35 protein-coding genes and 1 tRNA gene (2 of these 36 running past the window's edge) are annotated in these 57,671 nt (G+C 31.6%); 33 read left to right on the top strand and 3 right to left on the bottom strand.

Annotated elements, in window-relative coordinates; translation table 11 throughout:
• The 14 genes from VJY38_RS04920 to VJY38_RS04855 form a co-directional block, all read left to right on the top strand.
• A protein-coding gene (locus VJY38_RS04920; RefSeq protein WP_353679555.1) for a CPBP family intramembrane glutamic endopeptidase crosses the window boundary here: on the top strand, window positions 1-782 show its 3' portion. The gene continues 82 nt to the left of window position 1, outside the view; 782 of the gene's 864 nt are visible here — the last part of the coding sequence; its start codon lies beyond the left edge, outside the window; its stop codon occupies window positions 780-782.
• Between the two features lie 1,652 nt (window positions 783-2,434).
• On the top strand, window positions 2,435-4,774 hold the full coding sequence (locus VJY38_RS04915) for a T9SS type A sorting domain-containing protein (protein WP_434968559.1): 2,340 nt from the start codon (window positions 2,435-2,437) through the stop codon (window positions 4,772-4,774).
• Window positions 4,775-5,351: 577 nt separating this feature from the next.
• Entirely contained in the window at window positions 5,352-5,924 is a 573-nt protein-coding gene (locus VJY38_RS04910; protein ID WP_353679553.1) for a DUF1572 domain-containing protein, read from the top strand.
• Between the two features lie 1,602 nt (window positions 5,925-7,526).
• Window positions 7,527-7,934 (top strand): tyrosine-type recombinase/integrase, encoded by a 408-nt coding sequence (locus VJY38_RS04905; RefSeq protein WP_353679552.1) that lies wholly within the window; start codon window positions 7,527-7,529, stop codon window positions 7,932-7,934.
• Between the two features lie 230 nt (window positions 7,935-8,164).
• On the top strand, window positions 8,165-8,590 hold the full coding sequence (locus tag VJY38_RS04900; protein ID WP_353679551.1) for a hypothetical protein: 426 nt from the start codon (window positions 8,165-8,167) through the stop codon (window positions 8,588-8,590).
• Window positions 8,591-8,770: 180 nt separating this feature from the next.
• Window positions 8,771-9,736 (top strand): hypothetical protein, encoded by a 966-nt coding sequence (locus VJY38_RS04895; protein ID WP_353679550.1) that lies wholly within the window; start codon window positions 8,771-8,773, stop codon window positions 9,734-9,736.
• 109 nt (window positions 9,737-9,845) lie between these two features.
• Window positions 9,846-10,409 (top strand): HNH endonuclease, encoded by a 564-nt coding sequence (locus VJY38_RS04890; RefSeq protein ID WP_353679549.1) that lies wholly within the window; start codon window positions 9,846-9,848, stop codon window positions 10,407-10,409.
• A 134-nt stretch (window positions 10,410-10,543) separates the two neighbouring features.
• A complete protein-coding gene (locus VJY38_RS04885) occupies window positions 10,544-10,810 on the top strand; it encodes a DUF5362 family protein (RefSeq protein WP_353679548.1) in 267 nt (88 codons plus the stop codon).
• A gap of 1,278 nt (window positions 10,811-12,088) precedes the next feature.
• The gene (locus VJY38_RS04880) at window positions 12,089-13,216 is read left to right on the top strand and encodes a Druantia anti-phage system protein DruA (protein ID WP_353679547.1); all 1,128 of its coding nucleotides are present in this window, start codon (window positions 12,089-12,091) and stop codon (window positions 13,214-13,216) included.
• 1 nt (window position 13,217) lies between these two features.
• Complete coding sequence (locus VJY38_RS04875) at window positions 13,218-14,369, top strand: DNA double-strand break repair nuclease NurA (protein ID WP_353679546.1); 1,152 nt, start codon at window positions 13,218-13,220, stop codon at window positions 14,367-14,369.
• A 1-nt stretch (window position 14,370) separates the two neighbouring features.
• A complete protein-coding gene (locus VJY38_RS04870) occupies window positions 14,371-14,787 on the top strand; it encodes a YunG family protein (protein WP_353679545.1) in 417 nt (138 codons plus the stop codon).
• Window positions 14,780-15,886 carry a hypothetical protein gene (locus VJY38_RS04865; RefSeq protein ID WP_353679544.1) on the top strand — a complete coding sequence of 369 codons (1,107 nt, stop codon included), beginning with the start codon at window positions 14,780-14,782 and terminating at the stop codon, window positions 15,884-15,886. The genes VJY38_RS04870 and VJY38_RS04865 overlap by 8 nt, the downstream gene beginning before the upstream one ends.
• Window positions 15,887-15,899: 13 nt before the next feature.
• On the top strand, window positions 15,900-17,657 hold the full coding sequence (locus VJY38_RS04860; RefSeq protein ID WP_353679543.1) for an ATP-binding protein: 1,758 nt from the start codon (window positions 15,900-15,902) through the stop codon (window positions 17,655-17,657).
• A gap of 126 nt (window positions 17,658-17,783) precedes the next feature.
• Window positions 17,784-18,548: a DUF7663 domain-containing protein gene (locus tag VJY38_RS04855; RefSeq protein ID WP_353679542.1), complete on the top strand. Its 765-nt coding sequence runs from the start codon at window positions 17,784-17,786 to the stop codon at window positions 18,546-18,548.
• A 175-nt stretch (window positions 18,549-18,723) separates the two neighbouring features.
• Here the strand turns inward: VJY38_RS04855 and VJY38_RS04850 are convergent.
• A tRNA-Thr gene (locus VJY38_RS04850) sits at window positions 18,724-18,796 on the bottom strand.
• A 136-nt stretch (window positions 18,797-18,932) separates the two neighbouring features.
• Between VJY38_RS04850 and VJY38_RS04845 the strand changes: the two genes are divergently transcribed.
• Window positions 18,933-19,706, top strand: a complete 774-nt coding sequence (locus VJY38_RS04845; protein ID WP_353679541.1) for a TrmH family RNA methyltransferase — start codon at window positions 18,933-18,935, stop codon at window positions 19,704-19,706.
• A 10-nt stretch (window positions 19,707-19,716) separates the two neighbouring features.
• Here VJY38_RS04845 and VJY38_RS04840 read toward each other — a convergent pair whose 3' ends face one another.
• Window positions 19,717-21,744 (bottom strand): putative porin, encoded by a 2,028-nt coding sequence (locus VJY38_RS04840; RefSeq protein WP_353679540.1) that lies wholly within the window; start codon window positions 21,742-21,744, stop codon window positions 19,717-19,719.
• Window positions 21,745-21,984: 240 nt separating this feature from the next.
• On the opposite strand from VJY38_RS04840, the gene VJY38_RS04835 reads away from it, so the two are divergent.
• A complete protein-coding gene (locus VJY38_RS04835; protein ID WP_353679539.1) occupies window positions 21,985-22,269 on the top strand; it encodes an HU family DNA-binding protein in 285 nt (94 codons plus the stop codon).
• A gap of 11 nt (window positions 22,270-22,280) precedes the next feature.
• Here VJY38_RS04835 and VJY38_RS04830 read toward each other — a convergent pair whose 3' ends face one another.
• The gene (locus tag VJY38_RS04830) at window positions 22,281-22,778 is read right to left on the bottom strand and encodes a hypothetical protein (protein WP_353679538.1); all 498 of its coding nucleotides are present in this window, start codon (window positions 22,776-22,778) and stop codon (window positions 22,281-22,283) included.
• 168 nt (window positions 22,779-22,946) lie between these two features.
• On the opposite strand from VJY38_RS04830, the gene VJY38_RS04825 reads away from it, so the two are divergent.
• From VJY38_RS04825 to VJY38_RS04745, 17 genes are all read left to right on the top strand, one after another.
• The gene (locus VJY38_RS04825; RefSeq protein WP_353679537.1) at window positions 22,947-23,756 is read left to right on the top strand and encodes an MlaE family ABC transporter permease; all 810 of its coding nucleotides are present in this window, start codon (window positions 22,947-22,949) and stop codon (window positions 23,754-23,756) included.
• Window positions 23,738-24,490: an ABC transporter ATP-binding protein gene (locus VJY38_RS04820; RefSeq protein WP_353679536.1), complete on the top strand. Its 753-nt coding sequence runs from the start codon at window positions 23,738-23,740 to the stop codon at window positions 24,488-24,490. Before VJY38_RS04825 ends, VJY38_RS04820 begins: the two co-directional genes overlap by 19 nt.
• A gap of 11 nt (window positions 24,491-24,501) precedes the next feature.
• Entirely contained in the window at window positions 24,502-25,551 is a 1,050-nt protein-coding gene (locus VJY38_RS04815; protein WP_353679535.1) for an MlaD family protein, read from the top strand.
• A 148-nt stretch (window positions 25,552-25,699) separates the two neighbouring features.
• Window positions 25,700-28,015: a glycoside hydrolase family 2 TIM barrel-domain containing protein gene (locus tag VJY38_RS04810; protein ID WP_353679534.1), complete on the top strand. Its 2,316-nt coding sequence runs from the start codon at window positions 25,700-25,702 to the stop codon at window positions 28,013-28,015.
• A 13-nt stretch (window positions 28,016-28,028) separates the two neighbouring features.
• Window positions 28,029-29,306: a glycosyl hydrolase gene (locus VJY38_RS04805; protein ID WP_353679533.1), complete on the top strand. Its 1,278-nt coding sequence runs from the start codon at window positions 28,029-28,031 to the stop codon at window positions 29,304-29,306.
• A gap of 281 nt (window positions 29,307-29,587) precedes the next feature.
• The gene (locus tag VJY38_RS04800; protein ID WP_353679532.1) at window positions 29,588-31,981 is read left to right on the top strand and encodes a glycoside hydrolase family 31 protein; all 2,394 of its coding nucleotides are present in this window, start codon (window positions 29,588-29,590) and stop codon (window positions 31,979-31,981) included.
• 11 nt (window positions 31,982-31,992) lie between these two features.
• Complete coding sequence (locus VJY38_RS04795; protein WP_353679531.1) at window positions 31,993-33,798, top strand: glycoside hydrolase family 13 protein; 1,806 nt, start codon at window positions 31,993-31,995, stop codon at window positions 33,796-33,798.
• Window positions 33,799-33,801: 3 nt separating this feature from the next.
• Window positions 33,802-35,433, top strand: a complete 1,632-nt coding sequence (locus tag VJY38_RS04790; protein ID WP_353679530.1) for a peptidylprolyl isomerase — start codon at window positions 33,802-33,804, stop codon at window positions 35,431-35,433.
• A 12-nt stretch (window positions 35,434-35,445) separates the two neighbouring features.
• The gene (locus tag VJY38_RS04785) at window positions 35,446-38,124 is read left to right on the top strand and encodes a TonB-dependent receptor (RefSeq protein ID WP_353679529.1); all 2,679 of its coding nucleotides are present in this window, start codon (window positions 35,446-35,448) and stop codon (window positions 38,122-38,124) included.
• 16 nt (window positions 38,125-38,140) lie between these two features.
• Window positions 38,141-41,803 (top strand): hypothetical protein, encoded by a 3,663-nt coding sequence (locus tag VJY38_RS04780; protein ID WP_353679528.1) that lies wholly within the window; start codon window positions 38,141-38,143, stop codon window positions 41,801-41,803.
• Between the two features lie 11 nt (window positions 41,804-41,814).
• The gene (locus tag VJY38_RS04775) at window positions 41,815-42,858 is read left to right on the top strand and encodes a PorV/PorQ family protein (protein WP_353679527.1); all 1,044 of its coding nucleotides are present in this window, start codon (window positions 41,815-41,817) and stop codon (window positions 42,856-42,858) included.
• Between the two features lie 39 nt (window positions 42,859-42,897).
• The gene (locus VJY38_RS04770; protein WP_353679526.1) at window positions 42,898-44,733 is read left to right on the top strand and encodes a T9SS type A sorting domain-containing protein; all 1,836 of its coding nucleotides are present in this window, start codon (window positions 42,898-42,900) and stop codon (window positions 44,731-44,733) included.
• A 76-nt stretch (window positions 44,734-44,809) separates the two neighbouring features.
• Window positions 44,810-47,677 carry an alpha-amylase family glycosyl hydrolase gene (locus VJY38_RS04765; RefSeq protein WP_353679525.1) on the top strand — a complete coding sequence of 956 codons (2,868 nt, stop codon included), beginning with the start codon at window positions 44,810-44,812 and terminating at the stop codon, window positions 47,675-47,677.
• 132 nt (window positions 47,678-47,809) lie between these two features.
• Window positions 47,810-49,417, top strand: coding sequence for a sodium:solute symporter family transporter (locus VJY38_RS04760; RefSeq protein ID WP_353679524.1), 1,608 nt, complete (start codon window positions 47,810-47,812; stop codon window positions 49,415-49,417).
• Window positions 49,418-49,460: 43 nt separating this feature from the next.
• Entirely contained in the window at window positions 49,461-52,106 is a 2,646-nt protein-coding gene (locus VJY38_RS04755; RefSeq protein ID WP_353679523.1) for a T9SS type A sorting domain-containing protein, read from the top strand.
• 72 nt (window positions 52,107-52,178) lie between these two features.
• Window positions 52,179-54,911, top strand: a complete 2,733-nt coding sequence (locus VJY38_RS04750; RefSeq protein WP_353679522.1) for a TonB-dependent receptor — start codon at window positions 52,179-52,181, stop codon at window positions 54,909-54,911.
• 46 nt (window positions 54,912-54,957) lie between these two features.
• A protein-coding gene (locus tag VJY38_RS04745) for a fibronectin type III domain-containing protein (RefSeq protein ID WP_353679521.1) crosses the window boundary here: on the top strand, window positions 54,958-57,671 show its 5' portion. The gene runs 376 nt beyond the window's last position; only the first 2,714 of its 3,090 coding nucleotides appear in the window; its start codon is at window positions 54,958-54,960; the stop codon falls past the right edge of the window.

Raw genomic sequence — 57,671 nt, 5'->3', positions numbered from 1 at the left:
TTATCCATACTGGAAAACTAAGAAGCGGATTTGATATGTATGTTACTGGTTTGATGTGGACTCCGGGAATTTCTGCCTTAATAACTTCTCTTATTTTAGGTAGAAAAATTTCTGAACTTGGGTGGCAATGGGGTAAAACAAAATATCAATTGAGAAGTTACCTGGTTCCGTTATTATATACTTTTATTGCTTATATTATTATTTGGTCATTTGGTTGGGGAGGCTTTTATAATGAAGAATTCGTTTCCCAGGTTGCTACATCTTTTGGATGGACTCAATTACCTTCTGGACTTATTATTGTTCTATATTTTATTATAATGGGAATATTTGGTATGCCATTTTATTCGGCTACAGCTATGGGAGAAGAAATAGGTTGGCGTGGTTTTTTAGTACCTGAACTTTTTAAAAATTTCAATTACACTATAACATCATTAATAGTAGGTATTATCTGGGCAGTATGGCATTTTCCTATTCTTATTTTTGCAGATTATAATAGTGGGGCACCCTACTGGTATAGTTTATCCTGCTTTACATTGATGGTAATAAGTATAAGTTTTGTGTTCACTTGGTTTCGATTGAAATCTAATAGTCTATGGACAGGGGTTATACTTCATGCTAGTCATAATTTATTTATTCAATCAATTTTTACTCCACTTACTAAGGATACTGGAAATACAAAATACTTTTTTAATGAATTTGGAATAGTACTACCAGTAGTATGCGGTTGCTTTGCTATTTATTTTTGGAGAAATCGTTCTAAACTAATAAGTACAACAGAATAATGAGCTAATGATTGGTAGCTAACGTATAACAATGCATTGCTAAATTGTGGGCTGAAAGAATAGTAACATAGCAAAAGAATATAATTGGGCATTTGTTTTAACTTGATCTATGCTATTGAACAATAGTAATAATCATCAACTTTTGTTATTAATTTAGCTTTAGTTTCGTTCTTAATAATGAGCTTGCCCACTCTTTGGCAAAGCAGGTTTGTTACTAACAAAATTAGAAGAGCACACATCACGATTTGGCATATGAACAAAAGCAACTTGAAATTTAAATACATTAACGTGTATTACCCTCTTATCCAGACATTCAGAAAATCCTTGAACAGCTTAGGCAGACAATCAAACAATCCGTACCAGGGGCAATTGAAACATCTTCCTGCAGTATACAGAAATTGAAAGTTCATTAAAGAATAACTTTTATGACAGGTAATTTGAAGACTTTAATTTCTTTTAAAAAACAACTTTAAGATTGATTAAATTCAATAATGACAAAAAGTTTTGCATATAAAAGATTTTATTTAGTAGTAAATTTCATGGAGAGAATGGATTGTAAAAACTTATTGATATAATACATTTGAATGTAGAAAGACAGATTAAGATTTGAGAAAGTTAGTTAACCATCTATGAAACTATAAATGCATTAACAAAGAAGGAGGTAAGGGGAGGTTAAGTATTGAACAATACTGTATAACATTGACATAGAAAACTTATACCTTATAGTACTTGCTCGAATGTTTGGATATAACTCTTTAATACTATCTTTTATATCAAAAAACCAAACTAATAACATTGATAATACAAAAAACAAAGAATTAAGGAGTGATAAGCAAATGAAAGCATTGCTTATAATACTCTTTCTAATATATGCGTTGTTTAAAATTGAAGCTTATGGACAGACATGGACGCCTTCTGAACGCTCCCATTTTGGGATGAACGGTTTTGAAACTGCAAATCCTTTTCGCTTAACTACACTTCAATTAGATTCGGCTTACCGATGGGAAGCTATGGGAATTCGCAACATGAATATTGCCTGGAATAGAACTCTTTCCCCAATGGGTGGACAATTCAGATGGGAGTTCATTGAACCCATTCCGGGAACGTATGATTGGGCAAGACCAGATTCGTTTGTGAAAAGGATCCAGGCAGAAAATTTACAACTTCTTGTGTTAGTTCATCCATTCACCCCTTGGGATCAGCCGGGAAAGAATAACGGGAACTACAACAAACCAAATAATATGACTGCCTTCAAACGCTTTATCGCAAAGTTGGTAGAAAGATATGATGGAGATGGTATTAACGATATGCCCGGGTTGCTGTATCCCATCAAGTATTATGAAATCGGTAATGAACCCGAGGGACTAACGTTTGGTGACTCACCTGGAACATACGATGATTTTATGACAACAGTCAAAGCTGCTTACGACACTGCTAAAGTTGCTTATCCTGATGTAAAAATTGTGATAGGAGGTGCTTCGCCAATTTACGACTCGCGAGGGTTTGCAAATCAAATTGACCTATTCTGGAAAGGGGCTTTTAATCGTGCTAATGTTGCAAATTACTTTGATATCTTTAACTTCCATTTTTTCGTAGGACAATACACAAAGGATATCAAAGATTATCTTGATTACTGGAAGAACTTGCTTTCGATGTATGGACTTTCGGGAAAAGAAATCTGGTTGACAGAAACAGGAACATATTCTGGAACATCCACAGGTCCGGATGGACAACCATGGCCAGATCAATCTTCAGAATATCAAGCAAGCTGGTGGGTAAAACAATCTACTTACTGTCTTGCAAACGGCATTAGTAAGTTTTTCTGGGTTTTTTACTACAGCGACCAATCTGACTGGAGGTCAACTGTAGCCTTTGTTGATATTGATCGAACGACTAAAAAAGCAGTGTATTATACACATAAACTACTTGCCGAAAAGCTTGATGCATTTTCCATTTCCATTCAGAATAGCTACTCGGCTTCTGCGCAAAATCAAACAGCTGGGAATTTTCGATTCACTGTGAATGGCAAGCCGGTATATGTTATTTGGAACGATGCAGGTGGTAGCGAGACATTGACTGGTTTTACATCTACCAGAGTAAAGGTTACAAAAGCTGTTCCGGTTCTTGATTCAAATGGGTCAGTTGTTCTTGATGCATATGGCAATCCCACATTTGAAACATCAATTGTCAATGTATTAAATGGACAGATATCTCTAACACTCTCCTCAGTTCCTATCTATATCGAAGAGATAGAAAATGCACCGGCGACACCTACACTTATCTCTCCTGCGGATGGGGCTATGGGAGTTTCTACTTCTCTTTCACTGGTGTGGAACAGATCATCCGGAGCAATGAACTATCGAGTTCAACTTTCGACAACTCCTAACTTTCTGTCGATCATTGATGATTCAACACTTACTGATACATTTAAACAGGTGGGACCATTACAAAATGGTACTACATATTACTGGCGTGTGAGTGCAACGAATACCGGTGGAACAAGTAACTGGTCAAGCACCTGGAGTTTTACAACAATTGTTGCAGCACCAATGGCACCATCATTAGTTTCACCATTGAATGGTTCAACAGGTGTTGATACCAATCCTATATTGACCTGGAATAGTTCTACAGGAGCTACTTCGTATCGATTGCAGATTTCGACAAACTCCAGTTTCACATCACTTGTTTATGATCAGAGTGATATTACCGACACAACACATCAGGTAACAGGACTTGCCAACAACACACTTTACTATTGGCGAGTTAATGCAACAAATGCTGGTGGTACAAGTTCTTATTCTGCTATCTGGAGTTTTACAACAATTGTTGCAGCACCAATGGCACCATCATTAGTTTCACCATTGAATGGTTCAACAGGTGTTGATATTAATCCTACACTGACCTGGAATAGTTCTACAGGAGCTACTTCGTATCGATTGCAGGTTTCGACAAACTCCAGTTTCACATCACTTGTTTATGATCAGAATGGCATTACCGACACAACACATCAGGTAACAGGACTTGCCAACAACACACTTTACTATTGGCGAGTTAATGCAACAAATGCTGGTGGTACAAGTTCTTATTCTGCTATCTGGAGTTTTACAACAATTATTGCAGCACCAATGGCACCATCATTAGTTTCACCATTGAATGGTTCAACAGGTGTTGATATTAATCCTACACTGACCTGGAATAGTTCTACAGGAGCTACTTCGTATCGATTGCAGGTTTCGACAAACTCCAGTTTCACATCACTTGTTTATGATCAGAATGGCATTACCGACACAACACATCAGGTAACAGGACTTGCCAACAACACACTTTACTATTGGCGAGTTAATGCAACAAATGCTGGTGGTACAAGTTCTTATTCTGCTATCTGGAGTTTTACAACAATTATTGCAGCACCAATGGCACCATCATTAGTTTCACCATTGAATGGTTCAACAGGTGTTGATATTAATCCTACACTGACCTGGAATAGTTCTACAGGAGCTACTTCGTATCGATTGCAGGTTTCAACAAATTCCAGTTTTACATTACTTGTTTATGATCAGAGTGGTATTACCGACACAACACATCAGGTAACAGGACTTGCCAACAACACACTTTACTATTGGCGAGTTAATGCAACGAATGCCGGTGGTACAAGTTCTTATTCTGCTATCTGGAGTTTTACAACAATTGGACCTATGTCTGTTGAACAAATCGGTTCAGACATACCGACAACGTATGCTCTGTATCAAAACTATCCGAACCCATTCAATCTTGGAACTACAATACAGTTTTCGATTGCAGAGCACGGAAATGTCAGTTTAGTTATTTTCAATTCTCTCGGAATGAAAATAGCAATTCTCTTTGATGATTATCTTCCTGCTGGTTATTACCGAATACATTGGGTTGCATCTGGCATTTCTAGCGGAGTCTATTTTTACCAATTGCGGACTTCTGGCTTTACACAGACAAAAAAACTCTTATTATTACGATGAGAAAACAAATGAAACTAAAAGTGGCAACAATGACAATCCTACATTTGATATAATTCGGTTGATATTGTAGAAAAATTAGTTTTGGTCATTCCATTTGTTCTAAAGAGAGTTGATATATACACTCTCTACTGTATGAGAATGAACCATAATTTAGAATTATTAGATATTTTTATTATAAAAATCAAAGTAGGGTTTTAGAACATTGAGAAACAAAAAACGAACAGAATCGAGAGTTTGTTGTATGGAAGAGAAAGAAAAATTTTTTATTTGCTTAAGTAGTTGAATTAATTGAGCAATACATTTTTAACTATATTTTTATTTAATTGTTAAAAGTTAATTAAGGAAAAGATTAAGCTGGAGTAAAAAAGAATTTTTCTGTTTTAAAAGAATTATTTTTGATGTGTAATAGTTAAGAATAATTATTTATTAGTTCTGATCTATTCATACTGGAATAAAATATTTGTTCACAATTTTTAAGTTTATGATGAAACCCAAATTGCATTTTAGATATATATGCAATATTACAGACAAGTATATTATTCAAGTGGATTAAAAAACACAAAAAAGGAATTATAATATGACAAATAATTATTTAGAAAGTGTAAGAAAACTATTTGAATATTATAAAATGCTGGGCGACAAAACATTTTCACAAGTTCAGGACGACAAATTGTTTTGGCAGTACAATGACGACAGCAATAGTATTGCTATAATTGTAAAGCATCTTTGGGGAAATATGCTTTCACGTTGGACAGACTTTCTGAGCTCTGACGGAGAAAAAGAATGGCGAAACCGTGATGCTGAATTTGAAAACGACATTAAAAGCAGAGAAGAACTTTTAGAAAAGTGGAATGAAGGTTGGACCTGTCTTTTTAATGCTATAAACTCATTGAAAACAGAAGACCTTGAAAAAATTGTTTACATACGTAACCAGGGACATACCGTAATCGAAGCTATAAACAGACAACTAGCACATTATTCTTATCATATTGGACAAATTGTATTTCTGGGAAAAATGCTAAGTGAAAATGGTTGGATTTCATTGTCAATTCCAAAAGGAAAATCACAGACATATAACAAAGACAAATTTTCAAAACCACAAGAAAGAGGACACTTTACAGACGAATTTTTAAATAACAAAGAGGAATAAAGCCCGAACTGCTACCAGTCGTTTGTCACGATGGAGATTGACTTAGAATTAATTTAATACAGTGCATCTATCAACATTTATTCTTGTGTGATAGTACAGTCCATTTTATTATCACCTGTGGGTGATTGTAAAATATTATCAGCAACGCTGCTTAGAATTGATGATTAATAATTAATAATCTTATTAAATGATTGAAATACTAATTCAACTTACAATTTCTTGGATACTTTTAGGGCTGCTCAACAAGAAAGATTTAGATGTCATTGGACTAAAGCTAACAACTGAAAGACTACTCAATTTTATTTTTGTTTCAAAATATTCGCAATAATTTTTACTATTTATTGCCGAACAATTACATTTCTAACTAACAACAACTGTATAATAAATTCAGAATTTTATGTAAAGGATTTTTTATCATCTACATGGGTGACAATTAATACGGTAGTTTTTGAAGAGCTATTATTTAGAGGAACTTTATTCTACATTTTAATTCAAATAGCAAACGAAAAAACTGGTTGCAAGGCAATTCCATTTGAAGTTTATCACTGGTTTTTCATCTGGAATTTTTGGTATTCCTATTCAAATGAGTTATGTTTTTGTTTCGTCAGGAATTTGGGGACTTATATGTTTGCTTTCGCATTTTCAAAAAAAAATCTTCATACCTGTCAATAGGACTTCACCTAGGCTTGGAATATGTTTGCCATTGTTGTTTTCTCACTAGGACTAATGGGAAATTAATTCTTAATAAATAACAATAACGACCAATTCTTGACTGGGGTACTGTCAATCAGTATATAATTATTTCAATTGATAGAACTTCCCAATAATTGTTTACATTTATTTGAAAAAGTATCGACAGATAAAGAGAAAAGAACTAAAGATTGAGTAAGCGGTAAAACAAACAACAAAGTGTATGCACTATGGCATCTGAAAATATTTTAACTTTAGAATTAATAAAGTCACAGGGCATTTACAACCAGTTAGTCTAAAACAATCAATGGAGGTAATACTATGAAGAAGTTATTTCTTCTGATTCTTGTAGGAATTTTCATGCTGGTAGGGAGTATAAGTATAGTTTAAATTTTACAATGAGAATTTAGGTACAACTGGATTTAAGTTTAATGGTAGTTATATGATTTTATGCTGGTGGAGTTACATGTCGAAAAGTGTAGAAGAACTGTATCTACAGAAAATAACATTGATGGAAGTATCGGTTTTTATTTTTTCAAAAACAATCATAAGGTGACAATTTGAAAATCAAAATCATAATGGGTGTAAGGTAATTTCAAAGTAAGAAAATTCAACTACCTATGATGTTGTCAAAGTAGCAGCTCAGTAATTTACTCGTCATTGCTAACACGGATTATGTTATACTTCACCCACACAAATTGATCTCTTTAGCTTGCACTTCACAAATATCGATATTAATATGTGTAACGCTGCAGAAGATATACTGAGCTAATCTTTGAGATGGGAAAATAATGTTTGTTTGGAATTTTAATAGATGGTATTGATTAGAGATCATTCTACTGTATTCTCTAAAAAATTGTTTGAATTATTGAAAGGTTTTTCATAAGTTGAAATTGTTAACATAGTATTTCAATGTTACAAATCATTAAGATGGGCAATTCAAACAAGGTCTGGTTTTATTCTTCATATAATCCTACACATGTAGAAAAGATAAAAACTGTCCAAAAACATCGCTTGCATTCCGAAATTAAATATGTATTGTTCTACAAAAATGGTGCTCTGAAAAAGATTTTCTGGAAAGAATATTGGCAAAATAAATTGTTATTTTCTAGCAAGGGGAAAGAAAAACATAAAACAACTCGAACGATTGAAAAAATATTTACAAAAGACTGGGGCTCTTCTGAAATATTAACAATAGCAGTTCATACTCTAAGACATAGTTTTGATACTTATTTTTTAGAAGGAAATGTTAATTTAAGGTATATTCAAAATCTACTTGGACATAAAAGTAACAAGACTGCAGAGATTTTTCTTAAGTAATAACGAAAGATTAAGCAAGATTCTTTAGTCAATTGGATAAATTAAATATAGACCAATAAAAGAGAAAATAATTTGAGATAGATTTTTTATTTCAGAAAAGATTCATCTATTTAGTGTTATCACATAAACAGGTTTGTCTATATCACAGAAATTAGGAGGATATTTGAACAAGGATCGAATATAACCGAGTTAGAAGATATTTCGTACCATTTAAAGGAGGGAAATTTTATATGAAAAAGGTCAATAACCATAATAGAACTAATCAAATTGTTGGAAACATGGGTCTTTATTATGTATGTTATGAATTATCAAAGAGAGGTTGGAATGTCTTACCAACTTCAAGAAATGCGAAAGGCATAGACATTGTTATTTATAATCAAAACGCAAAGCGAACTCATACAATTCAGGTTAAAACATTGAGTAAAAAAAATCCTGTTCCTTTTGGTAACAATATGGATAATCTTATAGCGGAGTACGTGATAATATGTAGAAAGGTGCATGATGATAAACCAGAGATGTTTATTATTAGCTCTAGTGAAGTAAAAGAATATATCCGTACAAATAGTAAGAATGATAAAAATAGTTATTGGTTACAACCTACAGATTATGAAAATTATAGGGACAAATGGAATGCTATAGGAGATGGGTATGAATAAGGGAACAATTATGGAGAAGAACGCTTTATTGCTCTGCTCCTTGCTTCACCTTTGGCTTGATCATATAACATTGGCATACGGTTCGGTCTTATGTTCATATCCAAATGCTCGGCTTTACCACACTCTTTGTATATCAAACTGTACGTTTGCAGAAATATCATTTAAAAAGGTTTTAATCTTATGAATAAAGCAGTAATCCCAAATGACTTTGATTTACCTAAGCCTACTACAGAACAAATTAAAAAAGCTATCGAACACTCAGGGTATCTGTTAGAACAAAGAATCTGCCCAATTATTGAAAGGCATGGTTTCCTTACTACTCCAAATGAGCAATATCAAGACCAAGATACAGGCAAATCAAGAGAAATAGATGTACATGCTATTAAATTAAATTCTCTATATCGAAACGAATTCACAGATATATTTGAAACTATTCTCCTAATAGAATGCAAAAACAATCAGACACCCGTAGTATTTTTTACTCAGGAAAATCCAATTCCTGAATTAGTATTTGGATATATTGATTTGGATGGTTACCCAGATGGTATTTATGAGAAAGAGTCAGAATCAGAAGGAGTTACTTCAATAGAAGATTACTTTCATTTCGAAAAATTTCATCATTACTTTAAAGTAAAATGGATTGCACGACAATTCTGTCAAATGAGACCAAGGATTATCGCTAAAGGAAATAGAAACCAAAAAATTGAGTGGGAAGTTTCACATGAAGGACTTTATGAATCAATCGAAGGCCTTATAAAGGCGACAGATTTTTATTCATCCGAGCTGAAAAGGAGTATTGTATTAGAAGAAGATACAAAAGATTTTATCCATCTTGGAATAGTATATCCAATATTATTATTTTCTGGTCAAATATTTGAATGCCGTGTAAAAGGTAGGAATTACAGAATATATGAGAGAAAGCATTTGACATTCTACAAAGAAATTCAATCCAAAACACTCCAAGGAACTTATCACATTGATGTTGTTCAAGAAAACTATCTTTCTAGATTCCTAAGTATTGTCAATGAAGAGAATGACAAAATTGTTAATCGGTTAAAGAGAAAACGTGATCTGCTAAAGGCTAACGTTGAAAGAAATTTTGAAGAAGAAAAAAAGAATACTGATACTTCGGCTAATAATAGATAAAAGGTTTCTGTGCTATGCAATTTTGTCCAAATTCTTTACCTATTAGCTCGAAACTTCAAATACACTAAGACGATAGGTGAAATTCTAACAATAGAAGGAAGTTTTAAAAATGCCAGATAAAGATGTAAAGACAATCCGAGATTTGATATTTTACCAATATGCCAAAATTATTGCCAGAAGATCCTTTGGCATACCTGACGGCAAAGAGGCAAAAAGACAGCACTACGGATTTATTAAACAAACATTCCGAGAATTAAAAAACGGTGTTAAATCTTGGTCAGAGATTACACGTGAGGATTGGCAGTTAGTTGATTCTAAAAAGAAGTGTATATACTGTGGAACTGAAAGTAATCTTCAGAAAGAGCATATTGTCCCACGATCTCTGAATATTAAACCCGACTGCAAAACGTGTGACATAATCCAAGGTATTCACAATCAGATATGGTCATGCCAAAAATGTAATTTGTTAAAAGGTAGAAAGGGGCTTTACGAGTTCTTCAAGTATTTATACCCGAATGAAAAAAAATTTTATGACTTGATTCCTCCGTTATTGGAAAAAAAATATCTAAAAACAATCTATAATTGCCATGAGTGTGCTCAAACACTTGATAATGGAGATATAGATGGTGATAAAGAAATATCTGTATTGGATATTGATTTCATCTTGCACTGAACATTACCTAACACAGCATAAAAGAATCACCTTTTTTGGTCACCCAAATTCCGTCCTCAGCGGGACTACTTTTATGTTGTTAATGTTTTTCACCATTTGGTCAAACTAATCCATCAAATAATAAGAGGGGCATAATGGACAATGTAACTTCAACATCATCAACAGAATTTGTGCTATCTCCGTCACTCCAAAATATATTGATGAAGATGAGTGGAGATATGAAATTCATTGGAATGCTTGAGATTATTTTTGGGGTTATTTATTGTCTTTCTATCATTGGAGCATTAATTGGTGTTCCTTCAATTATAGCTGGTATCAAACTTCATAATTCAGCAGAGGGTTTCGGAGCTTATATGAATTCACGTAATGTCACTCTATTAGAAAATGCACCCGAACATTAGAGTAGTTTTTTTCATTCATAAAGTGCTAATGATCATTCTTTTTCTAATTATTGTTTTATTAATCATTATTTATTTCTTCATTTTTGTTTCGTATTTATCATGAATGATGCATGGATATATTTAGGAAATAATTGATATAATCTCAAAAGTCAGCCAACGCGCTACCTTACATTTACACTCATTCGAGATATTTAAATAGTATTTGCTCAAAAGTTTTTGTCAATAGTAGATGAATTGCTAATAGCGCTAATTTGTATCAATGAAGAGTTCACGAAAATTATATGTGGGTTTGTGATATTTGAAATAGTCTTAAAGGAAATATACACTATGTTATTAACTAAAAATTAAAATCCAATGCTCATTTTGGTTACACTGTTTATGTTATTGCTAGTAAATTTATGAGTACATTCACAACAGGATATAATACACACTAACTCAGATTTCTATTAGTTGAGTTTTAGTATTTGGGCTAGCTCGTTTGGGAGATTCGCCAGTTCGGACATATCTTACAGTTTAGAACTTTTCTTGTCTCCGTTAGATATGCAATGAATTTATATTTCAATATACTTGAGCCGTAACCAGATAAAACAGTTTGGAATGTAAGTATAATTTATGGTATGGATTCTTTTTCATGTGGTGTTGCAATTGTAAGTAGAGTCCAGCGATATTTGAGTAGCAACTGGTTTTCGAGCAATTAGGGAAATTACTTTTATACTATTAATTATTCAGTTGAAGCTCAACTGTTCTTGAAGTCAGTTTTTTTCTCGGTATTGGGATTTATGGATTTGTAAATATTAATGAAAAGAAGTCATTTGCATGAGTATTATTAAATTTGCAGATATTTAAACTTCGTTAAGACTATAAATTAATTTCAATTAATATGTAAAACCATATCGATCTTTATTATACGAAAGTTATATCACTCTACTTAAAATTATAGCTCATTTAAAAAACTATAGAAAGAAATTGATATCAGAGTAAAATGTTATTAATACTCAAACATTTAGTTACATTCGATTAATTTAATACTATGCAGTAATTTAAAATCTGTTTAGTTTTAGTGTGTGTAAAAATGATTTAAATAATGTTATGCTTTTTATATCATAGAAATGAAATAATTCCTTAAACGTAATACTATGGAGTATATATTTATCGGTTCTGTAATTTTTATAAGCTTATACTTTGAATGCTGTTTTAACGTAATAAATGTTGAATTTTAAAAAGGATATATGCAATATTGTAAAGAGTTAAATTATATGAAATAGTTGTTTTAATAAAATGAACAAAATAGCATTAAAAAATAAAATTGTTAAGGCTTTGGAAGAACAGGGATTTAAAATAAATCCCCATGTGCGACCAGCAAGATATAGTAAAACAATATATCGACGGATTCAGCAAAAGGCAAGGTTTGAACAATTATCACTACATAGAAATTTTTTGTTAAATTCTATTGAAAAGGTGAAAGAATATTGTAGAGACGGTTCAGATATTAATCCAGAAAAGCTTTCTTTAGAATTGAGGGAGGTTAAGTCAGGATCTCTTGAGGAAATTATATTTAGATGGTGGAATTTAGTTTGGTGGAGCATTCCTTATCAACGATCATATGGTCGTCAGATGAGATTTTTACTGTGGGATAATACACATGATGCTCCTTTTGGTTTAATATGTTTACAAAGTCCTGTTTTGAAGATGTCAGTTAGGGATAGATATTTAGGAATTCCTAATACTGAATTAGATGTCTGGGTGAACAAATCAATGCACGCTCAGAGGGTTGGTGCTTTACCACCTTATAATGAATTATTGGGTGGGAAAATGGTTGCTCTTGCTTTAACTTGTAATGAGATAAGAGATTCGTACAGAAGGAAATACAATAATACTGTAACAATCTTACAAAAACGGGTTTTAAAACCAGAACTTTTATTTATTACTACTACGAGTGCTTTTGGTAAAAGTAGTATATATAATCGTTTAAAATACAATGATGACATTGTAGCTATGTCTTTAGGTTATACGCAAGGATCAGGTACATTTCATATTCCAGAAGGTTTATATCAAGAAATTTTAGAATTTTTATCTCAAAAAGGTATTGATATTTCCAGGGGATATGGGCATGGACCCTCAAGAAAGCTTAAACTGATAAGTCTTGGCTTAGAACATCTGGGTTTATCAAAGTATGAATATCATGGGATTAAGCGAGAATTCTATTTGTTCCCTCTAGTAAAAAATCTACAGGAAGTTATCCACAGTAATCATAAACCTATTTGGCTTGACCGTTCTTTTGATGAGCTTGTAGAGTACTGGAAATACCGATGGGCTTTGCCAAGAGCAGAAAGAATGCCTGGATGGGAAAATTTTAAAAGCAAAAAATTTTTTAAAAAAATAGAAAATATGTTGATGGAGATGTAAATTGGAAAAATCTAACAAAATTCTTTTTGCAGAACTTCCTGAAGCCCTTGTAGAAGAAATGCTTTCTAAAAGTGAGCAAGTTGGAGATAAGCTTTATGATGCTTTTAAAGAAATCCAAAATAATAAAGCTAGGTTGCGTGAACAATTGGAACAAAAAAATATTCTAAAAAAAGATACAGAATTACCCTATGTGTCTCCACCTACAACTTGCGGAATAGATGGTTCTTATGCAGTTGAGAAACTTTTAGCAACTGACTTTGTTGCTTGCGCAGCAGTTTCAATTGAAGGCTTAACCCCACCTTCCGAAAAAAGGTTCTGGGAGAAACCCTATCATAGAGTGTTTATTTACCCGGAAAAGCATGATCCTGATACAGGTACAATTATTAGAGGAGTTATGATGGAGATGGAACTTGAACTGGCTGCAAAGGCTCCTCATGATATAGTTTTCTTGGATGGTTCTCTTACAACACCTTTAATATATATGAACCAGGCAATAAACAAAATGCTGGAATGGAAAAACGAAGGCATTTACACAGAAGTTGGCGAAGAACTGGAAAAAAGGTTCGGAGGCTTTCTTGAAGATTATAAAACTATTTTGGAATCTTCAAGAACCGATAAAATGTGGGTGAGTTTACCAAAATACACAACGAGAAGAGAATTAGGCAAAATGTTTAATTGGCCATCTCATTACGATGACCGTGCAGTTTTAAATACTATTTTATTACCAAGTGAATTTACTTCACCAATTCCATTAGAAAAACCTCAACAAACTTGGCATTTGAGAATTCCTTCCAATGAGAAAAAACTTGAAACATTGAAAGATGAGATTATTTCAGCAATAACTAGACTTTATGTTATATATTACAGACCACATAATTGGACCCCAGTTTTTAGAATTGAGATAGCTTCTTCTGTTGCCGAAAATAATTCTCGTATAGCTATATTACTTCAGGGTCTTAAATATCAATCAGGAACACCAGGAATTATAGAACCTTATCCTCTTTATATTGCAGACCGAATGGTAAAACATCTTGGAGGGGCTATCCCTGCCTTCAGACAGACAGCTACCAGACGAATGACAGAATTACATAAAGGGGATATAGGAGAGATATTTTTCAGTATGCATGGGTATAGAACAGAAAGCGGGAGATAATATGGATTTAGAAACTTTAGTAAGTATTTTAAAGAAAGCATGGTCCCGGAAAACATGTTATTTACCAGACCAAGAAAAATGGTCCCCTGATAATCCTGCATTTGGTCAATGCGCAATTACAGCTTTAATTATCCAGGATTTTTTTGGAGGTGAAATATTATATTGTAAGCATTATCATCACTATTGGAATAAACTACCGGATGGTCGTATTGTTGACTTAACAAAAGAACAGTTTGGGGAAAATGCTAATCCGTGTCCAGATTTTATTGTTTCACGCAAGGATATTTTAGAATCTGAAGGAGCTAAAAAAGCAAAAACTCTTACAAGATATTTAATGTTGAAAAGAAGGGTTACAAGATATTTAATATTGAATAGAAAAATAAATAAAGAATTAAAAGAGGATGACGGGTATGGATAATGATTGTATTTATTTAATGAGTTCAAATGCAACAAAAGAGTATATAACGGACATTTTTGAAGTTTTATCACTACCATCTGAAATAGTTATGCATTTTAGATATCAAATAAGATGGTTAGATGAAAATTTAAAAGCGATACTTCCAATAAAGAACAAAAGTCAAGCCAGTGAATTAAAAAACAAAAAAGTAGTAATTTGTTATTTATATCAAGAGAAACAAGATTCGGGATGGGAATGGATTATAGTTTATCCAATACGCACAGGAGTTTTGACGCATGCTTACAAATCAGGTGATAAAAATGAAGATGTAGCTCACTTTTATTTTAAGGTTAATAATTATATCCGTTACGGTGAACAAGATTTTACAAGGGTATTAAAAGAAATAGCCTGCGAAAAATGGGGCAAGGCTTATGCTCTTATAGGGTCAATGCTAGATAATACATACATTGCCTATAAAGGGGATAGTAAGTCGGCATTTATTCAGATTTGCAATTCTTTAAATTCTTTACACCTTAGGTCTCCTGAAGGGAATGAATATTTCCCTATGTTTTGTTTTATGGAGGGTTTTAAAGATAAAAAAGGTAAAATCCTTTTGCCAGAATATGATCCACTTACATTAAAAAGTTTTTATAAGTTAACAGAAGGAGAGTATTACTCATTTGGATTTAGCACATACTTTACCTTGAAGCCACCTCAATATGTAGTAAAGCTATTAAGTGATGAGAAAATTTTTTCTACTCCTCCTGTATACGAATTGAAAGCTTCTTCACGTTATGATGAAGAGTCTTACACAATTATTTCATCGATTCTAGAAAGAGATGCTTGGACTTCTTTTTCCTTTAAGACAGAATTACCAGATAGAATAGATAATAAAGAATCTTTAAATATACATTTTGAATTTCCTATAAAAGTTGAAAGGAAAATTCTATACAGAATATTTGATGTTTTAAGCGACGTAGGTTTTGGCGTTGGAACTGCAGCAATAGCCTTAAAGGCTGCTTTTCCACCTTCAGAAATGACATGGTGGTATTGGCCTGCTATTTCTGGTTATTCATTATGGGCAATTATTAAAATTACAATAAAATTTTGGAGGGGATAAAAAGGAGAAAAAAATGAGTAATAAAGGAACAAATATTGAACAATTAATTGGTTCCTCTGAACGAATCGGAACTATTGGTTCCCCTTCTTCTACCAGTGAGCTTACTTTAGATATTCTTGGTACTGCGGTTGGTAAAAAATTAGTTGGCGAGCTTGCACTTTTTAGATTTTCTCAGGATGGTAAGCCTCATTATGCGTTAGGACAAATAACAGAGGTCCAATTAAAAAATATCTGGCTTGAAGATCCAACAATGAGGTCACTTGCAAGGCAAAGAGGTCAAGTTAATCCTGTAAGTGGACTGCAGGATACACATTTAGGACAAATGACAGTAAGTGCAGTATTTAGTGATATAGGTAATGGGTATGAACCGGGTATTCTAGGTACTGTTCCTGCAACCGGTACTTTCATCTATTTAGTATCTGACCAGATTTTAAACAGTTTATTGGATCGATATAAAAAAGAAATATTTTATTTGGGACATGTTTACGGCTCAACACCAAAATTGCCTCTCTGGTTTAAACATTTTGACACAGGTGAAAATGGTGCCGGTGAGGCATACCATATTGGCATATTTGGTAAAACGGGCTCTGGGAAGTCAGTTCTGGCCAAGATGATTCTTTTAGCCTACGCAAAATACCATAATATGGCTATATTTGTAATAGATCCGCAGGGAGAGTTTTCAAAAGATGCCAGAGGAGAAATTAGGGATGAAGGATTCTCTTTAGATTTATCAAATGTCCTTTCTTCTTTGAAGAAAGAAGTAATTATAAAAAGTGTAAGGAATTTGATTTTAGATAGATGGGATCTTTTTAGTGAAATTTTTTTCGAGTCTCCTTTCTTTGAACGACTCTCTATCCCAAAAGGTGAAAATAGAAGAATAGCATCTGAAGTTTTAGCAGAAAGATTACAAAAGGCACATATTACATTACAAAATTTATATCGGCGTGAGTCATTTGATTGTGCTTGGGAAATTCTTGGCGATGAAAATGTTCAACGACAATTTTACAGATCTGAACAATCTCGAGATAGATTTAAGATGATTTATCAAGAAAGTGATAGAGATGAATTTTTTAATAATTTTTGGAAACCGATAACTGAGTTATTCAGAAAAGATCGTGAAGGTTCTATTAGTGTTGATAATCTTATCAAACAAACTTTTGATTTGAATAAAATTAATCGTCCCGTTGTAATTATAGATTTGTCTAAAGAAATAGCATCAGGACTTTTCTGGAATGAAACTATTCAAGCATTAGTTATAAAAAGGTTGTTAGATGGACTAACCTATTCCGCTGAAAGCGCTTATCGCGAAAACAGATTTTTAAATACTCTGGTGATATTAGATGAAGCTCATAGATTAGCTCCACGAGAAAAAATCGAAAACGAAAAACAAGAAAGTGTAAGGCTTTCACTTCTTGATGCAGTTAGAACTACAAGAAAATACGGTCTTGGATGGATGTTTATTAGTCAAACTTTATCAAGTTTACATAGAGAAATCATTGGACAACTGAGAATCTTTTTCTTTGGTTTTGGTCTGGCTTTAGGGACAGAATTTATGGCTTTGAAAGAAATCGTTGGTGGAGATCCTAATGCTCTTAAACTTTACCAATCGTTTCGTGACCCACATAGTGCTTTTGATATTGCGTCCAGACAATATGCTTTTATGACTATTGGACCTGTTTCGCCATTATCTTTTGCTGGGACTCCTTTATTTCTTACGGCCTTTAATACACCAGAAGATTTTATAAATACAAACAATTTGAGATGTGGATGAGATGTTTTGTAAGAGTATTGAAAAATCACCCCTTCGCATAGTCACGGATAAAAGGCTTCGCTCGATTTCTGGCAAGACAGGACTTCTTTTATTTACAAAACATTAACAAAAAATACAGGAGGGCTTATGTCAAAAGATTTACTATATCGACTGAATGGGAATAAAAATGGGAATTTGAAAAAATATCTTGATTCATTTAATGAACCCATAAATATTGCGTGGTATCCTTCAGCTTGTGAAGATTTCAGACCTTTGCTTTACCTGTCTAAAAGATATGCTGAAATAAACCGTGCATCTATAGAGGAAAATATATTTCCAAACTTTTATATTTACACTGATTATTTCCCATGGGCAATACCAACATTTCTTGATACATTAGCTATTTATAATGATCGAAGAACTAGAGTTATAGTAAATTGTATTGAAGAATTACCTAAGTTAGAATTACCCATTGATCCAGATATTGTTTGTTACCCCGACGAAAGTGTTGTAATTGGGAAAGTTTTGTTTCTAGAAATTGCAGTTGAATCAAATAAATTAGGAGAATTTACATATCCAGTTATTTATGCATTTGTAGAAAATGAACCTTTTTGTTCAAGAATTTTATTATCGAAGAATTATAATATTTCTCATATTATACATGTACGTTATGGAGGAGGATGTGGGGGAGGTGGTAAATCATCAGGGATATGGTTACTTAATGTATTAAAAAGACTTAATTGCAAAATTTTTATTACAGATGGTCATTATGCCCTGCAGCCAGGTGATGAAGCTGCCTATCGGTTATATCCTAACTTAAGAGGAGAAGTTCCTAAAATGATTGAGATTAGAAAAATTAATAGCAGATTTTGGCCAGGTCATGGTGGTGTTACATGGAATATTGTAATATAAAATTGTACTCTATTTCTGTTATCAATGGTTATAAAATTCAAGTCTGTCTCATTAAATAAAATAATTTGAGCAGCATCTTCAACTTTTTTGATGCTCTTAGATTGTAAAAATTGATTATAAGAAAAACCAATGAATAAATAACAAAAAAGCCCGAATTTTACTTTCGGGCTTTAAGAGCTGGCGAAGGGATTTGAACCCCCGACCTGCTGATTACAAGTCAGCTGCTCTACCAGCTGAGCTACGCCAGCTTATAATTATAAACAAGTTTAATAAGAGCTTCAAATTTGATGGCTCAAATCTACTAATATTTTATATTTCATTGCAATACTGATTGTATTTTAATTCACTTCAATTTTTTCCTATATTGAACTAAAAAGATTTGCAATGTTAACTCAAAATCAAATTAAATATTATTCATCCCTTCTTCATAAAAAATATCGACAGGAATATAAAAAATTTTTAGTTGAAGGATCGGTTTTAATTAATGAAGCACTTAACTGGAATTATAATTGCGAAGTTATTATTACTTCTACTTTGTATTCCGAAAAAAATAATTCGGAAATCCAAAATCTTTTAAGAAAAGGTTTGAAAGTAGAAGTAGTAAGACAAAATCAATTTGAAAAGTTGTGCGATACAAAGTCTCCCCAGGGTATTGTTGGTGTATTTCAATTACGTAATAAAGAATTTAAAATAGAAAATGTTACAAAAGAAAAATTTATTGTCGCTCTTGAAAATATATCTGATCCAGGTAATCTCGGGACAATAATTCGAAACTGTGATTGGTTTGGTGTAAAAAATATTTTATTGAGTCCAGATTGTGCAGAAATTTATAATCCGAAAGTAATTAGAGCATCGGCTGGTTCTGTATTCCATATTGATATTTATGAATTAAATAATTTTTATGAGATATTAAAAGTAATAAAAAATTATGGTTATATTATTCTTTGTACCGATTTGAAAGGCATTAATATTTACGAGTATAAATTAAAAAATAATTCAGTAATAGTTTTCTCGAACGAAGCTAATGGACCAACAGAAAATTTACAGCACATATCAGATCAAAAAATTACAATTCCACGTTTTGGTAATGCAGAATCATTAAATGTAGCATCTGCTTCTGCTGTTGTATTATCAGAGATATCAAAAAAATATTTATAATTATTCTGAGTTAATCTAAAAATTCCCAGGCTATTCCAATTCGCAATCCTTGTGGTTGTTTTGGATAGTATGGTACAATAAAATATTTTCTGTTCAATATGTTTTCGAAGACAAAATAAATTATTGCTCTCCCTTTAATTCTACCAGCTGTAAAAAAGTCAATTTGAAATTCAGATTTATAAATTTCATCTGGCATTGATGGAATTGACCAAATGTTTGGAGCTAAAAGCCATCTATATGCCGAAGAAATATTTTTTTCAAAATCTATAAAATTACTATTTCGTTTTCCGAATGCATAAAAGTTTATTCCAGTTTTTATATAAAGATTGGAATTGAAGAGTAAATCAACAAAATAAAATCCACCAGTAAATGTAAATTCTGGTATGCTAAATATTTTTCTATCTTCTTCTGAAAAGTAATAACTTGTGTTTGCGTGTAATAAAATCTTCCAGAGTTTTGTACTGAGTAATAAATTAATCCCTTTTAATTGAACATTACTTGTATTGAAATAATATCCTTCATCGTTAATTAATGGTTCTTTTTGCATTATTGCTGAAATTGGTTTATTTGATGTAGATGTGTAAAAATATCCCAGTGAAATTTTTATGATATCGCTATTATAACTGGTTTTAAGCTCTATTGTATTACTACTTTGTTTATTTGCTAAAAGATTGTTCGATAGATTTTTTTGTTCAAATAAATTGTATGGTTTCTGGAATGTTGAAGCACCAAAATAAATCTGAAATTTTTCACCAGGATTAAGAATAATATCACTTCCCATTCCATAAAAATCATTTCTGTCGTAGTTTAAATATTTCCCAAAAATTGAAAGCGTACCGATATTACCAGGCAATATTGAAGAGAGAACAAGACTGGATGAATAAGTGTTTATTGAATTTGTTTCATATAATAAATTTGTAAAAAATTTGTTGTTTTCGAATTCGTTAATGAGACTTAAATTAATAAAAGAGAAATTAACATCCTGCCTGAATCTCAAACCAAAAGTTTTATATTTATTATTGTGAAAAATTTTTTCTGCATTTGTTTGATAGTTAGTGTTGGTAGTATCATTTTGTCTGAACTCAATTAAATTATTTTTATAGTAAAAACTAAAATCCGAATAAGAATTTTCTGTTAGTTTTCCGATTAATCTTATATCAAAATTATTTGATGTTATTTTTTGATATCTATTATAATATTTTACTGGAGCTAAAATATTATTATAAAGAACATCATTAAATTCTGTTTCTGGATAAACATTTCTTATAGAATCTGCATTAACACCACCATTTAATTGTACATTTGACTTAATATGATAAAAGCTTGAAGATAGAATAAAATTATTTTTTAAAATATAATCAGCTTTAATACTTCCCTGCCATAAACTGTAATCACTATTTCTATAATATGGATCGATACTTTGATTTGTAATTTCTGTGGACAGATTAATTTTTTCATTTAGTTTTATTTTGAAGATTCCATCGATTAATCCTTCTTCGTTTGGTGCTTGATAAAATCTTATACGAGAATAAGATTTTGATTGCGGAAAGTTATCTGAAATAAAATTTATTGATGCAGAATTATTTATTCCATATAAAAATCCCCTTGATAAAGGTATAATCTCAATTGTATCAATACTTTCTGTTTGCAGTAAATACAAATCAAAAGAATTAAACAGTCGATTGTTTTGCAGTATTCCATTTTTTAATAAAGATAAATTATTATATCCCTGTCCATACAATAAGACTTCGCTTGGTTGTCCAGTAGAACCTAAATCTCTTAAAAATCCAAAAGGAATTATTGAGAAGAAATTTCCAGAGTAACGGTAGTCCGAAAAATTCAATTCATTTTTACTAATAGATGAAAACTTGAAATCATTTGTGAGAGAGTTTTTTACGATTAGATTTTTATTTGATGAATCTTTTTTTTGCTCGGTTATATTTTGAATATAAGTTTTTACTTTGATGTGATTACTTATATAGTGATTCTTTCCAAAGATGGAAGTAATAGTAATAAATATAAGTAAGAATTTGTTCATTAAATTAAAAATGATTTTTACTAAAATAATTTTAATTCCGATACCAAAAAAGTCGCAAAAGTATTTAAAAGCTTATTAAAGATAGAAAGTTATAAAAGTAAAACTCTAATAATAATATTGATTTATAATAATAAAATAAATTCATCAATTGATAAATATTTTATTAAAAAATATTTGTTTTGAAATGAAAAAGTATTAAATTTCGAACGAATTAACTTCAAACAATAAAGGAGTTACATAATGGCAATGACCAAAAGTCAAATACTCGACTATATGGCAAAAAAAACAGGTCTTACAAAAAAGCAAGCAGGTTTATTTATTAATGAATTTGTAAAGCTTGCTTATAAAGAAGCAAAAAAATCTTTTGTAATTCCTGGATTAGGAAAATTAGTTCTGGTTCAAAGAAAAGCTCGTCAAGGGCGTAATCCAAAAACAGGAGAAGTAATAACAATTCCAGCAAAAAAAGTTGTTAAGTTTAGAGTTGCAAAACAGGCAAAAGATGCAATTTTAGTTAATAAAGCATAAAAGTTTGCCCATCAAATTTTGGTGGGCTTTTTTTTCTTTTGTATTTTTTCTAATAATTCGTTGTAAAGATTTTCTGGAATATTTTGTAAAATTATTGTTAATAGTTTTTGAAAGCCTTTTAAGTGTGTATAAAATCCTATTGTTTGATTATTACTCTTATCGTGTATATAAATAGGTTTAGTTGGATATCCGCTAAAAATACCACCTGTAATTTCGTTAATATTCTTAAATTCAATTTCAACATTCTTTTTGCTTAAAAAGAAATTGCTGCATATTAGTTTGTTCTTATCAACAATAATTTTAAAAGGGAAAAATTTATAAGTCATTATAAAATATTTATTAAGATAAATAATTATCAATGCATTTATTAAAGCTGGGATTATTAAAATAAACTTTTCGTTCATATAATAAATTGATGAAATTAAATGCAACGATAACATCAGAGTTGCAATAATATTGCCATATCTGTAAATAAGTTTTGCAAAGAAAGAATATTTAAATGTTTCCATTTTATTTTTTGAATTTAATTCTTGAAATATAATTTAAGAGCAATTTTAAGAAAAAATATTATTTTCATGTTTAAATATGCAAAATGCTTTCTTGATAATTTGTAAAATGAATAAAAAATAATTTCATAAACTTTTACTATTTTGAAATAGAAAAATAAGTTTATTTCAATGAAACTACCACGCCAGAAATATGGCCGCAGATTAAAAACATCAGATTATATTTATAATTTTTTTGCTACCATTACAGGCTTAACAATTTTTAGTATTGAATTCTTCAAACAGGTATTTCTTCCACCTTATGAAATTGCAGAAATTAAAAAGCACATGGATGAACTTGGTGTTAAAACTTTTGGAATTGTTAGTGTTACTGGTTTAATAATTGGATTGGTTTTAGCAATGCAAAGTCAACCTGTTATGCAAAGATTTGGTGCATCTGATTTTTTGCCTGGAATGGTTGCTTTATCTGTAGTAAGAGAATTAGGACCAGTAATTACGGCATTAATTTTTGCTGGTCGTGTAAGTTCTGGAATTGGTGCAGAACTTGGTTCTATGAGAGTGACAGAACAAATTGATGCAATGGAAGTCTCGGCTGTTAATCCATTTAAATATCTTGTTGTAACTCGTGTAATTGCTACTACAATGATTTTACCACTGCTTTCAATTTATGTAATTGTTATAGCAATCTTTGGTGGATTTATTGCAATTGTAATAACTGAAAGCATGAGTTTTCATTATTATATTGATTCTGTTATTCGTGCAATTGAGTTTGGAGATTTTATTCCTGGCGTAGCAAAAACTTTTGTATTTGGATACATAGTTGGAATTGTTGGTTCTTACAAAGGGTTTACAGCCGAAGGGGGAACTGAAGGTGTGGGTCGAGCTTCAACTACATCAGTTGTTCTTTCTTCATTATTGATTTTAATTTTTGATATGATATTAGTAAAAATTTCATTATGGTTATGGCCGACTCTCGAGTAGTAATAGTAGAAAATTTAACAAAACGGTTTAATGGCTTAACCGTGCTCGATAAAATTTCGCTCGAAGTTAATCGGGGAGAAAATCTTGTTGTTTTTGGAAGAAGTGGACAGGGCAAAAGTGTTTTGCTTAAATGCATAGTTGGACTGATGAAACCAGATGAAGGTAATATTTTTATTAATGGAAAAAATATTTTGAAATTATCTCTTAATGAACTGAATGATCTAAGAAAAAATATTGGCTTTCTTTTTCAGAGTTCTGCTCTTTATGATTCTATGACTGTAAGAGAAAATCTTGCCTTTCCTCTAAAAAGACTATTTCCAGAAATGACACCAAAACAAATAGAAGATAAAATTCATTATACACTTGAACTTGTATCTCTGAAAGAAGCAATTGATAAAATGCCTGCAGAACTTTCTGGTGGTATGAAAAAAAGAATTGGTCTTGCTCGATCAATTATTACTGATCCTGAACTTATGCTTTATGATGAACCTACTACTGGTCTTGATCCAATTACAACAAAAGAAATAAGCGATTTAATTCTTACTCTTCAAAAAAAATTAAATATGACTTCAATTGTTGTTACTCATGATTTGATGTGTGCAGAAATTATTGCAGACCGTGCTATTTTTCTTAAAGATTCTAAAATTGCTTATGAAGGAAGTATTCAAGAATTAATTAATTCTAATGATCCTTTTCTTAAAAACTTTTTCAGTCATGAATTTATAAAAGAATAGATGAGGCAAAAATGTTAAAACAACTTGAAGGTGCACGTCTCGGGATTTTTATTTTTATAGGAACTATTTTGCTTATCATATCAATCTTTTTAATTGGTAGCAAAGAAAAGTTGTTTACTACTACAATAGAAATAAAAGCATACTTTAATCAAATTGAAGGATTAAAAACTGGTGCTCCTGTAAGATTAAGTGGCTATGATATTGGAAGCGTAAGTGGAATTTCACTTGTCGATGAAAAAACTGGCAATGTTGAAGTAAGGATGAGAATTGATAGTGAACTAAAAAGATTTATTCGATTAGATAGCCAGGCAGCAATTGAAACTGAAGGACTCGTAGGGAAGAAAATTGTTACAATAACACCAGGTTCACCTAATCTTGCAGAAATTGAAGATGGTGGAATTATTAAATCAAAAAATCCATTGAATATTTCAGCTATAGTCGAAGAATCTGAAGCTGTAATTTCTTACCTTAAAAATCTTACCAAAGATCTTGCTGATATAGTTTCAAAAGTAAATAAGGGAGAAGGTACTATTGGAAAAATTGTAAACGATGATAAACTTTATCGCTCAGCAGTTAGTATTACACAAAATGCAGATAAAAGTTTAACAGCAATTACAGAAAGATTAACTGATGTTTCGGATATTATTATTGAGATGACAGGAAGTATAAAAACCATAATTGCTAATGTTGATAGTGCATCAGCTGATATTAGAAACCTTGTCGATAAAGTTGATCAGGGAGAAGGACTTTTAGGAGCTTTAATATCTGATCAATCAGTTGTCGATTCATTAAAAATTTTATTAAACAATCTGACTAAAACTTCTGAAGAAGCTAAACTTGCTACTTCAAGCTTTGCTGAAAATATGGAAGCATTGAAACATAACTGGTTATTTAAAAATTATTTTGAACAGAGAGGTTACTGGAGTAAAACTGAATTTGAAAAAGAAATAGATAATAAGCTTGAACAATTAAAACAACAGAATAAAATTTTAGATGAGAAAATTAAAAAGATGCTCGAGCTGGAATCTAAACTGGAAAAAATGAATAAGAATCTCGAATAAATGTTTTATGGATTATTAATTTAATAACCAGAACTTATTACTTTAATAATTTTCTTCCTTCTGAATGATTCTCTCCTTAAATAATGAAATATAATTAAACATTTCGATCGGTATCCTTTTTGAATAAAATTTTCAAAAAGGAATTTTTATGAAGAAATTTTACTTTCTCATTTACTTTTTTTTATCTGGTTTTTTCAATCTAATATCTTCACAGACTGCCACACTTGAAGCAACTCTTAAATTAATAGATTATAATGGAATTAAAATTCCTTATCAAAATGGAATGCCACTTCCTTCTTTTGAAAAACAAAAAAGAATTATAATTGATTTAAAAGGTGAATGGAAGAAAAAAAGATTTAATGCTTCGGATAATATTACTCTTTCTAAAAGAGATTTAAACGGCTATAATAATTTAATTGCCGAAGCTGAAGGAAAGCATTTACCAGATTACGATGATTCTGCGTGGGAAAGTAAAACTCTACCTGCTGTTGAAAATACTATGACTTCTACTACAAAACCACCTGAGTTGTATGAAGATGGTGTATGGTATCGAAGAACTTTTTATGTAGAAGATTCACTTAGAAATAAATTTGCAAAACTTATTTTTTATTCGGTCAATTATGTGGCAGATGTATGGTTGAATGGAAAGTATGTTGGTTATCACGAAGGAGGATATACACCATTTGCATTTGATGTCTCAGATAAACTTGAGTATGGAGTATTAAACCAGATTACAGTAAGAGTTGATAATCCTAAATGGGGAACACGAAAAGATATTGTTCCTTTTACTGTATGTGATTGGTTTAATTATACAGGAATAATTCAAGATGTTTATTTAGAATTCAGTAATCCTGTTTCTGTAATAAGAACTAACATTGTTCCACTTGATATCGAGGGAAATATTCAAACTACAGTTGTATTATCTAATAGAAATAATTCATCAAAAAATGTAACAGCAACAATTGAAATATTTGAAGCTAACATTACAGAAAATAATATTACTTCTGAATTTGCTTCTGATATTCTTGGAAATAAAATTCAAACTGGAACTTTTAGTACAACTACAGAAATTCCTGCAGATTCAATTTCAGTCTGGAGAACACAACTTAAAATACCTAATCCCAGAATCTGGTCACCTAAAGAACCTGATCTTTATGTTATGAAAGTAAGTTTAATAACCGATAATAAAATTGTTGATGAATTTTATACTCAATTTGGAATTCGTAAAGTAGAAGTAAAAGACAATAAACTAATATTGAATAATAAAATATATTTTTTACCTGGTGTTGCACGACACGAAGATCATCCTGTTTACGGAAGAAGTTTACCACTCGATATTATTTATTCAGACCTGGAAATTGTAAAATCACTGAATGTAAAATATTTACGAACGGCTCACTATCCAAATCATCTTTATACATATTTAATTGCAGATAGATTAGGACTTGCAATTATGGAAGAAATTCCAGTCTGGTGGTTTGATAATGCAGAAGAATGGCAAATTCAAAACAATCAAAGACATATTCACGAACAAATGTTTCGTGAAATGGTCTTTAGAGATTTTAATCGTCCTTCAATAATTATGTGGAGTACTAATAATGAATGCAAAGAAATAACCAATAGACAGATTTTTAATAATAAAATTAAAGTTGATCTAATTACCAATTATCCAGATGGAAGATTGCTCACACAATCATCAGCTGCTAATAATCCTGGAGCAAATGATCCTACACAATCTCCACTCGATATTGCTGGATGGACAATGTACTTCGGGATTTTTTACGGTAAAGCTTTTGATTACTATGGAGGAACATTAAAATTTCTACTTGATGCAAAAAATTCTTATCCCAAAAAGCCAATAATTGATACTGAATTTGGTTATTGGTCAAAAGAAGATGGTACAGAAGAACAAACTCAGATTAAAGTACTTAATGAAACTTTTAATGCATTTAAATTCTTTCTTCCATACGATGAATCAGGTAAATTAAATGATTTAAATGGTTGCCTGGCTGCTACAACGTGGTGGACTGTTTTTGATTGGTATCAAAATCGAACTGGAGGATGGCAAACAATGGGTTTATATTCAATGGATAGAAGAACTGCTAAACCTGTAGCAAGTGCACTCAAATATTTAAATGCCCCTTTTAATAATATTGATGGAATTTTAAATGAAATTGATGAAACTGAAGTTAATCTTCGAGAGGATTTTGAATTGTATCAAAATTATCCCAATCCGTTTAATTCACAAACTATAATTAGTTATCGATTGTCAAAATCTGGTTATGTATCTATTAAAGTTTATGATATTTTAGGAAGAGAAGTTGCTACATTAACTAATGAAGTAAAACAACCTGGTAAACACGAAATAAAATTTGATGCTTCAAAACTTTCGAGTGGAATTTACTTCTGTAAATTAAGTGTGAATAATCAACAACAAATTAAAAAGATAATATTAATTAAGTAATAAAAAAGTGATCATGAAGAAAATATTAATACTTATTCAATTAATAATTGGAATAAATGTTTATGGACAATTAATTCCAGTTCCCCAGAATGGTTGTTATCATGCTGCTTTTACGGGTAATAATTCTCATAAAGAATTTGTAGAACTTGCTGGAAAAGAAATAGCAATAGAAATGTTCTTTACTGGTTGGCCTTCAAATAAAATCCCAGATTTTCCTGAATCAAAGTGTAATCAAATTGTTAGCAATGGTTCTATTCCACATATAACCTGGATGCCTCAGGTAAGTGGTTCTCCTTATCCACTTGATGGAATTATTAATGGAAATTATGATAATTATATAAGAGGATATGCAAAACAGGTTAAGAATTGGGGATTACCACTTTTTATTCGATTGGGTCACGAATTTAATGGTGATTGGTATACATATGGTGGTGCTAAGAATGGTGGTGGAACAAAAAATGGTTTTGGTGATCCAGATAAACCTGATGGTCCAGAAAGATTTATAGCAGCATACAAAAGAGTTCATGATTTATTCAAAGAAGAAGGTGTTAATAATGTTGTATGGATCTGGTGTCCAAACAATGGAAGCTCGCCAAATGAAAGCTGGAATGTTCCAGAAAATTATTATCCTGGAGATGAATATGTTGATTGGATTGGTTTTGATGGTTATAATTTTGGTAGAACTCAAAGCTGGTCTGGCTGGATTGAGTTTAATGACATTTTTAAATCACTTTATCAAAAATTTGAAAGCTATAACAAACCATTGATGATTGCTGAATTTGCTTCTGTTGAAATTGGAGGAACTAAATCAGAATGGATTAGAAAGGCATATTCCTTATTTTTAAAATATTCTTTCCCCAAAATTAAAGCTGTTACATGGTTTCATATTAGAAAGCTAGAAGGAAATGTTGATACAGATTGGAGAATTAATTCTTCTGATTTTTCTTTACAGACTTATCGAAGTGCAATAGCAGATCCATATTATCTCCCAAGAATTGTAAACACTTTTATAGAAAATGAAACTCTTCAAAAATTTTCACTTGAACAAAATTATCCCAATCCATTTAATCCCACCACATTTATCAATTATCAAATTCCTTCAACAAGTAATGTGATATTAAAAGTGTATGATATACTTGGAAGAGAAGTAACAACACTTGTAAACGAAGTACAACAAGCAGGAAGATATGAAATAAAATTTAATGCTTCAGATTTACCAAGTGGAGTTTACTTCTATAGAATTCAAGCAGGAAATTTTTCTGAGACAAAGAAGATGATTCTACTCAAATAAATATTACTTATTAAAATAATAACTGAAAATTATCAATATAATAAGTAAACGATTTCTTAAAAATCAGCAAAAATCACAAAAAGTAATTTTAATTAATAATTTTTATGGTATCATATTTGTATTTTTTTTACGCTGTTAAATAAGGTGAATTATTTGTATATACATATTCCTTTAATAAAACATCTTTTATTTGACACATTAACTTTTATTGATCCTGAATGATTTTGAACACATTTTTTATATCTTTCAAAAAAATTTCTTCACTAAACTCGAGTAAAGCAATGAGAAATATCATCTTCATTTTACTATTTGTAGTTGCTTTTTCGTATACCTATGCAGAATTTGAATTTGCTGGCAATATTAAAAATTATAAAGTATTTGATAACAGAATTGAATTTGAACTTACCAATTCTAAATTTAATCTTTATGTAATTGACAATAATATCATTCGTTTCCGATTTACTAATCAAAAAGATTTTTCATTAGCTCCTTCTTATGCAATTACTTATCCTTTACCATCAAAATCTAAATTTTCACTAAATGATCAGGAGGATAGGTTAATAATTAAAACAGATGAACTGATTATAAATATTTCAAAGAAACCCTGTCGAATTTCGATTTACGACACAAATAATAATTTATTAAATCAAGACGAAGAAAGTTTTGGAGTTGCATTTGATAATGATGAAGTTCGTTGTTTTAAAAAACTTTTCAATGATGAGAAATTTTATGGACTTGGCGAGAAGACTGATGGATTATTAAGAAATGGGAAACAATATAAATTGTGGAATACTGATTTCCCTGCTTACACAAGTAGAAGCGACGAGCTTTATCAGTCAATTCCTTTCTTTATTGGAATTAGAAATTACAAAGCGTATGGAATTTTCTTTGACAACACTTATAAATCGTACTTTAATTTTGGAGCGAGCAATAATAGATTTTATTGGTTTGGTGCAGAAGGCGGAGAAATGGATTATTATTTTATTTATGGACCTGATATTAAAAGAGTTATTTCAGATTATACAAAACTTACAGGAAGAATTCATCTCCCACCACTCTGGTCATTGGGATATCAACAAAGTCGTTATAGTTATTATCCAGAATCACTTGTAAGAACAATTGCAAATACATTTAGAGAAAGAAAAATTCCATGTGATGTAATTTATTTTGATATTCATTACATGGATGAGTATAGAGTTTTCACCTGGAATAAAGAACGTTTCCCTGATCCTGAAAAATTATTAAGAGATTTAAAGAATCTTGGTTTTAAAGTAGTTACAATTATTGATCCTGGAGTTAAAGTAGATTCAAATTATTTTGTTGCACAGGAAGGTGTAAAAAATAATTTATTTGCTCGCTATCCAGATGGAACATTTTATCAGGGAGAAGTTTGGCCAAGCTGGGCTTATTTCCCCGATTTTACAAAAGAAGCAACACGCACATGGTGGGGTGAAAAAATAGGTGGATTCTTAAACCAGGGTGTTGAAGGAATCTGGAATGATATGAATGAACCAGCTGTTTGGGGACAGAATTTCCCTGATATAGTTCTCTTTGATGATAATGGTTTTACCGCATCTCATAAAAAAATTCATAATGTATATGGACTTTCGATGGCTAAAGCTACTTATGATGGTCTAAGAAAATATTCTAATAAAAGACATTTTATTCTCACACGTGCTGGTTTTTCTGGCATTCAAAGATATGCTGCTGTGTGGACTGGAGATAATATTGCAAATGATGAACATCTTTATCTTGCCTGCACCATGTCTCTTAATATGGGTTTGAGTGGAGTTCCATTTATTGGTTCTGATGTTGGTGGTTTTATTGGTGAACCTTCAGATGAATTAATAATTAGATGGTATCAGCTTGGTGCTTTTACACCATTCTTTAGAGGACATTCTGCAATTGATACTCGCTTTCGAGAACCTTATACTTTTGGTGACTTTGTAGAACCCGATATAAAACGAGCTATTCAATTAAGATATAAATTGCTTCCTTTCTGGTATAATGAATTTTATAATTCAACTCAAACTGGTTTACCAATAATGAGAGCAATGTTTGTTAATTACCAGTATGATGAGAATAGTTATTATCATGATGCTCAATATCAATTTATGATTGGAGAAAATTTATTGGTAGCTCCAGTTTTAAATTCTTATGATAAATTTAAAAAACTTTACCTTCCTGCGGGAAGATGGTATGACTGGGATGAAAATAAAGTTATTGATGGTGGTAAATGGATTATTAAAGAAGTACCAATTAACAAAATCCCGATTTTCTTGAAAGAAGGTGGAATTATTCCAATGCAAGAAGTCTTGAATTATGTTGGAGAAAAAAATGTTGATTCACTGCAGTTCCTAATTTTTCCTTCAGCTAAGTCTGAATATACTTTTTATGAAGATGATGGAATTAGTTATGATAACGAAAATGGTAAATATTCACTTACAAAATTTTTGATTGAACAAAATTCGAAGTCGATTAAACTTAGTGTAGAGAAAATTAAAAATGATTATCAAAGTAGTGTAAAAAAATATAATCTGAAATTTGTAGGAATTGATAAACCCAGAAAGATTAACCTGAACAAGAAAGAAATTAAAAATTATAGTTACGAAGCTAACACGTTGATGATCGATTTAGATGTATCAAACTTTATAACACTTGAATTAATTTATTGAAGAAAGCAATCATGACTAAATTAATTACAATAATACTATTTGTTTCAATAATTAATTTTGCTCAAACAAATTTTTCTGAGCCACCGCAATGGGCTAAAGAAGCTATCTGGTATCAAATATTTCCAGAAAGATTTTATAATGGAGATAAATCAAATGATCCCAAGCCAATAGATTTAAAAGGATCATGGCCATATTTTGTACCTGATGACTGGCAAATTCATCCTTGGACATCTGACTGGTATGAACTTCAACCCTGGGAAAAGAATACTGGAATGGATTTCTATAGAAATGCTGGTTTGAGAAGATATGGTGGTGATATTCAAGGAATTATTGATAAACTTGATTATTTAAAAGAACTTGGAATAACTGCTATTTACCTAAATCCAATATTCGAAGCACCTTCACTTCATAAATATGATGCAGCGATGTATCATCATATCGATAATAACTTTGGTCCAGATCCCGAAGGTGATAGAAAAATTTGGGAAAGTGAAAATCCTGCTGATCCTTCAACATGGCAATGGACTTCTGCAGATAAACTTTTCCTGAAATTAATTCAAGAAGCTCATTCAAGAAATATTAAAATTATTATTGATGGGGTCTTTAATCACACTGGAACAACATTCTGGGCATTTCAGGATATTATAAAAAATCAACAAAATTCTAAATACAAAGATTGGTATATAATTAAAAAATGGGATAATCCAGAAACACCAGAAAATGAATTTGATTATCAAGGATGGTATGGAGTTAAAGATTTACCAGAAATAAATGAAGATGAAAATGGAATTGTTGAAGGACCTTCAAATCACATACATGCTGTTATTAAAAGATGGATGGATCCAGATGGTGATGGTAATCCATCAGATGGAATTGATGGCTGGCGTCTTGATGTAGCTGATATGGTCAATCATAAATTCTGGCAAAAGTTTAGAAAATGGGTTCGAGAAATTAATCCCGAAGCATATCTTGTTGGCGAAGTCTGGTGGAAAGATTGGCGTAATGATGAAATGTATAATGCAACTCCATGGCTCAAAAATGAATTTGATGCAGTGATGAATTATCGATTTACAAGAGCAATAAAAAATTTAATTTTTTCTAAAAAATATTTTACAGGAATTAATGGTTTTATTGATACAATTAAAACCATGATGAATCAATATGAAGAAAATTATTTTGTAATGATGAATTTACTTGGAAGCCACGATACAGAAAGGTTAGCATCATTAATTGTTAATCCAGATAATTTGTATGATCACGATGGACATCCAGGACAAAATCCGAAATTTGATGTTAGAAAACCAAATGAAGAAGAACGAAAAAAACAAAAGTTAGCTGTTGCAATTCAATTTACACTTCCTGGAGCTCCTCATATTTATTATGGAGACGAAGCAGGTATGTGGGGTGGAGATGATCCAGATTGTCGTAAACCAATGCTCTGGAAAGAATTTCAATATGATGATGAAAAATCTCATCCACTTGGAAAATCTCGAATACCAGATAAAGTTTCTTTTGATGATTCACTTTTTAATTGGTATAAAATGCTTGCTGCACTTAGAAATAATAATAAAAGTTTATCACTCGGTGATGTTGAATTTTTGTCAGAACAAGACGATGACTTATTGATATATAAAAGAGAATACTTAAATCAGAAGATGATAATAATTGCTAACATAAATCCATACGAATTTAAAATTAATTTTAAGCATAAAAAATACTTGAAAGAAAAAAGCATATGGAACGAACTCATTAATGGGAAAAAAATTCCAACTGATGAAATTACTCTTAAACCATATGCAATTATGTTATTAAACTAAATTATGTTAATAATAAGAAAACATAAAAATTATTTATTAATTCTTTTACTGCCAGTTGTATTATCATTCAGAGTTAATGATGATGTTCTGGCAGTAGTTGGTAATCATAAAATTTTAGTCAACGAGTTTAAAACTCGTTACGAAGAATTTTTATTGACTTCTGGAATAAAGGATAATATAGTTACTCGCCGTTCAATTCTTCAAAATATGATTAATGAAATATTACTCTACTATTACGATGACAACAAAAATATTTTTAATAATCCAGAATATTTGAAAGAATTAAACTGGGCAAAAAAACAAACTATACTTGCTTTCTTAAAAGATAGAGAGATTTATGCAAAAATAGATGCAACCGAAGAAGAACTACGAGATGCATTTTTAAAAACAAATCAGAAAGTAGCAGCACGACATTTATTTGCATTTACAGAAGAAGAAGCAGATAGTTTATACAAACTCGTAATTAATGGTGCAAGTTTCGATTCACTGGCAAAACAAATTTTTACTGATTCTATACTTGCTAATAATGGTGGTTATCTTGGATATTTCAGCTGGGGCGATATGGATCCTGCTTTCGAAGATGCTGCTTATAGTATGAAAGTTGGAGAAATTTCTAAACCAGTAAAAACAAAATATGGTTACAGTATAATCAAACTTGAAGATAAAGTAACTCGCCCAATAATTACAGAATGGGAATTTCAAAAGAAAAAATCTCATATGAAGCAAATAATTAGACTGCGTAAGAAAAGAAATGCAGAACTTGATTATCTAAAAAAAGTGGTCGACTTAAATAAAATTTTTGTTGACGAACAACGCCTTAAAACACTTTTTGCTAATCTGATTCAAAATAAAAATTTAGAAAATCCAGTTAGTAAAGAAGTATGCGTAAAATATGAGAACAAAAGTTATACAGTTAATGAACTTAAAAATCGAATTGATGAAATACCAGAGTTCCATCGTATAAAAATTAATTCACTTGAAGCATTAGAAGCAGTTGTAAAAGGTATTGTTGTACAGGATTTATTAATGAATTTAGCTAAAGAAAAAAAGTATGATATAAATCCCGAAGTTATTACAATGATTGAAAAGTATAATAAAAACATTTTCCTGAAATATAAACGTGCAGAAATTCATAATAGTTTTCAGTTTCCAGATAGTGCAATTTTTGAGTTTTACAAAAACAACAAAATTTATTTTATGACCGAACCACAATTTAAAATACAGGAAATAATTGTTTCCAGTAAGAAAGTTGCAGATAGTCTTTTCAATCTGATTAATAAAGGGGAAGACTTTGGTAAAATAGCAAAAGAAAATTCACTAAAAACTGCAGAAAATGAAGGCGTAATTGAATTTTCTAACTTATCACAATTTGGAGTTCTTCAGGATTATTTAGAGAAGGCTGATTTAAATAAAGTTTATGGTCCAGTAAAAATTGAAAACTATTATGTAATATTTAAAGTGCTCGGGAAAAAAGAAAGCAAGCTTAAAGATTTTAATGAAGTTTATGATTTAGCTCATAGATTATTAAAAAAAGAGAAATCGAAATTTATTATTCAAACATATATTGATAAGTTATCAATGAATGTAAAAATTAATTACGATGAAAATAAACTAAGCAATATTAAAATTAATTGATCAGGAGCCAAAATGAAGAAAGTAATTACGATTATTACATTTCTAGTTTTTGCTACGAATTTATTATTTGGTGGCACTACAGGTAAATTAGTTGGTAAAGTGATAGATAAAAAATCCCGGGAGCCCTTGCCACTTGTCAATATTACACTGGAAGGGACAAATCTCGGAGGAAGTACAGATATAGAAGGTAATTATATAATATTAAATATTCCACCAGGTAGATATAATGTTAAATATCAATTTGTTGGTTATAATACTGTTATAGTAAGAGATGTATTGATATCAATTGATTTAACTACAGTACAGAATGTTGAAATGGAAGAATCGACAATAGCACTTGGTGAAGTTGTAGTTAGAGCAAATGTACTGGGAATACAAAAAGATATTACTTCAAGTCAGGCAAAAGTAACCGCTGATGAAATAAATAATCTTCCAGTAGTAGAATTAAACGATGTTTTACAACTTCAGGCTGGAGTTACAAAAGGTGCAGGTGGTGAATTTCACATTCGTGGTGGAAGAACAACAGAAATTGCTTACTGGGTTAATGGTGTTTCTATAACAGATGCATATGATAATAGCAGAGGTATTGATATTGATAATAGCAGTGTGCAGGAATTACAGGTAATTAGTGGTACTTTTAATGCAGAATATGGTCAGGCATTATCTGGAATTGTTAATGTTGTAACAAAAGAAGGAGGTAGAAAATTTGATGGTAATATTAAGCTATATAGCAGTGATTATCTTTCTAATTTTACAGAATATTTCACAGGAATAGATAAATTCAATCCTTTGACAAATTATAATCTACAGGGTAGCTTAAGCGGTCCCATTCCTTTTACAAAAGATAAGCTAACTTTCTTTTCAAATTTACGATATACTTATGATGATGGATATCTATATGGTATAAGAAAATTTAATCCCGATGGTTCAAAAGGAGATGATAAATTAGTTCCAATGAATTGGAGTAAAAGATTATTGGGACAAATTAATTTAAGCTTTTATCCAGTATCTTCAATAAAAATGAATGCAGAACTTTTATACTCAACAAATGATTTCAAAGATTATAATCATTTCTTTAAATTAAATCCTGATGGCGATGTAAAAAAGTTTAATAAAAGTTATAATGCTACTTATACACTAACTCACACACTTTCTAGTAAATCTTTCTATGTTTTGAAAGTATCAAACTTCTTTAGAGACTTTAAAGAAAAATTATATGACGATCCATTTGATTCAAGATATTTACACCCCGATTCATTAAGAACAGTTGGATATGCCTTTGCATCAAAAGGTACCAATCTTCATCGATATTTTAGAACAACAAATACATTAATTGCCAAACTGGATTTTACAAGTCAAATTACAAATAAGCATTTAATTAAAATGGGTATTGAAGGTCGCTGGCATGAACTTAAAGTTGATGATTATAACCTTGAACCACTAAGAGAAAATGGAGTACCTGTTGAACCTTTTGTTCCATCTATTCCTGCAGAAAATACACCTAATAGAACTAAATACAAAAATGCACCGGTTGAATTTTCTGCATACATCCAGGATAAAATTGAATTCGAAAGTGTAATAATTAATGTGGGCTTACGTCTCGATTACTTTGATTCAAAAGGAAAAGTTCTTGTCGATCCAACCGATCCAAATATTAATCTACCTTTAAGATCAGAACTCGCTCAATTAAGTCTTGAAGAACGTGAACCATATTTTTATAAAAAAGCTACTCCTAAATGGGCTATAGGTCCTCGCTTTGGCATTGCTTATCCAATTAGCGATAAAGGAGTACTTCATTTTTCATATGGTCAATTCTTGCAGATACCAACATTTCAATATTTGTTTAATCTTGGTCCTTATTATGTTCCAAATACTGGTAGTAGTTATGGACCTTACGGAAATCCTGATTTAAAACCTCAAAGCACAACAATGTACGAAATTGGATTTAAGCAGGAATTTTTTGAAAACTTTACTCTGGATGTAACAACATTTTATCGCGATATACGAAACTGGATTACTGCTGGACCACTTATTATGACTCGCAACCTTGTAAGTTATTCTACTTACATAAATAAAGATTACTCTAATGTAAAAGGAATAACTCTTAATTTAAATAAAAGATTTAGCAATCATTATTCTATTGATTTGAATTATACTTACCAGGTTGCAGAAGGAAGCAACTCAAATCCCGAAGATGAATTCTTTGCTCAGCTGGGTAATAACGAACCAACACTTTATCTAATTCCATTAGATTGGGATCAAAGACATTTACTTAATCTTTCTGTTTTTGTTGGCGATGTTGATTGGGGAATTTCTTTTGTTAGCCGTTATGGAACTGGACTTCCATATACTCCATCAATTACTCAATATACTGCAGATAGAGGAATTACTTCTGGATTACAAAGAAATAGCAGACGAAAACCGAATCAATATGTTTTCGATTTAAGACTTCATAAAATATTTAAAATTGCTGGAATCGATATGACTGCATTCCTGAATATTTTTAACCTATTCGATACAAGAGTGGTTGTTAATGTTTATGGTGATACTGGAAAAGCAGACTATACAACAGAAGGAAAAAATATTGGTTATGATCCAAATAGACCTAATACAGTAGAAGAATATTTAAGATATCCAACAAATTATGGCGAACCAAGATTAGTTCAATTTGGTATTGAATTATCATTCTAAAAGCAGGAGAAATATTATGAATAAGGTTTTCAAAATTATTTGTGTGCTAATTTCTTTTTTAATGACAATAAACATTGATGCACAATATATTCCAGGTAAAGAACGAGGTGATCCAACCAAAAGAACAAAAGGTCAGATGGAAGGGAATAGAATTAGAACTACTGTCTTTAATTTTGGTATGACAGGTCGCGAAGGTGGACAGTATCCAATCTCAGTTCAAACACCTTATGAATGGCCTAAAAATACTGGACACGTTTACCTCGCAATGCTTGGAGTTTTTGTTGGCGGTGAAGTTGTTGATAATACAGGAGCAACTCAGAGAATTATTGATGTTTTTAATTTCCGTCGTTCGCCCGAAGGTAAAACCTGGAATTTTGAACCTGTGCCAGGATATTTCAACGAAAGAAAAAATGAAATAGCTACAAGTGTTGACGAAGAAACATGGCCTGCTTACTGGCCAGATAGAATGAACGATCCTGTTGATCCAGGCTGGCGAGGCTCATGGAATGGTTATTTCGGTAAAAATGTATTTAATGCAGACCAGGAAATGTTCTATCGTGCATCAGATGATAAATATGATAGATATGTTAATTATTTCCCGGATACAACTGACTTAACCAGAAAAGGTTTGGGAATCCTTCTTGATGTTCGCGCTCTTGCATGGTCTCAAGTTCTTGTTGAAGATGCATTATATCTTCTTCATTATGTAAAAAATGATGGTACAAAAGATATTAAAAAAGTTGGTGTAACTGTCTGGTATGCAGATTTTGTTGGTGGTAATGGCGATTCTCAAGATGATATTTCTGAATTCGATTTGCTCGAAGATATTGCATGGTCAAGAGATAATGATCATAAAGCTCCAGAGTTTGGTTCTGATCCGGTGGGAATTGTTGCTGTCTCTTTTCTTGAAACTCCGGGCAATGCAGTTGATAGAATTGATAACGATGGCGATAGCCCAGAGTTAAATAATTTTATCTCAGCTGAAATGATCGAAGGTGAAATACCAGATAATTTAATTGATGATAATGGCAATGGACTTATCGACGAAAACCAAACTCACATTCCCTTTGGTGTTCAAAGAGGTGTTACATATGCAGATAGAATAGCACAACCTGTTGATCCAGAATTTTTAACCAAGCATCCAAGATTTAAAGTTGAACAAAATAGTCCTGTAGTAACTCAGGAGATGATTGATGTTGCTTCTGGAAATAAATGGAAAATTTGGCCACCACTCGATGATTTTCAAAAAGGTCAAGTTCATTTAATTATGGTTACATCAGATAAACTTGGTTTACCATTCAAAGATGGAATTGATAATGATGGAGATGGCGAAGAAGGTAGTCCTGTAATAACACAAGAAATGATTAACAAAGCAGCTCAAGATGCTCCTTTTTACAGATATCGCGTTAATGATAAAATTATTCTTTATAATGTTGTTCAATCAACCTTAGGAATGAAATATGCTGATGGTATTGATAATAATAATGATGGTGCAATTGACGAAGGAATTGATGATGGAATAGATGTTTTGATAGATGAAGCTCGAGATGATGGAATTGATAATGATTATGACTGGAATCCTCTAAGAGATGATGTGGGCTTGGATGGTGTTGTAGATACAGGAGACCCGGGAGAGAATGATGGCAAACCAACTTCCGGTGCTCGCTTCGGATTACCTGGCGAACCAAGTGTAGATGTTACTGATGTTAGTGAAACTGACCAGATTGGAATTACAAATGCTGACTATGTACCAGCAGGTGGATTGAATATAAATAGTGATGCACAAATGTGGTTCGATTTTATGATTCCAGGTAAATTTTATGATCCTCAGGAAGTTGTAGCAGGTGAATATGATTTGTTTGTATCGTCTGGACTTTTCCCATTAAAAGCTGGTCAAACTGAACCTATATCTCTTGTTGTTCTTTTAGCAAATGGACCAGTGCCAGATCCAAATGGACAATATCGCAAACAGGAAATTTTAAGAAAAAGAGTTCGTGCACAGGAAACTTATAATAACGACTATCGTTTTGCTAATGCTCCTTTGATTCCAACTTTAACTGCTATTCCAGGAGATAATAAAGTAACACTTTATTGGGATGATGTAGCAGAGTCTTCTTTTGATCCATACATTGATGCAATTGGTGGTAATGGTAGAGATTTTGAAGGCTATAAATTATATCGCTCTTCTGATCCGGCATTTCTTGATGCTGAAAACATTACTAATGGTTACGGTAATAAACAATTTAAAACTCCTATCGCTCAATTCGACCTTGTTGATGGAATTAAAGGTTTTGATCCAGTTGGTATTGATGGTGTAAAATATTTTCTTGGAACTGATTCTGGAATTAAACATACTTTTGTTGATACTACTGTTAAAAATGGATTTACTTATTATTATGCTTTAGTTGCTTATGATTTTGGTTATCCAGAAGGTGAAATCATTCCATCAGAATCTCCAATAAGAGTTTCATTACAACAGGATGGCTCGGTAAAATTGGGATCTAATGTTGTTCGTGTTACTCCGGAAGCACTATCTGCTGGATATGTACCACCAACTTTAGGGAATGTTACAAGAGTGGAAGGAAGTTCTTCCGGTGTTATTTATTATGAAATTGTTGATATAAATAAAATTAAAGATGGTCATGTATATCACATAGTTTTTGAAGATACAATTAAAGTATCAAAAAAAGCTGGTCAACCAGATACACTTACCACCAAGAATTTTACTCTTATTGATTCAACTGATAATAAAATTATTATTAATAAATCAAAAAATATTTCTGAAAATGTTGAACAACCTGCATTAATTAAAGAACATGGTTTTCAACTCAAATTCAAAAATGAAAGTAGAGTTGAATTAAATAGAGAAGAATCGAAATGGAATGATACTACAATTGTAAATTATCAATTCGAAAAATTTGTATGGCCTACTGGATTAAGTGGCGAAGAAAGACCAAATGATTATAGAATTGAATTTGGCGATGTGGGTTTTGGAGTTTCAAAAGAAGCTAAGTTTGGTAATAATGTATTTCCTTCAAAGCAGGTTAATTTCAAAGTATTTAATGTAAGCACTAATAAGTATATTGATTTTGTTTTTGTTGAAGTTGATGGTAATGATGGTGTTTTATCAACTTCTGGTGCAAAGAGAGATAGAATAGTTTTTATAGAACCAAATAAAGATAATATCCCTGTTTATACATGGTGGTTTTATTTACTTGATACTCCAAATCCTACTAAAGGAACAAGATTACCTCAAAAAGGTGATGTTATTAATCTAAAATTAAGGAAACCATTCTTATCGAGTGATAAATATAGATTTGTTGCAAAGAAAGGATTTATAGATACCGACAAAGCCAAAGCAGAATTAGATAAAATTAAAGTTGTTCCAAATCCTTATGTAGCAACAGCTTTGTGGGAACCTAAAAATCCATATTCAAGTGGAAGAGGTCCTCGCTCAATTCATTTTACTCATCTCCCAAATAAATGTACTATTAGAATATTTACTGTTAGTGGAGAACTCGTTGATGTAATTGAACATGATAGCCCGCTGAATGATGGCTCGGCTGAATGGGATTTATTAAGCAAAGATAATCTTTCAATTTCTTATGGTGTTTATGTTTATCAGGTTGATGCACCTGGTATTGGTACTAAGATCGGGAAATTTGCAATCATTAAATAATGGAGTTTGAAATGAAACTAAAACCGAATTTTAAAATGAATAAATTATTATTGATTGCTCTGGCTTTTATATTCATTCTTTGTAATAATACAGAAGCTCAAAAAGTTACAAAGACTGGAACAACCGCAGCAAAGTTTTTAAGTATAGGAATTGGACCAAGAGCTAATGCTATGGGCGGAGCTTATAGTGCTGTTTCTAATGATGTCACTTCGATGTACTGGAATCCATCTGGTATTGCAAATCTTAATGAGACGCAAACAATTTTTACTTATACAAAAATGTTTGCCGACCTAAATGTTAATTATCTGGGTATTGCAATTCCATTTGGAAGTCTTGGTACTTTTGGCTTAAATGTCACTGCTTTTAATATAGGTGAAATGGATGTAACCACTGAATTATTCCCGGAAGGTACAGGTGAAAAATTTGATGCTGCAAGTTATGCTTTTGGATTATCTTATGCTCGTTTTATTACTCAGGATTTTACAATAGGAATTAATATCAAATACATAAGAGAAGATATTTTTAATTCATCTGCTCAAGGATTTGGTATTGATATAGGAACAATATTCAATACACCTTTCTATGGAATTAAATTCGCAAGTAGTATTACAAACTACGGAACAAAAATGAAAATTGAAGGCGAAGATTTGTTAATCAGGCATGATCCAGATCCACAACGAGCAGGTAACAACGCAACTCTTGATGCATATTATAAAACTGATGAATTTGAATTACCACTTCGTTTGCAGATAGGATTATCTCGAGAGTTTCAGTTTCTAAATAATCAAAAGTTAACTCTTGCTGTAGATGCTATTCATCCTAACGATAATTATCAATGGGTTAATGTTGGTGGTGAATTATCATTGTTTGATAATTTATTTAATATACGTGCAGGTTACAAAGGTTTATTTCTGAAAGATAATCAAGAAGGTTTAACTTTAGGTGTTGGATTAAAATATGGAATAGAGTTATTTAGAGTTTCAGTTGATTACTCATATCAAAAATATAAGTATCTAGATAATATTCATAGTTTCGGAATTATTATTGGATTCTAACTATGAAAAAATTAACTTATTAAAAAACATGGAGGTACCATGAAAAAAATCATTCCTTTTTTTCTAATGCTATTTTTTACAACCTTTGCAATTTATGCTCAGAACTTTAATGTAACATTTAAAGTAAATATGAGTGTAGAAATTGCAAAAGGAAAGTTTGACCCTGCTCAAAATCAAGTTTCTGTAAGAGGAAGCTTTAATGGCTGGGGTGAAACTCCAATGTCTGATGCAGATGGCGATAAAATTTATGAAGTAACAACACAAGTTCCTGCTGGAGAACTTAAATACAAGTTCTTCCATAATGGTGCAAAAGCTACAAATGGTGGCTGGGAAAGTATTAGTGATAGAGTTGTACCAAATGTAAATTCTGATTTGGTTCTTGATGTTGTTTATTACGATAATATTCCAATGCCATCTGGTAATCCTGCAAATGTTACATTCAAAGCTGATATGCGTCTTCCAATTAAACAGGGTGAACTGGTAGTTGGCTCTGGAAAAGTTTTTGTTGCTGGTAATTTTAATAGCTGGAGTGTTTCTCAAGATGAATTAACAGATGACGATAATGATTCTGTTTATACTAAAACAGTTCAGATTAATTCAGGTCAAATGATTTATTATAAATTCTTATTTACAAATAAATCTGGTGGAACTACATGGGAAGGAGATCCAAATCGTGAAGCATGGATTGATGATGGTGACAATACAATTGAAAGATATTTTAATGATGTTAATCCAAATGTTACACTTGCTGATGGCAATATTACTTTTAACGTAGATATGAGTGTTCTTGAAGAACTTGGAATTTATGATCCTGCAGTAGATAAAGTACAGGTTCGTGGTGGATTTAATGGATGGAGTGATAGCGATCCAACACGTTCGGTAATGAATCAGGATCCTTTAGTTCCAACTAATTGGTTTTTACAGGTTCCTTTTGTTAAAACTGAGGTTAATTCAAAACAAGAATTTAAGTACTATGTTGCTTTAGGTCATACAGATGAATTGTGGACAGATGGCTGGGAAAGACCATTGTCTATGGGTGGAGGAAATAGAGTAGCTAACTTTGCAGGTCAGGATAATCAGGTGCTGGATATGGTTTATTATGATGATGTTTATCCACAATTTGTTGTTCCAGCAGGTCAATCTATTTCTGTTAAATTCCGTGTTGATATGACTGATGCAATGGATCCAAATAAAATGGGCGACCCAATGCAATTAGGCGATAAAGTTTACTGGATAAGTGAACAACCTGTATTCTCAAGATTAATGCAATGGGTTGATAGTGATGACCAGACATACTTTGAATTAACAGATCCGGATGGAGATAAAATCTACGAAGGAACTCTTACAGTTAATGGTCCCGGAATAAATGCATTTGAATATCGTTATGCATTTCAAAGAGCTCGTGATGGTTCATTTTACCGTGAAACTGCTGGATTCGGAAAGAATGCTTACAGAGTACGTTTCTGTGAAATGACAGGTCCCCGTCAGTTTGTTCAACCTTATACAGCACCACTTGATAAGTGGACAGATAAAGAAGATAAATCTGATCAAGTAGAACAATGGCCAAAAGGATTACCTACTGATGTAAGAGAAATTCAATCTGGTATTCCAGCAAATTTTGCTCTCGAACAAAATTATCCTAATCCATTTAACCCAACAACAAAAATTAGATTTACAATTCCTTCAAAAGATTTTGTTACTCTTAAAGTATTCAATACACTTGGAGAAGAAGTTGCACAATTAATTAACAAAGAAATGAATGCTGGCTCTTACGAAGTTGATTTCATAGCTCAAGGTTTGAGCAGTGGTGTTTATTTCTATACTTTGAAAACATCAAACTTCACTAAAACATTGAAAATGTTATTACTCAAATAATGTTTTAGAAATCTAATTCATCGGGGAGAAATTGAAATAATTTCTCCCCATTTTTTTAATCAAAATATAAATTGATATGAAAACTAAAATTATTATTGCCCTTATTTTTGTTTTTGAATTACTCTATGCTCAAACAAAATTTACAACAATACCAGAATATCCCGTTGAAACTGATAGTATAGTAATAACATTTGATGTTACTTACGCAACTCATCAAAATAAAATTGCTGGATATACTGGTGATGTGTATGCTCATACAGGTGTAACATTAAAATATCAGAATGGCTCGATCTCAAGCTGGCAAAATGTAATTGGTACATGGGGCAATAATTCAGTTCAACCAAAATTAATTAGATTGGGTAATAATTTATATAGAATAACTATTAATAATCCGAGAAAGTTTTATAATGTAACAGATCCATCCTTTAAAATTGTTCAACTTTGCTTTGTGTTAAGAAGTAGTGATGGTTCTAAACAAACAGAAGATATTTTTATTCCTCTTTATGAAAAAGGTGTTACTGTAAAATTATTAAATCCAGAAATTGAAATACTTTTTAAAGAACCATTAAGATCGCCGTACTTTATTGAAAAGTTTGATTCGGTAATAATATCTGCAAAATCAATAACCATTGGTACAAAAACCAGAGAAATGAAACTGGAAATTAATAATTACAATGTTTTATCAACTCAACAAGATTCAATTTCATTTTTATTTGATTCCAGAAATTATCCGAATTCTATAAATCATATAAAAATTTTTGCAGTTGATACTTCGGGACTTGTGGACTCTGTTTATTTTGTAATAATGCGAAATCCAGAAGTAAAAAATTTAGTAATGCCGCAAGGTTTAGAACATGGAATTAATCGTGTTAACTCAGATGTTTATCTTGTTCTTTTTGCTCCATATAAAAAGTTTGTTTATGTGATTGGAGATTTCAACGATTGGAAAGTTGATACTAATTACTTTATGAATCGTTATGAAATTCGTCCTGATAGTGTTCTATATTGGATTAAATTAAATAACCTGAATGAGAATACTGAATATGCATTTCAATATTTGATAGATGGAAGTCTGAGAATTCCAGATCCATATTCAGAAAAAATTCTCGATCCATGGAACGACTCCTCAATTCCTTCAAATGTTTATCCATTTCTAAAAACATACCCTTATGGAAAAACAGAAAATATTGTAAGTGTTTTTAAGCCAAAGAAAGATGTGTATAACTGGAAAGTTGAAAAATTTAATAAGCCAAAAAAAGAAGATTTAATTATATATGAGTTGCTTGTAAGAGATTTTACAAGTACACATACTTTTCAAACATTAATCGATACTATAAGTTATTTTAAGAAACTTGGAATTAATGCAATTGAACTTATGCCAGTTATGGAATTTGAAGGCAACTCGAGCTGGGGTTATAATTCAATGATGCATTTTGCAGTGGATAAATATTATGGTCCTTCAAATAAATTAAAAGAATTAATTGATAGCTGCCATTCAAATGGGATCGCAGTAATTCTTGATGTTGTTCTCAATCATGTTTATGGACTTAATCCACTTGTTAGAATGTACTGGGATACATTAAATGCAAGACCAGCAGCAAATAATCCATGGTTTAATCAGGTTTCACCAAATCCAGTTTATTCATGGGGATATGATTTTAATCATGAAAGTAAAAACACCAAATATTATGTTGATCGTGTTACATCATACTGGTTGAAAGAATTTAAAGCAGATGGATTTCGTTTCGATTTTACTAAAGGATTTACAAATACTCGTGGCGAAGGAAGTCAATATGATCTTTCAAGGATTAGAATATTAAAAAGAATTGCAGATAAAGTGTGGTCAGTCGATTCTAATGCTTATGTAATTTTAGAACATTTTACTGATGATACAGAAGAAAAAGAGTTGACCGATTATGGTATGATGGTATGGGGAAATTTAAATTATCAGTATTCACAAGCAGCAATGGGATGGAATGATAGGGGTAAATCTGAATTCAAAAGAATTTCTTACAGAGAACATTTATTTGATAAACCCCATCTTGTAGGTTATATGGAAAGTCATGACGAAGAAAGATTGATGTATAAAAATATTAAATGGGGAAATGCTCTAGGTTCTTACGATATTAAGAAAACTAATATCGCATTGAGTAGAATGAAATTGGTCAATGCATTCTTTTTAACAATACCTGGTCCTAAAATGATATGGCAATTTGGTGAGTTAGGTTATGATTATTCAATTGATTACAATGGTAGACTTGGTGAAAAACCAATTCGCTGGGATTACTATACAAACCAAAATTTTTCTGAAAGACAAAAACTTTTCAAGTTCATCTCTGAGTTAATATCATTGAGAAAAAAATATAAAGTATTTAATACAACAAATTTTTCATTAAACACTTATCCTGTAGTAAAAAGAATAGATTTATATGATAGCACAATGAATGTAAGTATTATTGGCAACTTTGATGTAATTTCAAGAACAAATGAATTTACTTTTCAAAACGATGGTTATTGGTATGAGTATTTTACTAACGATAGCATTAAAGTAGAAAATAAAAAGGTATCAATTGAATTAAAACCGGGAGAATTTAGAATCTATACTTCAAAGAAAATTCCTTCTCCGGTAAATGGGAAAGATTTAATTACTTCAATAGATAATAATTCAACCAATATTAACAAAGATTTTTCTTTATCTCAAAATTATCCCAATCCATTTAATCCCACCACATTTATCAATTATCAAATTCCTTCAACAAGTAATGTGATATTAAAAGTGTATGATATACTTGGAAGAGAAGTAACAACACTTGTAAATGAAGTACAACAAGCAGGTAGATATGAAATAAAATTTAATGCTTCAGATTTACCAAGTGGAGTTTACTTCTATAGAATTCAAGCAGGAAATTTTTCTGACACAAAGAAGATGATTCTACTCAAATAAATATTACTTATTAAAATAATAACTAATACTTATTAATATAATAATCGACATGTTTGTATAAAATTAATTTCCCTTAAAAAAACTCCATCTAACCCGCAAATAGAATGGTATTCTTTTTGAAAATTCTTTTATATGGAGAATACAATTACATTTTTAGACAGCTTAATAATATTTATTTACCTTGCTGTAGTTTTAATAATTGGTTTTAAATATAGAAATAGGGATAAAAATACTTCTGAATATTTTCTTGCTGATAGAAATTTGGGCTGGTTTGTTATAGGTATATCATTATTTGCTACAAATATTTCAAGCGAACATTTTATTGGTCTTGCTGGTTCAGGTGCTTTACGTGGTTTTGCAGTAAGTCAATTTGAATTAATTGCGATTTTCTTTTTAATACTACTTGGATGGGTTATTGCACCAATTTATAAGAGACTGGGAATTTTTACTACTCCTGAATTTCTTGAGTTGAGATTTGATTCAATTAACAGAAAGTTTTTTTCAGCACTTTCAATTTTTACTTATATCGTTACAAAAATTTTGGTTACACTTTTTGCTGGTGGAATTTTGTTCAACAAGATTTTAGGATGGAGCAATTTTTATTCAGCATCAGCAATAGTTTTGATAACAGGAATATATACACTTGTTGGTGGTTTTACTGCTGTTGTAAGAACTCAGGTGTTTCAGGGAATATTCTTTTTTATAAGTGCTATAGTATTTACTTTATTTGGATTATTTGAAGTTGGTGGATTTAATGGTTTAACAGCCAAATTACCACCCGAATATTTTCAAATGTTCAAGCCAATTGACGATCCAGAATTTCCTTGGACTGGAATTTTGTTTGGTGCTCCTATAATCGCATTCTGGTATTGGTGTGCTGATAATTATATTGTTCAAAGAGTTCTTGGTGCTCGAAGTATTGACGAAGCTCGTGGTGGAACTTTACTTGCAGCTTTTCTGAAAATCTTCCCTATGTTTATTTTTGTTTTACCAGGATTGATTGCTGCTGCTCTTTATCCAGGCATTAAAGGAGATGAAGCTTTCCCGGTTTTGCTATCCAGCAATATAATTCCAGTTGGAATTCGTGGATTTGTTATAGCAGGATTTCTTGGTGCTATGATGTCTTCTCTTTCTGCTTCCTTTAATACTATTAGCGAGTTATATACAATCGATTTTTATAAACCAAAACATCCAGATGCTTCCGAAAGAACATTGGTGCTTATTGGAAGAATGGTTACAATTTTTATTGTAGTATTTGTTTTATTGTTAGTGCCATTCGTAAGATTAATTAATAATCAGATTTATATTTTTCTTCAGGGTACTCAAGCTTTCATTAGTGCTCCAATAACTTCTGTTTTTCTTCTGGGATTAATTTTTAAGAAGATAAATGCTAAAAGTGTTTTTATAACATTAATAGTAGGAGAATTTATTGGTTTATCTCACTTTGTGATTGAACTGATGGCAAAGTCTGGTGTGATTATTAACCCATTACTTTTGAATTATGCAAGAATTAATTACCTGCACTTTACAATCTTTCTATTTCTATTTTCATCATTAATGCTTATTGGTCTTAATTATGTTTTCCAGAGTGAAAAAGATTTATCATCTTCAAAATCTTTTTCAATTCTGAGCTTTCAAAATGATAATGCAAATATCAAAATAGAAAGTGTAAGACTTAATATTCTGATATCGGGAATAATACTAATACTGGCAATAAGTTTATGGTACATGTTTATGTAATTGTTAACCAAATATTAATTTCAAACTAAATAAGGAGTATTTTATGAAGAAATTTATGCTACCATTAATCCTGTTTGTGTTTGCTTCGTTTGCAAATGCACAATGGGTAGTAAACACACTGGATAGTACTGTTGCCAAAAAATTCTGGAATTATCCAGAACCCGGGGATTTACATGGACTGGGTACAGGCACAGGCTATGTAACACTTTCTGACGAAACATCCCAGCAAAAATTTGGGACTGGAGCATTAAAGATTGAATGGCATGTAAACTATACAGAATCATGGGGTGGATTTGTTCAGGTAATGCATCTAAATTCTACTGATCCTGCAAGTCCTGAATATAAACAATATATAGATATGAGTATGGCTACTCATATAAGTATCTGGTATAATAATCTTGTACCTTCTTCTCAACCAGGTTATGTACATATGAGATTTAAACTGCACGAAGCGGGTGGAGGTGCAAATTATTGGGATAGTCCAAGCGATCATGAAGATTGGTATTTTGAATCTGCTGTTCCTTACGATGCAACACCAGGTTGGAAAGAATTATTAATACCACTTGTAAACAATGGTACTGCAAATCCAGATGATCGTGGATTTACACTCCCTGGCTGGAGCGGTGTTGCAAATAATGGTGAACTGGATTTGGATAAAATTGTTGGCTATAGTATTGAATGTACAACTCCATTAACAGGTGGTGGACTTGCTGAAGGTGTTATACTCTGGGATCAAATTACACTTGTTGGTGCAAGATATACTCCTTTATCTACTTTCGATAATACTGCAACTACAGGCTACTGGAATATTGATAAAATGGATTGGGATGGTGCTGCTGCTCCAATTACAAAATTAGAATTATCCGATGAAACTACAGATAAATTCGAAGGTGAATCTGCTCTTAAAGTTCATTATAAAGCTGTTGCTTCTCAAAGCTGGGGTGGGTATGTTAACCTTGAACATAAGTTTGATGCACCCGTTAATTTAGCCGCTAATACAGATTTATATATTGCAATTAAAAATTTAGAACCAAATAAATTAACTGGTAGACTTCAGGCAAGATTAATTCTTTATGATAATAGCGGTTCAACACAAGAAAGCTGGTTTACACTATTTAATATTAATATTGATGAAGCATTCGATTGGAAAACTGTTCGCATTCCTTTAGTTCAAGCAGATGTAAATGATTGGGCACTTCAGGTTGGTGCTTTTAAAAATCCCGATGGGCAGGGAAATGATGATAGAATGTTTAATACAAGTGCTGTAAGTGGATTCAAAATTGAATTTTCTATTGATGCAAATGGTCCGGTTGGAACTGATGTAATTGCTGAAGGAGTAATTTTATTTGATTTCTTAATTCCATCAGGTCATCAAGAAACAGATAAAACTCCACCAGAAGTTCCTCAAGGTTTAGCTGTTGTGCCAGGTTCTTATACAAACTTAATTACCTGGAATGATGTACCCGGGGAAAATAGTGAAAAATATACAATTTACTTCAGCATGGAACCTATAACAGATTTAAACTCACCTAAAGTAAGTTCTGTAAAAGCAAATGTTCCAGAAGGTGTTGGTGTAGTTGAACATGTTTTGAGAGCTCCTCTAACAGATCAAAATGTTACTTATTATTATGCAATTACATGCACAGACAAAGCTGGTAACACTTCACTTCCGGCAATGCTTGATAATCCTGTAACCAATTTGGCAAAAGGAGTTCCTGTTGTTGCAGTTAAAACAGTAAGCTTTAATCCAGATGGAAATTTAGATGAATGGCAGGATATTGTTCCTTTTGAACTTAAACAGGGGACAGCTTTTGTTGCGCCAAATACTTTTGTAGATAATGATGATGATCTTTCAGTAAAATCCTGGATTGCGATTGATCAACAAAATCTATATGTGGCATTTGATATTAATGATGATATTGTTAATCCAACTTCTCGTCCGGAATCCTATTTAAATGATAATCCAGATTTATTTATTGGTTTATACAATATGGAAGGTTTGAAACACACATCTTACCAGAGAGGTTCTGCACCAGATTATCATTTAAGATTTCATAAGAATCATATTAGACTTGAAGGTGGTGGAAGTGATACAGATTCACTCGTTGTTCCTGGACCAAACTACTACTGGCAGGAAAAATTCCCGGCTGGTTATATCATCGAAGCAAGAATTCCTCTTGATGATTTAATGAATAAAAGACAGAACCCTGATGCTAAAAAAGATAAGATTTATGTAAAAGAAGGATACAGAATTCCAATCGATTTTTCTATTAATGATAATGATGCTACTGGAAATCGTGAGGGAATTCTTTGTTATTCACCAGATAATCAGGATCAATCATGGTCAGATGTTTCAAGATGGACTTACACATTTATTGGTAACAGAATGACTCCAATTACAAGTGTTGAAAGCAAAGATATTCCTCTTACTTATTCATTATTACAAAATTATCCAAATCCATTTAACCCAACGACTCAAATTCAATATTCAATTGAAAAAGAAGGTAATGTTACATTAAAGATTTATGATTTACTTGGTCGACAGATTGAAGAACTTGTAAATGCTTATCAACAACCTGGAGTTTATACAGTTACTTTTGATGCTTCAAAACTTTCAACAGGAGTATATTTCTATAAACTGGAAAGCGGTTCATTTGTAAGCATTAAGAAAATGATACTTATTAAATAATTTATTATCTGGGCATAGCTGAAATATGCTATGCCCGTATTTTATTTATTATAAACTTTTGAGGATTAGACTATGTGTAAGATAAATATAATGCTCAGAAAAAAAATGATTGTATCTTACTTTATTAATTACATCTTAAAATTCAGTACAATTTTGTTATTTCTGTTTTTCACATCAAACATTTTACAGGCTGGCACCACTGGAAAATTAGCAGGTAGAGTTATTGATGCAGATACAAAAGAACCTTTAATGGGTGCTAATATAATATTAAATGGAACCAACTTTGGTGCTGCTGCCGATGCTGATGGATATTACTATATAAATAATATTCCTCCTGGAGTTTATACTGTTACTGTGAGCATGGTGGGATATAATAAAGTTACAATAGAAAAAGTTGTTATTAAAATAGATTTAACTACAAACCTCGATGTTAAATTAACTTCCTCAGCAGTTAGTGTAGGAGAAGTTGTTATTACAGCTACTCAACCTCTTGTCATAAAAGATTTGACTGCTTCATCAGCTATTGTTTCTGCAGAAGATATAAAATTGATGCCGGTTGAAAATTTACATCAGATTGTAAATCTTCAAGCTGGCGTTGTTGATGGGCATTTTAGAGGTGGACGTAGTGGCGAGGTTGCTTATCTTGTTGATGGTATCTCTGTAACCGATGTTTACAATGGTGGCCTTGGAATTCTTATAGAAAATAATGCAATACGACAGATGGAAGTTATTAGTGGCACTTTCAATGCTGAATATGGTCAGGCTATGAGTGGCATTGTTAATATTGTTACTAAAGATGGTGGTCAAAAATTTGAAGGAAATGCTTCTGCATATATGGGAAGTTATCTTACCAATCACACAGATATATTTTATAATTTGAATAAAATTAATCCTAAAGGTCCTCGTGATGTTCAATTCAGCTTAAGTGGTCCAACAAAAGTTTTAAATAATCTTACATTTTTCTTATCAGGAAGATATTATGGTGACGAGGGCTATATCTATGGGAAAAAAGTGTACAATGTTACAGATAACCGACCAATCTTTCCCGATCCTATGGATAATACAATCTGGATTGATCAACATACAGGCGATGGTTCTTATGTACCAATGAATCCAACTCAAAGAAGATCTTTCAATGGTAAGTTAACTTATACATCAAAATATGTAAAGTTAAGTTATAATTTTGCATGGGAATATAACTGGAATAAATATTACAATCATTATTATAGATGGACACCAGATGCAATAAATAATCATTATAGAGTTAATACAACAAATAATTTCCAGATTAGTTTTTATCCTTCACAGAGTACATATTCCACATTAAAACTTTCTTCTAATTTATTTAAATACTGGGGTCATTTATATGCTGATGAATATGACCCTCGTTATGTAGAACCAAATCAAGGAAGTCCTTATTCGAATTATACATTCAGTCAGGGTGGAAATCAAACAGATAGATATAATCGTTATACATTAACTTATATAGCACAATGGACTTTAGAATCTCAGATAACTAAAGAACACAAAGTAAAATTAGGTATCGAAGGAAGATTACATACTTTGTATGATCACTGGAAGACAATAAGAAATTTAACAGAAGGTCAACTTGATTCTCTTGGCAATCCAATTTTTACTCTTGGTTATAGTGATCCTGGAACTAAATATAATCAGTCATACAAGAGAAAACCTTATGAAATCTCTGCTTATATTCAAGATAAGATGGAATATGATATAATGATAATTAATGCTGGAATTCGTTTTGATTATTTTAATTCTAATGCCGATTTACCAGTAGACATTAGAAATCCACTTAACAATCCAAACTTTCCAGGTGCTAATCAGAAAAGAAAAGCTAATTCTGAATATCAAATAAGTCCTCGTCTTGGTGTTTCGTTTCCGATTTCCGATCAGGGTGCAATTCATTTCTCTTATGGTCACTTTTTCCAGATACCAACATTTTCGAATTTATATACAAATCCAAATTACATAATAGATCAGACTACATCACTTTCATCGTATATTGGAAATCCAGAATTGAAAGCACAAAAAACGGTTAAATATGAACTCGGTTTGCAACAAGTTATCTTTCCAAATGTTTCTATAGATTTGTCTGTTTATTACAGCGATATCCGCAACTTACTTGGAATGGAAATCCTTGAGACTTATGAAGGATTTATCTTTGGAAGATATATTAATAGAGATTATGGTAATGTAAAAGGAGTGATATTATCACTCGATAAAAGATTTGTAGATTTCTTTAGTGCAAGAATTGATTATACATATCAAATTGCTGCTGGTAATGCATCTGACCCGATGGCAGAATATAACAATAATCAATCTGATCCTCCTGTCGAATCAAATAAAAAGGTAGTGCCTTTAAATTGGGATCAAACACATACTCTTAATGTTGTCTTGAACATTGGAGATCCAGCTGATTGGGTTGCAGGTATAATTTTTAATTATGGTTCTGGAATGCCTTATACCGAAGAGCCAAGATATACAAGAGGACTTCGATTTGAAAATAATGGTCGTCGTCCTTCATACATTAATGTTGATTTAAAAGCTAATAAGCATTTCAAAATTTTTGGTTATGATTTCAACTTTTTCTTACTTGTTTATAATCTCTTTGATATTAAGAACGAAGTAAATGTCTATCCAAGTACAGGTAGAGCAGATAAAGATTTGAATGTAAAATTTGCTGGACCAATTATAGGTTTGAATACAATAGATGAATACTTAAAAAATCCTGGCAATTTTTCTGCACCAAGAAGAATTAGTCTTGGTGTAAATGTAAATTTTTAGAATGATCAATTAATGAAAAATAGATTTTTAGAAAATGGAGAAGAGAATGAAGCGAAATATATTGATAATAGTTTTCTTTCTATTTAATGCGGGAATAATTTTTCCGCAAATTGATCCCCAGATTCTTAAATATAGAAATGAACCATACGGGGATAAAACATACAGAAAGAAAGGGATAATGGATGGAAATTTAATTAGAACAATTTTTAGAAATGATGGTCAGGTAGGTAGCTGGCCAGATAGACCTTCTGGTGAATGGCCTAAAGGTACGGGTCATAATTATATTGATGGTGTTACTCCTTTAATTAGTTCTGCTGTAATTGCTCCAGGAAATGGTCAGTTAATTCATCCATGTCAAACATCTTATCGCGAAGAAGTAGATTTTGATCCTGTTACAAACGAATTGTGGGTTATGGAACCTGTACCAGGTTATGCAGCTCCTAATTCTGAAGAACCAGCAATTAGCACTAAACCATATTCCTGGCCAGAAAAATGGCCTCGTGCTCTTCCAAATATAGATGCTAACTGGGATGGTTACTGGTATGGCTACTTCGGTCGCGGTGTTCAAAATGCAGATTTTGAGACTTTCTATGTAATGGACGATTCTAAAGATAAAGAATTTACAAGACAACCATATAATTATTTCCCAATTGCTTCAGACCATAATCGCGGTGGCTTGGGTTTAAGAGTTGAAGTACGTGGTTTTCAATGGTCTCATGTTCTTGCAGAAGATATTATCTTCTGGCACTTCGATATTGTTAATCTCTCTGATTACGATTATGATACTACATACTTTGGATTTTATTGCGATACAGGTGTTGGCGGTGTTGATGATAATGGTGATGACTGTGCATCGTATGATACAAAACTTGATATCGCTTATGGATTTGATAATGATGGTAAAGCACCACCAGATAACTGGAAAGTTGGTTATGTAGGTTATGCATATCTTGAAAGTCCAGGTAATCCTTGGAATAATTTCGATGATGATGAAGATGGATTAATTGATGAAAGAAGAGATGATGGAATTGATAACGATGGCGATTGGGTTTCTTTTATTGATCTTAATTCAAATGGTGTGTGGGATGTTGGTGAACCTTTAAACGATGATTTAGGACAGGATGGTGTTGGTCCCTGGGATCCTCAATATAAAGGACCGGATACTGGCGAAGGTGATGGTGTACCCACAGATGGCGAACCAAATTTCGATAAAACAGATAAAGATGAATCTGACCAGATTGGTTTAACAAGTCTTTCAATTTATAGATTAGCTGGTAAAGGACCAACAGATGGCTGGCCTAAAAACGATGAAGTTATGTGGCGTAAAATGAGTTATGGTAATTTTGATACTTTACTTCAAAATTCTAACATAAGCATAGTTTTTGGCTCGGGACCTTTCCCTCTAAAATTAAATCGACGCGAAAGATTTTCTATGGCTCTTGTTTTTGGAAGCGATAAAGAAGATATGATCTTTAATAAAGAAACTGTTCAACAAATTTATAATGCTAATTATAATTTCTCTAAACCACCTTATAAACCTACACTTACTGCAGTGGCAGGCGATAGAAAAGTATTTCTTTACTGGGATAGAAAAGCAGAAGAATCTCGTGATCCATTTCTTGGATATGAAGATGGTGATCCGCGTAAAGGTTACAAAAAAGATTTTGAAGGTTACTTGATTTATAGAAGTCAGGAACCAGAATTTAATGATATTAAAGTAATTACTGATTCTAAAGGTGAACCAAAATACTGGAAACCAATTGCTCAATTCGACTTGAAAGATGGAATTAAAGGTCCAGACCCTGTTGGAATTAATGGTGCTCATTTCTGGAGAGGTGATGATACAGGATTACAACATTCATATGTTGATACTAATGTAGTGAATGGACAAAAATATTATTATGCAGTTGTAGCTTACGATAAAGGAGATCCAAACTTTGGGACTAAAGGATTGATTCCTTCTGAGACAACTAAAATTATTACAGAAAATTTAGTAGGTGCTCTGCAATTTATAGATATTAACTGTGCAGTAGTTGTACCGAATGCTCCTGCTGCTGGTTATGTTCCACCTCAAATTGAAGGGGACTTAAGTAAACCTTCTTCGGGAGTGGGTACTGGAAAAATTTCTGTTGAAATTCTTAATCCAAATATTATTACCGAAGGTACTGAGTATAAAGTTGTTTTCAAATCCTCTGGAGATGAATATAACTATAAAACAACTGCTTATTCTATTCTTAAAATTTCAGGAGACAGAGTTGATACATTAATTGCAAATGTTGATTCTTCAAATATTGGTCAGGGAAAATATAGTCCACCATTTGATGGATTAACAGTATCTGTTATAAATGATAATAATATACAATATCAACCTGAAAAATCTGGTTGGTTAGTTGGTAAAAGTAATGTCGTTATGCTTGTAACTCCCGATAAAAGTTCTCCTGCAAGAAATATTGCCTGGCCAGCCGATTATATGATAGAATGGCTAAATGCTCCAACAGAAATTACTCCGTTTACAAAAATAAGTGTTCCTTTTAAGGTTCATAATTTAACAAGAGGTGATGTTGTAAAAGCCGAAGTATTTGATAACAATAGCAATAAAAAATTTGATTTAGGGGATGATATTGTAATCATTGAATATGTTGGAGCTGCTTATAAGTTAACATGGAGAATTACATATTCTGCTCCTGCAGGCGTTGATGTAATTGAGCCAAGTGCAGGCGATAAATTTGTAATTTCAATTTCAAAGCCATTTAAAACTGG

Source organism: Rosettibacter firmus (genome assembly GCF_036860695.1).
GTDB lineage: Bacteria > Bacteroidota > Ignavibacteria > Ignavibacteriales > Melioribacteraceae > Rosettibacter > Rosettibacter firmus.
The sequence above is the reverse complement of the archived record's forward strand: the minus strand, read 5'-3'. Positions and strand labels throughout refer to the sequence as shown.

Excerpts from the sequence above, each read along its gene's own strand:
- VJY38_RS04915 (WP_434968559.1), top strand. The coding sequence starts at position 2,435 with ATGTATGGACTTTCGGGAAAAGAAATCTGGTTGACAGAAACAGGAACA.
- VJY38_RS04910 (WP_353679553.1), top strand. The coding sequence starts at position 5,352 with ATGACAAATAATTATTTAGAAAGTGTAAGAAAACTATTTGAATATTAT.
- VJY38_RS04905 (WP_353679552.1), top strand. The coding sequence starts at position 7,527 with ATGTTACAAATCATTAAGATGGGCAATTCAAACAAGGTCTGGTTTTAT.
- VJY38_RS04900 (WP_353679551.1), top strand. The coding sequence starts at position 8,165 with ATGAAAAAGGTCAATAACCATAATAGAACTAATCAAATTGTTGGAAAC.
- VJY38_RS04895 (WP_353679550.1), top strand. The coding sequence starts at position 8,771 with ATGAATAAAGCAGTAATCCCAAATGACTTTGATTTACCTAAGCCTACT.
- VJY38_RS04890 (WP_353679549.1), top strand. The coding sequence starts at position 9,846 with ATGCCAGATAAAGATGTAAAGACAATCCGAGATTTGATATTTTACCAA.
- VJY38_RS04885 (WP_353679548.1), top strand. The coding sequence starts at position 10,544 with ATGGACAATGTAACTTCAACATCATCAACAGAATTTGTGCTATCTCCG.
- VJY38_RS04880 (WP_353679547.1), top strand. The coding sequence starts at position 12,089 with ATGAACAAAATAGCATTAAAAAATAAAATTGTTAAGGCTTTGGAAGAA.
- VJY38_RS04870 (WP_353679545.1), top strand. The coding sequence starts at position 14,371 with ATGGATTTAGAAACTTTAGTAAGTATTTTAAAGAAAGCATGGTCCCGG.
- VJY38_RS04865 (WP_353679544.1), top strand. The coding sequence starts at position 14,780 with ATGGATAATGATTGTATTTATTTAATGAGTTCAAATGCAACAAAAGAG.
- VJY38_RS04860 (WP_353679543.1), top strand. The coding sequence starts at position 15,900 with ATGAGTAATAAAGGAACAAATATTGAACAATTAATTGGTTCCTCTGAA.
- VJY38_RS04855 (WP_353679542.1), top strand. The coding sequence starts at position 17,784 with ATGTCAAAAGATTTACTATATCGACTGAATGGGAATAAAAATGGGAAT.
- VJY38_RS04845 (WP_353679541.1), top strand. The coding sequence starts at position 18,933 with ATGTTAACTCAAAATCAAATTAAATATTATTCATCCCTTCTTCATAAA.
- VJY38_RS04840 (WP_353679540.1), bottom strand. The coding sequence starts at position 21,744 with ATGAACAAATTCTTACTTATATTTATTACTATTACTTCCATCTTTGGA.
- VJY38_RS04835 (WP_353679539.1), top strand. The coding sequence starts at position 21,985 with ATGGCAATGACCAAAAGTCAAATACTCGACTATATGGCAAAAAAAACA.
- VJY38_RS04830 (WP_353679538.1), bottom strand. The coding sequence starts at position 22,778 with ATGGAAACATTTAAATATTCTTTCTTTGCAAAACTTATTTACAGATAT.
- VJY38_RS04825 (WP_353679537.1), top strand. The coding sequence starts at position 22,947 with ATGAAACTACCACGCCAGAAATATGGCCGCAGATTAAAAACATCAGAT.
- VJY38_RS04820 (WP_353679536.1), top strand. The coding sequence starts at position 23,738 with ATGGCCGACTCTCGAGTAGTAATAGTAGAAAATTTAACAAAACGGTTT.
- VJY38_RS04815 (WP_353679535.1), top strand. The coding sequence starts at position 24,502 with ATGTTAAAACAACTTGAAGGTGCACGTCTCGGGATTTTTATTTTTATA.
- VJY38_RS04810 (WP_353679534.1), top strand. The coding sequence starts at position 25,700 with ATGAAGAAATTTTACTTTCTCATTTACTTTTTTTTATCTGGTTTTTTC.
- VJY38_RS04805 (WP_353679533.1), top strand. The coding sequence starts at position 28,029 with ATGAAGAAAATATTAATACTTATTCAATTAATAATTGGAATAAATGTT.
- VJY38_RS04800 (WP_353679532.1), top strand. The coding sequence starts at position 29,588 with ATGAGAAATATCATCTTCATTTTACTATTTGTAGTTGCTTTTTCGTAT.
- VJY38_RS04795 (WP_353679531.1), top strand. The coding sequence starts at position 31,993 with ATGACTAAATTAATTACAATAATACTATTTGTTTCAATAATTAATTTT.
- VJY38_RS04790 (WP_353679530.1), top strand. The coding sequence starts at position 33,802 with ATGTTAATAATAAGAAAACATAAAAATTATTTATTAATTCTTTTACTG.
- VJY38_RS04785 (WP_353679529.1), top strand. The coding sequence starts at position 35,446 with ATGAAGAAAGTAATTACGATTATTACATTTCTAGTTTTTGCTACGAAT.
- VJY38_RS04780 (WP_353679528.1), top strand. The coding sequence starts at position 38,141 with ATGAATAAGGTTTTCAAAATTATTTGTGTGCTAATTTCTTTTTTAATG.
- VJY38_RS04775 (WP_353679527.1), top strand. The coding sequence starts at position 41,815 with ATGAAACTAAAACCGAATTTTAAAATGAATAAATTATTATTGATTGCT.
- VJY38_RS04770 (WP_353679526.1), top strand. The coding sequence starts at position 42,898 with ATGAAAAAAATCATTCCTTTTTTTCTAATGCTATTTTTTACAACCTTT.
- VJY38_RS04765 (WP_353679525.1), top strand. The coding sequence starts at position 44,810 with ATGAAAACTAAAATTATTATTGCCCTTATTTTTGTTTTTGAATTACTC.
- VJY38_RS04760 (WP_353679524.1), top strand. The coding sequence starts at position 47,810 with ATGGAGAATACAATTACATTTTTAGACAGCTTAATAATATTTATTTAC.
- VJY38_RS04755 (WP_353679523.1), top strand. The coding sequence starts at position 49,461 with ATGAAGAAATTTATGCTACCATTAATCCTGTTTGTGTTTGCTTCGTTT.
- VJY38_RS04750 (WP_353679522.1), top strand. The coding sequence starts at position 52,179 with ATGTGTAAGATAAATATAATGCTCAGAAAAAAAATGATTGTATCTTAC.